General features: G+C 68.4%; 56 protein-coding genes and 1 tRNA gene (1 of these 57 running past the window's edge). 19 read left to right on the forward strand and 38 right to left on the reverse strand.

The genetic code is table 11. The features are described 5' to 3' along the window. Positions 1-85 precede the first annotated feature (85 nt). The 20 genes from nqrF to ndhC all read right to left on the reverse strand — a co-directional run bounded on the left by nqrF (position 86) and on the right by ndhC (position 21,204). Positions 86-1,309 (reverse strand): NADH:ubiquinone reductase (Na(+)-transporting) subunit F, encoded by a 1,224-nt coding sequence (nqrF, locus tag AAG565_RS01780; protein WP_348817826.1) that lies wholly within the window; start codon positions 1,307-1,309, stop codon positions 86-88. 15 nt (positions 1,310-1,324) lie between these two features. Continuing rightward, on the reverse strand, positions 1,325-1,933 hold the full coding sequence (gene nqrE, locus AAG565_RS01785) for an NADH:ubiquinone reductase (Na(+)-transporting) subunit E (RefSeq protein ID WP_348817827.1): 609 nt from the start codon (positions 1,931-1,933) through the stop codon (positions 1,325-1,327). Between the two features lie 13 nt (positions 1,934-1,946). Then, positions 1,947-2,621 (reverse strand): NADH:ubiquinone reductase (Na(+)-transporting) subunit D, encoded by a 675-nt coding sequence (locus AAG565_RS01790; RefSeq protein ID WP_348817828.1) that lies wholly within the window; start codon positions 2,619-2,621, stop codon positions 1,947-1,949. Between the two features lie 8 nt (positions 2,622-2,629). Continuing rightward, complete coding sequence (locus tag AAG565_RS01795; protein WP_348817829.1) at positions 2,630-3,433, reverse strand: Na(+)-translocating NADH-quinone reductase subunit C; 804 nt, start codon at positions 3,431-3,433, stop codon at positions 2,630-2,632. Positions 3,434-3,446: 13 nt separating this feature from the next. After that, positions 3,447-4,664, reverse strand: a complete 1,218-nt coding sequence (locus AAG565_RS01800) for an NADH:ubiquinone reductase (Na(+)-transporting) subunit B (protein WP_348817830.1) — start codon at positions 4,662-4,664, stop codon at positions 3,447-3,449. A 159-nt stretch (positions 4,665-4,823) separates the two neighbouring features. Next, complete coding sequence (locus tag AAG565_RS01805; RefSeq protein ID WP_348817831.1) at positions 4,824-6,176, reverse strand: Na(+)-translocating NADH-quinone reductase subunit A; 1,353 nt, start codon at positions 6,174-6,176, stop codon at positions 4,824-4,826. 93 nt (positions 6,177-6,269) lie between these two features. Next, complete coding sequence (locus AAG565_RS01810) at positions 6,270-7,724, reverse strand: NADH-quinone oxidoreductase subunit N (RefSeq protein ID WP_348817832.1); 1,455 nt, start codon at positions 7,722-7,724, stop codon at positions 6,270-6,272. Then, on the reverse strand, positions 7,721-9,259 hold the full coding sequence (gene nuoM, locus AAG565_RS01815; protein ID WP_348817833.1) for an NADH-quinone oxidoreductase subunit M: 1,539 nt from the start codon (positions 9,257-9,259) through the stop codon (positions 7,721-7,723). Before nuoM ends, AAG565_RS01810 begins: the two co-directional genes overlap by 4 nt. Beyond that, on the reverse strand, positions 9,256-11,079 hold the full coding sequence (nuoL, locus tag AAG565_RS01820) for an NADH-quinone oxidoreductase subunit L (protein ID WP_348817834.1): 1,824 nt from the start codon (positions 11,077-11,079) through the stop codon (positions 9,256-9,258). The genes nuoM and nuoL overlap by 4 nt, the downstream gene beginning before the upstream one ends. Continuing rightward, entirely contained in the window at positions 11,076-11,384 is a 309-nt protein-coding gene (gene nuoK / locus AAG565_RS01825) for an NADH-quinone oxidoreductase subunit NuoK (RefSeq protein WP_348817835.1), read from the reverse strand. Before nuoK ends, nuoL begins: the two co-directional genes overlap by 4 nt. Then, positions 11,381-11,887, reverse strand: coding sequence for an NADH-quinone oxidoreductase subunit J (gene nuoJ / locus AAG565_RS01830; protein WP_348817836.1), 507 nt, complete (start codon positions 11,885-11,887; stop codon positions 11,381-11,383). The genes nuoK and nuoJ overlap by 4 nt, the downstream gene beginning before the upstream one ends. A gap of 42 nt (positions 11,888-11,929) precedes the next feature. Next, positions 11,930-12,331 (reverse strand): four helix bundle protein, encoded by a 402-nt coding sequence (locus AAG565_RS01835; protein WP_348817837.1) that lies wholly within the window; start codon positions 12,329-12,331, stop codon positions 11,930-11,932. Further along, on the reverse strand, positions 12,328-12,954 hold the full coding sequence (nuoI, locus tag AAG565_RS01840; RefSeq protein ID WP_348817838.1) for an NADH-quinone oxidoreductase subunit NuoI: 627 nt from the start codon (positions 12,952-12,954) through the stop codon (positions 12,328-12,330). The genes AAG565_RS01835 and nuoI overlap by 4 nt, the downstream gene beginning before the upstream one ends. Continuing rightward, the gene (gene nuoH, locus AAG565_RS01845) at positions 12,951-13,931 is read right to left on the reverse strand and encodes an NADH-quinone oxidoreductase subunit NuoH (protein WP_348817839.1); all 981 of its coding nucleotides are present in this window, start codon (positions 13,929-13,931) and stop codon (positions 12,951-12,953) included. The genes nuoI and nuoH overlap by 4 nt, the downstream gene beginning before the upstream one ends. Further along, the gene (nuoG, locus tag AAG565_RS01850; protein ID WP_348817840.1) at positions 13,928-16,639 is read right to left on the reverse strand and encodes an NADH-quinone oxidoreductase subunit NuoG; all 2,712 of its coding nucleotides are present in this window, start codon (positions 16,637-16,639) and stop codon (positions 13,928-13,930) included. The genes nuoH and nuoG overlap by 4 nt, the downstream gene beginning before the upstream one ends. After that, on the reverse strand, positions 16,636-17,928 hold the full coding sequence (gene nuoF / locus AAG565_RS01855; protein WP_348817841.1) for an NADH-quinone oxidoreductase subunit NuoF: 1,293 nt from the start codon (positions 17,926-17,928) through the stop codon (positions 16,636-16,638). The genes nuoG and nuoF overlap by 4 nt, the downstream gene beginning before the upstream one ends. Further along, complete coding sequence (gene nuoE / locus AAG565_RS01860; protein ID WP_348817842.1) at positions 17,925-18,398, reverse strand: NADH-quinone oxidoreductase subunit NuoE; 474 nt, start codon at positions 18,396-18,398, stop codon at positions 17,925-17,927. Before nuoE ends, nuoF begins: the two co-directional genes overlap by 4 nt. A gap of 2 nt (positions 18,399-18,400) precedes the next feature. Further along, the gene (gene nuoC, locus AAG565_RS01865; protein WP_348817843.1) at positions 18,401-20,167 is read right to left on the reverse strand and encodes an NADH-quinone oxidoreductase subunit C/D; all 1,767 of its coding nucleotides are present in this window, start codon (positions 20,165-20,167) and stop codon (positions 18,401-18,403) included. A gap of 4 nt (positions 20,168-20,171) precedes the next feature. Continuing rightward, on the reverse strand, positions 20,172-20,810 hold the full coding sequence (locus AAG565_RS01870) for an NADH-quinone oxidoreductase subunit B family protein (RefSeq protein ID WP_348817844.1): 639 nt from the start codon (positions 20,808-20,810) through the stop codon (positions 20,172-20,174). 7 nt (positions 20,811-20,817) lie between these two features. Next, entirely contained in the window at positions 20,818-21,204 is a 387-nt protein-coding gene (gene ndhC, locus AAG565_RS01875; protein WP_348817845.1) for an NADH-quinone oxidoreductase subunit A, read from the reverse strand. 200 nt (positions 21,205-21,404) lie between these two features. Between ndhC and nhaD the strand changes: the two genes are divergently transcribed. The 10 genes from nhaD to AAG565_RS01925 all read left to right on the forward strand — a co-directional run bounded on the left by nhaD (position 21,405) and on the right by AAG565_RS01925 (position 30,281). Next, complete coding sequence (nhaD, locus tag AAG565_RS01880) at positions 21,405-22,823, forward strand: sodium:proton antiporter NhaD (protein ID WP_348817846.1); 1,419 nt, start codon at positions 21,405-21,407, stop codon at positions 22,821-22,823. Between the two features lie 105 nt (positions 22,824-22,928). Continuing rightward, entirely contained in the window at positions 22,929-23,402 is a 474-nt protein-coding gene (locus tag AAG565_RS01885; protein WP_348817847.1) for a Na+/H+ antiporter subunit E, read from the forward strand. Then, a complete protein-coding gene (locus tag AAG565_RS01890) occupies positions 23,402-23,692 on the forward strand; it encodes a monovalent cation/H+ antiporter complex subunit F (protein WP_348817848.1) in 291 nt (96 codons plus the stop codon). Before AAG565_RS01885 ends, AAG565_RS01890 begins: the two co-directional genes overlap by 1 nt. Then, the gene (mnhG, locus tag AAG565_RS01895) at positions 23,689-24,006 is read left to right on the forward strand and encodes a monovalent cation/H(+) antiporter subunit G (protein ID WP_348817849.1); all 318 of its coding nucleotides are present in this window, start codon (positions 23,689-23,691) and stop codon (positions 24,004-24,006) included. The genes AAG565_RS01890 and mnhG overlap by 4 nt, the downstream gene beginning before the upstream one ends. Further along, positions 24,003-24,992: a DUF4040 domain-containing protein gene (locus AAG565_RS01900; RefSeq protein ID WP_348817850.1), complete on the forward strand. Its 990-nt coding sequence runs from the start codon at positions 24,003-24,005 to the stop codon at positions 24,990-24,992. The genes mnhG and AAG565_RS01900 overlap by 4 nt, the downstream gene beginning before the upstream one ends. Then, entirely contained in the window at positions 24,989-25,351 is a 363-nt protein-coding gene (locus tag AAG565_RS01905; RefSeq protein ID WP_348817851.1) for a cation:proton antiporter subunit C, read from the forward strand. Before AAG565_RS01900 ends, AAG565_RS01905 begins: the two co-directional genes overlap by 4 nt. Continuing rightward, on the forward strand, positions 25,348-26,820 hold the full coding sequence (locus AAG565_RS01910; protein WP_348817852.1) for a proton-conducting transporter membrane subunit: 1,473 nt from the start codon (positions 25,348-25,350) through the stop codon (positions 26,818-26,820). The genes AAG565_RS01905 and AAG565_RS01910 overlap by 4 nt, the downstream gene beginning before the upstream one ends. Then, entirely contained in the window at positions 26,817-28,325 is a 1,509-nt protein-coding gene (locus AAG565_RS01915; RefSeq protein ID WP_348817853.1) for a proton-conducting transporter membrane subunit, read from the forward strand. The genes AAG565_RS01910 and AAG565_RS01915 overlap by 4 nt, the downstream gene beginning before the upstream one ends. Next, positions 28,322-28,591 carry a hypothetical protein gene (locus AAG565_RS01920; protein ID WP_348817854.1) on the forward strand — a complete coding sequence of 90 codons (270 nt, stop codon included), beginning with the start codon at positions 28,322-28,324 and terminating at the stop codon, positions 28,589-28,591. Before AAG565_RS01915 ends, AAG565_RS01920 begins: the two co-directional genes overlap by 4 nt. Continuing rightward, positions 28,584-30,281 carry a Na(+)/H(+) antiporter subunit D gene (locus AAG565_RS01925; protein ID WP_348817855.1) on the forward strand — a complete coding sequence of 566 codons (1,698 nt, stop codon included), beginning with the start codon at positions 28,584-28,586 and terminating at the stop codon, positions 30,279-30,281. Before AAG565_RS01920 ends, AAG565_RS01925 begins: the two co-directional genes overlap by 8 nt. Here AAG565_RS01925 and rimK read toward each other — a convergent pair whose 3' ends face one another. Further along, positions 30,282-31,187 carry a 30S ribosomal protein S6--L-glutamate ligase gene (gene rimK, locus AAG565_RS01930; protein ID WP_348817856.1) on the reverse strand — a complete coding sequence of 302 codons (906 nt, stop codon included), beginning with the start codon at positions 31,185-31,187 and terminating at the stop codon, positions 30,282-30,284. 89 nt (positions 31,188-31,276) lie between these two features. Between rimK and AAG565_RS01935 the strand changes: the two genes are divergently transcribed. From AAG565_RS01935 to AAG565_RS01945, 3 genes are all read left to right on the forward strand, one after another. Further along, the gene (locus AAG565_RS01935; protein ID WP_348817857.1) at positions 31,277-31,588 is read left to right on the forward strand and encodes a DUF962 domain-containing protein; all 312 of its coding nucleotides are present in this window, start codon (positions 31,277-31,279) and stop codon (positions 31,586-31,588) included. A 276-nt stretch (positions 31,589-31,864) separates the two neighbouring features. Then, positions 31,865-33,757, forward strand: a complete 1,893-nt coding sequence (gene mnmG, locus AAG565_RS01940; RefSeq protein WP_348817858.1) for a tRNA uridine-5-carboxymethylaminomethyl(34) synthesis enzyme MnmG — start codon at positions 31,865-31,867, stop codon at positions 33,755-33,757. 87 nt (positions 33,758-33,844) lie between these two features. Next, complete coding sequence (locus AAG565_RS01945) at positions 33,845-34,306, forward strand: hypothetical protein (protein ID WP_348817859.1); 462 nt, start codon at positions 33,845-33,847, stop codon at positions 34,304-34,306. Between the two features lie 269 nt (positions 34,307-34,575). On the opposite strand, the gene AAG565_RS01950 is transcribed toward AAG565_RS01945, so the two are convergent. Beyond that, positions 34,576-35,373, reverse strand: a complete 798-nt coding sequence (locus AAG565_RS01950; protein WP_348817860.1) for a SprT family zinc-dependent metalloprotease — start codon at positions 35,371-35,373, stop codon at positions 34,576-34,578. Positions 35,374-35,560: 187 nt separating this feature from the next. Beyond that, positions 35,561-36,355 carry a ParB/RepB/Spo0J family partition protein gene (locus tag AAG565_RS01955; RefSeq protein WP_348817861.1) on the reverse strand — a complete coding sequence of 265 codons (795 nt, stop codon included), beginning with the start codon at positions 36,353-36,355 and terminating at the stop codon, positions 35,561-35,563. Positions 36,356-36,481: 126 nt separating this feature from the next. Between AAG565_RS01955 and folE the strand changes: the two genes are divergently transcribed. Together folE and AAG565_RS01965 are read left to right on the forward strand one after the other, a co-directional pair. Continuing rightward, positions 36,482-37,033, forward strand: coding sequence for a GTP cyclohydrolase I FolE (folE, locus tag AAG565_RS01960; protein ID WP_348817862.1), 552 nt, complete (start codon positions 36,482-36,484; stop codon positions 37,031-37,033). A 112-nt stretch (positions 37,034-37,145) separates the two neighbouring features. Further along, entirely contained in the window at positions 37,146-38,117 is a 972-nt protein-coding gene (locus tag AAG565_RS01965; protein WP_348817863.1) for an acyl-ACP desaturase, read from the forward strand. 7 nt (positions 38,118-38,124) lie between these two features. Here AAG565_RS01965 and AAG565_RS01970 read toward each other — a convergent pair whose 3' ends face one another. After that, positions 38,125-38,397, reverse strand: coding sequence for an acylphosphatase (locus AAG565_RS01970; protein WP_348817864.1), 273 nt, complete (start codon positions 38,395-38,397; stop codon positions 38,125-38,127). A gap of 30 nt (positions 38,398-38,427) precedes the next feature. On the opposite strand from AAG565_RS01970, the gene AAG565_RS01975 reads away from it, so the two are divergent. Further along, positions 38,428-39,108, forward strand: a complete 681-nt coding sequence (locus tag AAG565_RS01975) for a hypothetical protein (protein ID WP_348817865.1) — start codon at positions 38,428-38,430, stop codon at positions 39,106-39,108. A 66-nt stretch (positions 39,109-39,174) separates the two neighbouring features. Continuing rightward, entirely contained in the window at positions 39,175-40,470 is a 1,296-nt protein-coding gene (locus AAG565_RS01980) for an MATE family efflux transporter (RefSeq protein ID WP_348817866.1), read from the forward strand. On the opposite strand, the gene AAG565_RS01985 is transcribed toward AAG565_RS01980, so the two are convergent. The 8 genes from AAG565_RS01985 to AAG565_RS02020 all read right to left on the reverse strand — a co-directional run bounded on the left by AAG565_RS01985 (position 40,467) and on the right by AAG565_RS02020 (position 49,600). Next, positions 40,467-41,729 (reverse strand): MFS transporter, encoded by a 1,263-nt coding sequence (locus tag AAG565_RS01985; protein WP_348817867.1) that lies wholly within the window; start codon positions 41,727-41,729, stop codon positions 40,467-40,469. The two genes, AAG565_RS01980 and AAG565_RS01985, sit on opposite strands and share 4 nt — an antisense overlap. A gap of 79 nt (positions 41,730-41,808) precedes the next feature. Then, positions 41,809-42,975 (reverse strand): acyl-CoA desaturase, encoded by a 1,167-nt coding sequence (locus AAG565_RS01990; RefSeq protein ID WP_348817868.1) that lies wholly within the window; start codon positions 42,973-42,975, stop codon positions 41,809-41,811. Positions 42,976-43,056: 81 nt separating this feature from the next. After that, the gene (locus tag AAG565_RS01995) at positions 43,057-44,652 is read right to left on the reverse strand and encodes a peptide chain release factor 3 (protein WP_348817869.1); all 1,596 of its coding nucleotides are present in this window, start codon (positions 44,650-44,652) and stop codon (positions 43,057-43,059) included. Positions 44,653-44,717: 65 nt separating this feature from the next. Beyond that, positions 44,718-45,485, reverse strand: a complete 768-nt coding sequence (locus tag AAG565_RS02000) for a putative DNA-binding domain-containing protein (protein ID WP_348817870.1) — start codon at positions 45,483-45,485, stop codon at positions 44,718-44,720. Further along, positions 45,478-46,332: a DUF692 domain-containing protein gene (locus tag AAG565_RS02005; protein ID WP_348817871.1), complete on the reverse strand. Its 855-nt coding sequence runs from the start codon at positions 46,330-46,332 to the stop codon at positions 45,478-45,480. The genes AAG565_RS02000 and AAG565_RS02005 overlap by 8 nt, the downstream gene beginning before the upstream one ends. A 21-nt stretch (positions 46,333-46,353) precedes the next feature. Next, positions 46,354-46,719 carry a hypothetical protein gene (locus AAG565_RS02010; protein ID WP_348817872.1) on the reverse strand — a complete coding sequence of 122 codons (366 nt, stop codon included), beginning with the start codon at positions 46,717-46,719 and terminating at the stop codon, positions 46,354-46,356. A 114-nt stretch (positions 46,720-46,833) separates the two neighbouring features. Next, positions 46,834-47,430: a DoxX family protein gene (locus AAG565_RS02015; RefSeq protein ID WP_348817873.1), complete on the reverse strand. Its 597-nt coding sequence runs from the start codon at positions 47,428-47,430 to the stop codon at positions 46,834-46,836. Positions 47,431-47,536: 106 nt separating this feature from the next. Beyond that, positions 47,537-49,600 (reverse strand): bifunctional diguanylate cyclase/phosphodiesterase, encoded by a 2,064-nt coding sequence (locus AAG565_RS02020; protein WP_348817874.1) that lies wholly within the window; start codon positions 49,598-49,600, stop codon positions 47,537-47,539. Between the two features lie 180 nt (positions 49,601-49,780). Here AAG565_RS02020 and AAG565_RS02025 point away from each other — a divergent pair. Beyond that, a tRNA-Ile gene (locus AAG565_RS02025) sits at positions 49,781-49,854 on the forward strand. 32 nt (positions 49,855-49,886) lie between these two features. Here the strand turns inward: AAG565_RS02025 and AAG565_RS02030 are convergent. Both AAG565_RS02030 and AAG565_RS02035 read right to left on the reverse strand, forming a co-directional pair. Beyond that, positions 49,887-50,315: an MAPEG family protein gene (locus AAG565_RS02030; RefSeq protein ID WP_348817875.1), complete on the reverse strand. Its 429-nt coding sequence runs from the start codon at positions 50,313-50,315 to the stop codon at positions 49,887-49,889. A gap of 11 nt (positions 50,316-50,326) precedes the next feature. Beyond that, a complete protein-coding gene (locus AAG565_RS02035; protein WP_348817876.1) occupies positions 50,327-51,295 on the reverse strand; it encodes a LysR substrate-binding domain-containing protein in 969 nt (322 codons plus the stop codon). A gap of 233 nt (positions 51,296-51,528) precedes the next feature. On the opposite strand from AAG565_RS02035, the gene AAG565_RS02040 reads away from it, so the two are divergent. Continuing rightward, entirely contained in the window at positions 51,529-51,795 is a 267-nt protein-coding gene (locus AAG565_RS02040) for a hypothetical protein (RefSeq protein WP_348817877.1), read from the forward strand. 22 nt (positions 51,796-51,817) lie between these two features. Here AAG565_RS02040 and AAG565_RS02045 read toward each other — a convergent pair whose 3' ends face one another. The 4 genes from AAG565_RS02045 to AAG565_RS02060 form a co-directional block, all read right to left on the reverse strand. Continuing rightward, positions 51,818-52,732 carry a crotonase/enoyl-CoA hydratase family protein gene (locus AAG565_RS02045; protein ID WP_348817878.1) on the reverse strand — a complete coding sequence of 305 codons (915 nt, stop codon included), beginning with the start codon at positions 52,730-52,732 and terminating at the stop codon, positions 51,818-51,820. A 10-nt stretch (positions 52,733-52,742) separates the two neighbouring features. After that, complete coding sequence (locus AAG565_RS02050; protein ID WP_348817879.1) at positions 52,743-53,528, reverse strand: crotonase/enoyl-CoA hydratase family protein; 786 nt, start codon at positions 53,526-53,528, stop codon at positions 52,743-52,745. Positions 53,529-53,570: 42 nt separating this feature from the next. After that, positions 53,571-54,977: a dihydrolipoyl dehydrogenase gene (gene lpdA, locus AAG565_RS02055; RefSeq protein ID WP_348817892.1), complete on the reverse strand. Its 1,407-nt coding sequence runs from the start codon at positions 54,975-54,977 to the stop codon at positions 53,571-53,573. 119 nt (positions 54,978-55,096) lie between these two features. Next, a protein-coding gene (locus tag AAG565_RS02060; RefSeq protein ID WP_348817880.1) for a dihydrolipoamide acetyltransferase family protein crosses the window boundary here: on the reverse strand, positions 55,097-55,910 show its 3' portion. 500 nt of this gene lie beyond the right edge of the window; only the last 814 of its 1,314 coding nucleotides appear in the window; its start codon lies off the right edge, out of view; the stop codon is at positions 55,097-55,099.

Below are 55,910 nucleotides of genomic sequence, written 5' to 3' on the forward strand. Positions count from 1 at the left end.
GGATCCGGCCCCGGCCCGGCCATCCATGGCCGGGCGTTCGCCGGCGCAGAAAAGTGCCACCGGCACTTTTCTCGCTCGCGCCGGCTCACCCCCCGAAGTCGTCCAGCATGATGTCCTTGCGCTCGACGCCCAGGTCCAGCAGCATCTTGATCACCGCGGCGTTCATGACCGGCGGACCGCACATGTAGTACTCGCAGTCCTCGGGCGCCTTGTGGTGCTTGAGGTAGTTCTCGTAGAGCACGTTGTGGATGAAACCGGTGTAGCCGGTCCAGTTGTCCTCGGGCAACGGCTCGGACAGCGCCACGTGCCAGGTGAAGTTCGGGTTCTCGGCGGCGAGCCGGTCGAAGTCCTCGACGTAGAACATCTCGCGCTTGGAACGCGCGCCGTACCAGAAGGTGATCTTGCGCTTGGTCCTGATGCGCATCAGCTGGTCGAAGATGTGGCTGCGCATCGGCGCCATGCCGGCACCGCCGCCGATGAACACCATTTCCTTGTCGGTGTCGCGCGCGAAGAACTCGCCGAACGGACCGGAAATCGTCACCTTGTCGCCCGGCTTGAGGTTGAAGATGTAGCTCGACATCTTGCCGGGCGGGACGTGCGGCAGCTTCGGCGGCGGGCTGGCGATGCGCACGTTGAGCATGATGATGCCCAGCTCCTCGGGGTAGTTCGCCATCGAGTACGCGCGCTCGACCTTCTCGGTACACACCGACTTGTACTGCCAGAGATTGAACTTGTCCCAGTCGTCGCGGAACCGCGGCTCGACGTCGAAGTTCTTGTATTCGACCTCGTGCGGCGGGCATTCGATCTGGATGTAGCCGCCGGCGCGGAAGTTGACACGCTCGCCCGGCGGCAGTTCCAGCACCAGTTCCTTGATGAAGGTGGCGACGTTGTGATTGGAGCGCACGGTGCACTCCCACTTCTTGACCCCGAACACGTGCTCCGGGATCTCGATCTTCATGTTCTGCTTGACCGCGACCTGGCAGGACAGCCGGTCGCCTTCCTTGGCTTCGCGCTTGGTGATGTGGTTGAGCTCGGTCGGCAGGATGTTACCGCCGCCTTCGAACACCTTGACGCGGCACTGCGCGCAGGAACCGCCGCCACCGCAGGCCGAGGGCACGTACAGCCCGCAGCCGGCCAGCGTCTGCAGCAGCTTGCCGCCGACCGGAACCTCGATCTCGCGTTCGTGGTTGATCAGGATCTTGACGTTGCCGGCCGGCACCAGCCGGTCCTTGGCGAACTGGATGACGATGACCAGCGTCAGGATGACGCCGACGAACACCGCCACGCCCAGACCGATTTCGAGAAACATGTCTGCGCGACTCCCTTAAAGCTGGATGCCCGAGAAGGCCATGAAGCCGAACGCCAGCAGGCCCGCGGAAATGAAGGTGATACCCAGCCCCTGCAGGCCGGCCGGGACATCGGAGTACTTGAGCTTCTCGCGCACGCCGGCGAGCAGCACGATCGCCAGCGCCCACGAGGCGCCCGACGACACGCCGTACACGCTCGCCTCGGCGAGCGTGTAGTCACGCTCCACCATGAACAGCGTGCCGCCGAGGATCGCGCAGTTGACGGTGATCAGCGGCAGGAAGATGCCGAGCGCGTTGTAGAGCGCCGGCACGTACTTGTCGAGCGTCATTTCCAGGATCTGCACGCTCGCCGCGATCACGCCGATGTACAGGATCAGGCCGAGGAAGGTCAGGTCGGTGCCCGGCAACCCCGCCCAGGCCAGCGCGCCCGGCTTGAGCACGTACTGGAACAGCAGGTTGTTCAGCGGCATCGTCAGCGACTGCACGGCGATGACGGCGATGCCCAGACCCAGCGCGGTCTCGATCTTCTTCGAGATCGCCAGGAAGGTGCACATGCCCAGGAAGAACGACAGCGCGAGGTTCTCGACGAACAGCGAGCGGATCGCGAGATTGACGTAGTGTTCCATCTGGCGTCCCCCGTCAGTGCGCTTCGGTGCCGGCGTGCGTCTGGCCGGACTGGATGTGGAAAGTCGGTTTCTCGACCTGCTGCGGCTTCCATGTGCGCACCGCCCAGATGATCAGGCCGATCAGGAAGAACGCCGACGGCGGCAGCAGCAGCAGGCCGTTGGGCACGTACCAGCCGCCCGCCTTGGCCAGCGGCAGGATCTCGACGCCGAGCAGCTTGCCGGAGCCGAACAGCTCGCGGACCACCGCCAGCGTCACCAGGATCGCCGAGTAGCCCAGACCATTGCCCAGACCATCGAGGAAGGACGGCCACGGCTTGTTCGACTGCGCATAGGCCTCCAGCCGCCCCATGACGATGCAGTTGGTCAGGATCAGGCCGACGAACACCGACAGCGGCTTGGACGCCTCGTAGGCCACGGCCTTGAGGGTCTGATCGACGAGGATCACCAGCGTCGCCGCGATGGTCATCTGCGCGATGATGCGGATGCTGCCGGGCACGAAGTTGCGCACCAGGCTGTAGAACAGGTTGGCGAAGGCGGTCACCGTGGTCAGGCCGACGCACATGATCAGCGCGGTTTCGAGCTTGCTGGTGACCGCGAGCGCCGAGCAGATGCCGAGCACCTGCAGGATGATCGGATTGTTGTCGGCGATCGGCTCGATGACGATCTTCTTGGCGTTGACTTCAGACATGGCTCACCTCAACCCTCGGCCGGCGGCGCCGCTGCGGCGTGCTGGCGCGCGATGTTGCGCAGGAACGGCTTGAACCCGGCATCCGACAGCCAGTACTTGACCAGGTTGCCGACGCCGTTGGACGTCAGCGTCGCGCCGGCCAGCGCATCGACCTGGAAGCGGGCGTCCGGGCTGTCCGCATTGACGCCGCCCTTGACCAGATGCAGCGCGACCTGGCCGTTGGCGTCGTAGATCGACTTGCCGGCCCACATCCGCTTCCAGTTCGGATTGTCCACCTCGCCGCCCAGGCCCGGGGTCTCGGCATGCTGGTAGAAGTTGATGCCGACCACGGTGTTGCCGTCGGCCTGCACGGCGAGGAAGCCGTAGAGCGTGGACCACAGGCCGTAGCCGTTGATCGGCAGGATCACGGTGCGGACCGAACCGTCCTCGTTGTACAGGAAGTACACGGTGGCGTAGCGCGGCCGGAACTTGATCTTGGCGATGTCGTCGTCGCCCGCGATCGGCTTGCCGCCCTGCGCCGGATCCTTGGCTGCGGCGTACTGGTCATAGCCGGCGGGGTCGATGGCCTCGTTGATCTCGCCGCTGTCGAGATCGACGACCTTGGGCGTGATCTTGCGGAACGCCTCGTCGATGTTCATGCCGGGTTCGTACATATCGACGACGCGCAGGATGTTCTTGCGCTTGTCGTCGAGCTTGGCGGTCTGCTGCACCGGGCGCAGCGCGATCGCCGCGGCGCTGACCAGCACCGAACAGACCAGACAGAGCGTGAATGCGACCCACAGGGCGTAGGCCTTGGTGTCCTTGGCGGCCATGTCTTCGTCCTCCTCAGGCGGCGGCCAGACGACGCTGGCGCCGTGCCACGTTGGCCTTGATGACGGCGAAGTCGATCAGCGGCGCGACGATGTTGCCGAGCAGGATGGCGAGCATCACCGACTCCGGGAACGCCGGGTTGACCACCCGCACGAGCACGACCATCACGCCGCAGAACGCGCCGAAGATCCAGCGCCCGGTGTCGGTATGCGCCGCCGACACCGGATCGGTGGCCATGAACATCATGCCGAACGCGAAGCCGCCGACGGTCAGGTGCCAGTACCACGGAAACGCGAACATCGGGTTCTTGGCCGAGCCGATCAGGTTGAACATCAGCGCGGTGACGATCATGCCGGCGAGCATGCCGAACACGATGCGGTAATTGGCCACACCGGTGATCAGCAGGAACGCGCCGCCGATGAAGATCGCCAGTGCCGAAACTTCGCCGACCGAGCCCTGCTCGACGCCGACGAAGGTCTGCATCCAGGTCAGGCCGGTCTGTTTCACCGCATCGAGGCCGCCGAGCTTGGCGATGCCCAGCGTCGTCGCGGACGTGAAGCCGTCCACCGCGGTCCAGATCGTGTCACCGGTCTGCTGCGCCGGGTAGGCGAAGTACAGGAAGGCGCGGCCGACCAGCGCCGGGTTGAGGAAGTTCTTGCCGGTGCCGCCGAAGATCTCCTTGCCGATCACCGTGCCGAAGGAGATGCCCAGCGCGACCTGCCACAGCGGCACGGTCGGCGGCAGGATCAGCGAGAACAGGATCGAGGTGACGAAGAAGCCCTCGTTGATCTCGTGCCGGCGCATCGTCGCGAACAGCACTTCCCAGAAGCCGCCGACGACGAAGGTCACCGCATAGACCGGCAGCCAGTACCAGAAGCCGTGCCAGAAGCAGTCCCAGACACTGTTCGGGTCGATGCCGATGCCGAACAGATGCAGCAGCGCGCCGCGCCAGCCGTCGATCTGCGTGTGGCCGAGCGCGGCGAGCGCCTGGTTGGCCTGGAAGCCGACGTTCCAGCAACCCACCGCGATCGCCGGGAACGTCGCCAGCCAGACGTAGATCATCACCCGCTTGAGGTCGATGCCGTCGCGCACGTGCGGCGCGGCGCGCGTGACCTCGCCGGGTGAGTACGCGATCGTATCGACCGCCTCGTACAGGGGATACAGCTTCTCGAAACGCCCGCCCTTCTTGAACAGGGGTTCGACGCGATCGAGAAATTCTCGAAGTGCAGACATATCAACCTACCTCGGTTGGCGCGCCCGGCGCCCTTGCCGGAACGCGCGTGCCATTTCTTCAACTTCCGGACCCGCCCGCGGCACCGTCCATACGCGGCTTCATCGCGCTCTGGCCGGTCTCCGCCCGCCATTGCCGGCCGGACGTTCGACCCTAGGGTCTCACCCTTCAGCCTCGATTTGCTGAAGATTCGCGCGCAGCACCGGACCGTAGTCGTGCTTGCCGACGCAGACGTACGAGCACAGCGCCAGGTCCTCCTCGTCCAGTTCCAGCGCGCCGAGCGCCTGTGCGGTGTCGGTGTCGCGCACCAGCAGCGCGCGCAGCAGCGGCGTCGCCAGGATATCGAGCGGCATCACGTTCTCGTAATTGCCGATCGGCACCATCGCACGCGGCGAGCCGTTGGTCGAGGTGTTCATCGCCATGCGCCGGCCCCGCGTGAAGGCCGAGAAGAACACCCGGATCGCGGAATGACGGTCGCCGGCCGGATTGATCCAGCCGAGGAAGCGGCGCTCGCGGCCCTCGGCGATCACCGCGATCTGCGTGTTGTAGCGGCCGACGTAGTTGGCCCAACCGCGCGATTCGCGGCCGCCGAGAATCGACCCGGAAATCGGCCGCGACTCACCGGCCTTGATCTCCTGCGTGATCAGCTCGCTCATGCACGCGCCCAGCCGGGTGCGCAGCAGCCGCGGCTTGACCACCTGCGGTCCGCCGAGCGCGATGATGCGCGTCGGATCGATGCGTCCGGTCGTGAACAGCCTGCCGATGGCGATCACGTCCTGCGGGCCGATATGCCAGTTGGTGCGCGTCGCACCGACCGGCTTGAGGAAATGCATGTGCGTGCCGACCAGACCGGCCGGGTGCGGCCCTTCGAACTCGGCGACGCGGATCTGCGGCAGCTCGGGCACCGGAATCGCCGCACCCGGCGCCTTGCACACGTACAGCTCGCCGGACAGCCGCGACAGCACCGCGAGGCCGTTCTGGAAATCGCGCTCCTGGCCCTTGATCAGCACCGCCGGGTCCGCCGCCAGCGGCCGCGTGTCGATGCAGGGCACGAAGATCGCCGCCGGTGCGCTGTCGAGCCGCGGCACGCGCGAGTACGGGCGCGTGCGCAGCGCGGTCCACAGTCCAGAAACGCGCAGCTGCTCGCGGACATCCTCGACCGGCAGCGCCGGCAGCTCGGCCTCGGTCCAGGACTTGAAGCGGACCTCGTCCTGTCCGTCGAGCCGGATCACGACCGACTGCAGCACGCGCCGGGCGCCGCGGTTGATCGCGATCACCTCGCCGGCGGCCGGCGCGGTATGCAGCACGCCCGGCCGGCGCTTGTCCTCGAACAAGGGCTGCCCCAGCTTCACGCGGTCGCCGACCTCCACGTACATGGTCGGCTTGAGGTCGATGTAATCGGCACCGACCACGCCGACAGTCGTCACCGCAGGCGCATCATGGACGCTCTGGTCGGGGACACCCTGGATCGGCAGGTCGAGGCCCTTTTTCAGCTTGAAGCGCGCGACTTCCACGAGCGGGCCACCTGTCAGTAGGTCTTAAAAGCGCGCGGATTTTAGTCAATCGGTCCCGCTGCCGCCACCCGAACGGACGAGGCGACGCGCGTTTCAGTGCAGCGCGGCGGCCGCGCGGCCGATCCCGGCGGCCAGGGGCTGCGGCCAGACGCCGAAGCCGATCAGCAGCGCGAGCAGCAGCGCCAGTGCGACGCCGCTGGCGATGCTCATCTCCGACCACTGCCCTTCCGGGCGCATGCCCGGCTTGGGCAGGAACTGCACGACGACGACGCGCAGGTAGTAGTACAGGCCGATCGCACTGCCGACCACCACGGCCAGCGCCAGCCACCATGCGTGCCGCTCGACCGCCGCGGTCAGCACGTAGAACTTGGCCAGGAAACCCAGCGTCAGCGGCACGCCGGCCTGGGCCAGCAGCATCGGCACGAACACCGAGGTGACCAGCGGCCGCCGCCAGAACAGGCCGCGATAGTCATACAGGTGATCGGCATCGTCGTGCGCCTCGGACCCGGACATCACGGCGATTGCGGCGAAGCAGCCGAGCGTCATCACCGTGTAGGCGGCGACATAGAACAGCACCGCCTCGTGCGCCGTCGCACCCAGGACCAGGAAAGGCACCAGCAGGTAGCCGAAATGCGCGATCGACGAATAGGCCAGCAGGCGCTTGAGATTGTTGTGCTGCAGCGCGGCGAGATTGCCGACCAGGATGCTCAGCGCGGCGACCACCGCCAGCGCGGCCGCCAGCCCCGGCGCCAGCGCCAGCCCGGTGGCGTCCAGCCAGCGCAGCAGCAGCAGCGCGACCGCGCCCTTGGACACCGTGGCGAGAAAACCGGCCACCGGCGCCGGCGCGCCCTCGAGGACGTCGGCCGTCCACAGATGGAAGGGCACCAGCGACAGCTTGAAGGCGAAGCCGGCCCAGATCAGGGCCAGGCCCGCCAGCACCAGTCCGCGGGCGTCGCCGGCCGAGGCCGCCTGCAGGATGCTGCCGAGCGTTGCGAAGTGCAGGCTGCCGGTGGCCGCATACAGCAGCGCGAAGCCGAACAGCAGCGTCGCCGTCGCCGCCGCCGACAGCACCAGGTACTTGATGCCCGCCTCCAGCGGCCGCTTGCGCCGCACCGGGTACGCGATCATGCCGAACAGCGCCACGCCCATCGTCTCCAGGCCGAGCAGTAGGCTCGCCGCGTGGCGCGCACAGACCAGCACCATCGCCCCGAAGGCCGCGAGCAGCAGCAGCAGGTACATCTCCTCGCGGTAGCCGTCGTAATGCCCCAGGTAGGCATAGAGCAGCGGCACGGTCACGCCGCCCGCCGCGGCGATCAGCGCGATCGCGAAACGCGCGTAGGTGTCGATCACCAGCAGTGGCGTGAGGTCCGTGGCCGGATGGGCCAGGAAACAGGCCCCGAAGGTCAGCACGAAGCCCAGGGTAGTGAGCTGCGCGACGGCGCGATGGTCACGCCGCGCCGCGATCAGCAGCATGATCAGCACGATGCCGCCGGCCATCAGGATCAGCGGCGCGGCGGCGGACAGCTGTGCGCCAAGGCTCGGCGTCATGGCGTGGGCACCCCCTGCTGGTACCAGTACGCGATCTGCACCAGCGGCCCGCGCGCGAGATCGATCACCGGCTGCGGGAACAGACCCAGCAGCAGCAAGGCACCCATCATCAGCGCCATCATCAGCTTTTCGCGCGACGTCAGATCCTCGACCGGCGCATCGGTGGCGGCCGGTCCGTGCAAGGCGCGCTGCACGACATACAACGAATAGACCGCCGCGAGGATCAGTCCGGTGGCGGCGAGCGCGGTCGCCCACGGCGACACCGGGAAACTGCCGGTCAGCACCAGGAACTCGCCGACGAAATTGCCCAGCCCCGGCAAGCCCAGCGAGGCCAGCGCGAAGAACATCAGTGCGGTCGCGTAGTGCGGCGCGCGCCGCGCCAATCCGCCCATCTTGCCCAGTTCGCGCGTATGCAGGCGCTCGTAGAGCTCGCCGCACAGCACGAACAGGCCGCCGGTGGCCAGCCCATGCGCGAGCATCAGCACGACCGCGCCTTGCAGCGCCAGCGCACTGCCTGCGTAGATGCCCAGCAGCACGAAGCCCATGTGCGAGACGCTGGTGTAGGCGACCAGCCTCTTGATGTCGGTCTGCACCAGTGCCAGCTTGGCGCCGTAGAGGATGCCGACGACGCCCAGCGCCATCGCCACCGGTGCGAAGTCCTGCGAGGCGTTCGGAAACAGCGGCAGCACGAAGCGCAGCAGGCCGTAGGCGCCGGTCTTGAGCAGCACGCCGGCCAGATCGACCGAGCCGGCGGTCGGCGCCTGCGAATGCGCATCCGGCAGCCACGGATGCAGCGGCACGATCGGTAGTTTCACCGCGAAGCCGACGAAGAAGCCGAGCATCAGCAGGACCTCCTGCCAGTGCGCAAGTGGCGTGTACAGCAGGTCGGTGTACTCGAAGCTCCACTGGCCGGTGTTCTCCTTGTGCAGCCAGACCAGCGCCAGGATCGCGACCAGCATCAGCAGGCCGGAGGCCTGCGTGAAGATGAAGAACTTGGTCGCCGCATAGACGCGCGAGCGGCCGCCGTGGCTGGAGTGCCCCCACAGCGCGATCAGGAAGTACATCGGCACCAGCATCACTTCCCAGAACACGAAGAACAGGAACAGATCCAGCGCCATGAACACGCCCATGACGCCGGCGAGGTTCCACAGCAAGTTCAGATGGAAGAAGCCGACGTACTGCTGGATCTCGCGCCACGAGCAGGCCACCGACAACGCGCCCAGCGCGCCGGTCAGCAGGATCATCAGCAGCCCCAGACCGTCGAGCCCCAGATGCAGGCTGATGCCCCAGCGCGGAATCCAGTCGGCGCGGAACTCGATCAGCCAGGCCGGCGTGCCATGCGCGGGGATCACGCCGGGCACGTCGGCCTGCGACCAGATCCACAGCGCCAGCAGCATCGTCGCCGACATCGACAGCAGGCCGATCCAGCGCGGCCAGGTCAGCGACAGGCGTTCCGCGTACCACGCGACCAGGCCGCCGACGAAGGGGATCGCGATCAGCGCCGGCAGCAGCCAGGGACTCAAGGTCGTGCTCATGACCAGTGCGCCGCTCCGAGCAGGCCGACCACGCCGATCGCCATCGCCGCCGCGTACCAGCGCAGCCGCCCGGTCTGCAGCTTCAGCGACGCGCGGTGCAGGGCCATCAGGCTACGCGCGACCTGGTCATAGCCTTGATCGACGGCATCGGCACGATTGATGCGCGCCAGGGCATACAGCGGGCGCACGAACAGGCGGTCGTACAGCGCATCGAAGCCCCAGCCGCTGCGCGCCAGCGCGCGCCAAGGCGTCTCCACCGGCGCCGCCGCTGCGCCGTGTCCGTACCAACGCCACGCCAGGAGGATGCCACCGATTCCCGCCACGATCGCGAGAATCTCCGGCCAGTGGCTCGCCGGTTCCTGCGGATTCGCCGGCAGCACCGCGGACAGCGGCTGCACGATCAGTCCGCCGGCCACCGACAGCAGCATCAGCACGACCAGCGGCACGCGCATGCGCCAGCCGTCCTCGTCGTGCGCATGGCCGCGGGCGGCGCCGAAGAACACGATGAACACCAGGCGGAAGGTGTACAGCCCGGTCAGGAAGGCGCAGGCTGTACCCATCCCCCACCAGACCCGATGGCCGCTCGACCAGGCGCCGGCGAGGATCGCCTCCTTGCTCCAGAACCCGGCGGTGACGATCGGCAGCGCCGCCAGCGCCGCGCCGCCGACGACGAAACTCCAGAACGCCAGCGGCAGGGTCCTGCGCAGGCCACCCATGCGGAAGATGTCCTGCTCGTGGTGGCAGGCGAGGATCACGCTGCCGGAGGCGAGGAACAGCAGCGCCTTGAAGAAGGCGTGGGTCATCAGGTGGAAGATCGCCGCCTGCCAGGCGCCGGCGCCCAGCGCCATGAACATGTAGCCGATCTGCGACATCGTCGAATACGCCAGTACGCGCTTGATGTCGGACTGCGCCAGGGCCGCGCCGCCGGCGAGCAGCAGCGTCAGCGCGCCGATCCAGCCGACCACGGCCAGCGCATCCGGCGCCAGCAGGTACAGGCCGTTGAGGCGGGCGACGAGGTACACGCCGGCGGTGACCATCGTCGCTGCGTGGATCAGCGCGGAGACCGGCGTCGGGCCGGCCATCGCGTCCGGCAGCCAGGTCTGCAGTGGCAGCTGCGCCGACTTGCCGACGGCGCCGCCGAGAATCAGCAGCGCGATCAGCGTCGGCGTCGTCGAGCCGGTGGCCCAGGCCTGCGGCGCGCTGGCGAGGATCACGGCGATGTCGAGCGTGTGCAGCTCGCGGTACAGCAGGAACAGCCCGATCGCCAGCGCCGTGTCGCCGACACGCGTCGTGATGAAGGCCTTGCGCGCCGCCGCGCCGTTGGCCGGATCCTCGTTCCAGAAACCGATCAGCAGGTAGGAACACAGGCCGACACCCTCCCAGCCGAGATACAACAGCAGCAGGTTGTCGCCCAGCACCAGCAGCAGCATCATCGCGACGAACAGGTTCATGTACGCGAAGAACTGCCGGTAGCGCGGATCGTCGCGCATGTAGCCCGAGGCGTAGGCGTGGATCAGCGCACCGACGCCGGTGATCACGCCGAGCATCGTCAGCGACAGGCCGTCCAGGTACAGCGCGATGCGCGGCGTGAAGCTTTCCAGCTGCACCCAGTTCCACAGCAGCTGCGTGTACGGCTGCGGGTCCTGCGCCCAGTGCCAGGCGAGCAGCGCCGTCACGCCCGCGGCGCCGGCCACCGAACCGATGCCCAGCAGCGTCACCAGCGCGCGGGGGACATTCGTCCACAGCAGCAGGATCGCTGCACTCACCAGCGGCAGCAGGACCACCCAGTGAAGGATCGGCTGCTCGAGCGCAGTGGTCATGCCTTCATCCCGCTGAGCGCGTCCGGATCGAGCGACCGGAAGCGGATGTGGATCTGCAGCAGCAGCGCCAGCCCGACCGCGACCTCGGCCGCCGCCAGCGTCAGTACCAGCACGAACATCACCTGTCCGTCCGGCTGCGCCCAGCGGCTGCCACCGACGACGAAGGCCAGGCCCGCGGCATTGAGCATGATCTCCAGGCACATCAGCGAGAACAGCAGGCCGCGCCGCACCAGCAGACCGGCCAGGCCCAGCGCGAACAGCGCCGCGCAGACACCCAGGGCATGGGCCAACGGCACGGCGTTCATGAGCCGCTGCTCCGTGGCGGCTCGCGGCGGCCGAGGTGGTAGGCGGACACCAGGCCCGCGAGCAGCAGCATCGAGCCCAGTTCGACCGCCAGCAGATACGGACCGAACAACAGGATGCCGACCGCCTTGGCCCCCACTTCCGCCGTGGACATCGGCGCCGTCTGGCCGAGCACGCCGGCGAGCAGCTGCACCAGCAGCAGACCGGCGAGCAGGCCCGGCCCGATCCAGTAGCGCGGGCGCAGCCACTGCCGTTCCTGCTCGGCGACCCCCGGCCCCAGATTGAGCAGCATCACGACGAACACGAACAGCACGACGATCGCACCGGCATAGACGATGATTTCCAGCATCGCCGCGAACGGCGCACCCAGCGCCAGCATCACGCCGGCGGCCCCGAGCAGCGAGACGATCAGGTACAGCAGCGCATGCACCGGATGCGCGCGCGTGATGGCCAGCAGCGTGGCCGCCAGCGCCACGGCCGAAGCGCCGTAGAAGAGCGCACTCACGCGCGCTCCGGAGTTTCCAGTTTCCAGTTTCCAGTCACGGCATTACCTCAGTGAGGTGATCAGGCCATTCAGGAGTCGTGCGACTTCCGCCGACAGCTCAAAGAACTGGTCGCGATGCGCCTGAGTCACGAAGCCCATCGACGATGCCAGATACATCTGTGTCTCGATTTCAAACAGCGAGCCTCTCGCGTTTCCAAGAAACTGTTTGAACTCGCCCTTGGTCACCCGCCCTTGACCCTCGGCAATGTTGCTCGGGATCGACGTCGCGGCTCGTCTTAACTGCGCGGTCAACCCGAACCTCTCGTCAGAAGGAAAAGCCTCGCTCAATGAGTAGCAAAGCCGCGCCAGTTCCATGGCCTTTTGCCACGCCACCAGCTTTTCGTAGCGAGCGCCTGCGGCGCTCGTACTGGACACTGGAAACTGGAAACTGGAAACCGCCTTCATGGCATCAAACTCCGCGGATCCACCGGCGGCTCCTCGTTCTGCGCGGCGCCCTTGGGCTTGCCGGCGATCGCCAGGCCCGCGACCTTGTAGAAGCTGTAGCCCGGCACCTTGCCCTGGCCGGAAATCAGCAGGTGCTCCTTCTCATAGACCATGTTGCGGCGGTCGTACTCGGCCATCTCGAAATCCGGCGTGAGCTGGATCGCGTAGGTCGGGCAGGCTTCCTCGCACATGCCGCAGTAGATGCAGCGCGAGAAGTTGATGCGGAACCATTCCGGATACCAGCGTCCGTCCTCCTTCTCGCCCTTCTGCAGCGCGATGCAGGCGACCGGACAGGCGACCGCGCACAGGTTGCAGGCGACGCAGCGCTCCTCGCCGTCCGGGTCGCGCGTCAGCACGATGCGGCCGCGGTAGCGCGGCGGCAGGTAGGGCTTCTGCTCCGGATACTCGATCGTCGCCTTGCGCGCGAACAGGTGCCGGAACACGCGCCACAGCGACAGGCATTGCGTGGCGAAACCCTCGACGAGCAGGCGCAGACCGCCGTGATCGCGCGTTGCGCTGCTGACGTCCTTGCCGACGAAGTCGATCTTCGGTGGCTGCGGCTTGCCGCCCGGGGATGCGCTCATGCGCCGGCCCTCCACAGCACGACGGCGCCGGTCACCGCCACGTTGAGCAGCGCGAGCGGCAGCAGCACCAGCCAGCCGAAGCGCATCAGCTGGTCGTAGCGCGGCCGCGGGATCGCCGCGCGCAGCAGCACGAAGAACAGGATGAACACGCCAGTCTTGACGACGAACCAGACCAGCGGCATGAACGCCCAGCCCATGATCGTCAGGCCCCAGTCCGGTCCGAGCCAGCCGCCGAAGTAGAACGTGGTCAGCAGGGCCGAGACGAGGATCACCGCGACGTACTCGCCGACGAAGAACATGCCGAACTTCATACCCGAGTACTCGGTGTGGAAGCCGGCGGTCAGCTCGTGCTCGGCCTCGGGCAGATCCAGCGGCAGGCGGTGGGTCTCGGCCAGACCCGCGATCATGAACAGCACGAAACCCAGCGCCTGCGGGACGATGAACCAGCCATGCTGCTGCGCCAGCACGATGTCCTGCAGGCTGAACGAACCGGCCTGGATCACGACACCGAGCAGCGCCAGGCCCATGAACACCTCGTAGCTGATCGACTGCGCGCTGGCGCGGATCGCGCCGAGCAGGGCGTACTTGTTGTTCGACGCCCAGCCGCCGAGCATCACCGAATACACCGCCAGCGAGGTCATGCCGAGCACGAACAGCACGCCGACGTTCCAGTCGCCAGCGATGGAGATGCCCGGCGCGATCGGCACGACGGCAAACGCCAGCAGGATCGTCACCATGACGATCGCCGGCGCGATCACGAACACGGGGCGGTCGGCGAAGTCCGGCACCCAGTCGTGCTTGGTGAAGATCTTGATCATGTCGGCGACGACCTGGCCCAGGCCGAGGAACCACACGCGGTTCGGCCCCCAGCGGTCCTGCCACAGGCCGAGCATGCGGCGCTCGACCCAGATCAGCAGCGCCGCGGTGACGACCACGACGAGCAGGATCGCGACGGTGATCAGCGATTGCGGGATCACGGATCCGCTCCCCGCAGCTGCAGCACCGTGCCCGCGGCGAAGACCGGCACGCCGGGCAGGCCACGCGGCACACCGGCGACGTCCGCGGCCATCGCCGCGCTGACGCGCAGCCGCGCCTGCCAGGTCTGGCCGTCGGCCTGCACCTGCACGAACGCGCCCGCCGCAAGGCCGACGCGATCCGCTGTCTGCGGGTGCAGCAGGACATAGGGTTCGGGCACCCGGCTGGCGATGGCCGGACCGCGCGCGGACAGTTCCTCCGACCCGAACAGCTCGTGCAGCCACACCGTCTCCAGCAGGACTGGCGCGCGGAACGCCGGCCGGTCGTAGCTCTCGACCGCAGACCCCGGCTCGATCAGGCGCACGCCCGGATCGCCGCCGCGCAGGGGGCCACCGATCTCCTGCTGGAACTTGTTGACCGACTGGTTCGAGTTCCAGCGCGGGTACCAGAAGATCGGAATCTCGGCGGACGGCACGCCGCTGCGTGCGCCCTCCATCGAGAACGCCAGCGGCGTGTCGGCGTCCTGCGGCGGTCGCGGCTCGTGGATGTCGCGCCCCGCGTTCATCGCCGTGCGTCCGCTGTAGCGATGCGGCTGGCGCGGGATGCGATTGCCATGGATGCGGAATGCGGCCGAAGGCGCGGCATCGACGATGCGCGCCAGGCGCGGGTCGGACGCGGCGCAGGCCGCCGTCAGCGCGTCGAAGTTCGCGCCCAGATCCTTGCCGAGCCGCGGCGCGAGCTGCTGCAGCCAGCGCCAGGACGCGCGGATGTCCGCATCCTGCGCGACGAAGACCTGGAAATAGCGTTGCGCGCGACCCTCGTAATTCACCAGCGTACCGTCGGCTTCGGCGAAGCTGCCGGCCGGCAGCACGAGATCCGCCGCGGCCGTGGTCGGCGACGCCAGAACGTCGAGCACGGCCAGATGCCGCACCCGGTCCAGCGCCGCCTTCAGGCGCGGTGCCGGCACCTGGCGGAACAGGTTGTTCTCCAGCACGAGCAGCGTATCGACCTCGCCCGCCTCGATGCGGGCCAGCGCCGCATCGAGTCCCGCGCCACCGAGCAGCGCGGTGCCGAGGCTGTTGCACTCGGCCGGGAGCAGCGCGATCGACGGCGCGCGCCCGGCCCTGGCCAGCGCAGCACACAGATTCGCCGCCTCCTGCAGCAGCGCCGCAGAACCGGCCGACGTCCCGCCGACGATCAGCGGGCGCTGCGCCTTCTTCAGCGACTCGGCGATGTCATGGGCGAGATGGATCGCGTCGTCGTCGAGGTCCGGCGCGCGCGGCTGCGTGTAGTCGAGCAGATGCACGACCTCCTGCGCGAGCCGTGCGAGATCCTGCGGCGCGCCGCGGAAGACGCGGCGCGCGATGCCGTCGAGGCCGGTGGCGTGTGCGCTGAGGATGAACAGCGGGCTGCGCAGATCCTGCGCGAGCAGCCGCACGGAATGGTCCTGCCAGCGCGGCACGTTGGCTGCGTCGGCGGCGGCAAACGCCGCCTGCCGCGTCGCCTGACGCAGCGCCAGCGCCAGGCGCGCGCCGGTCGCGAGCAGGTCCTCGCCGAGCACCAGCACGGCATCGGCCTGCTCGGCATCGTGCAGCGAGGCGATGCGCGCCGGACCGCGCTGCAGGATCTCGATCGCCAGATCGTCGAGCGCGGCGTCCATGCTGCCGCGATGGAAACGGTCGGCGCCCACGATCGCACGCAGCGCGTGATTGGCTTCCAGCGACGCGCGCGGCGAGCCGATGCCGAGCGTGCGGCCGCCCCGGATCCACTGCGCGAGCTGCTCCAGCGCCGCATCGGCGGTGACAACGGACGCCGGTGCATCGCGGTCGGCGCGCAGCAGCGGTTGCCGCGGCCGGTCGTCGGCGTTGACGTACTGATAGCCGTAGCGTCCGCGGTCGCAGAGGAAATAGCCGTTGAGTGCACCGTGGTAGCGGTTCTCGACGCGCTTGAGCCGGCCGTAGCGCTCGCCCGGCATGATGTTGCAGCCGACCGCGCAGTGATGGCAGACGCTGGGCGCCTGCTGCAGGTCCCACTTGCGCGTGTACGACTCGCCGTAGGTCTTGTCGGTGAACACGCCGGTGGGACAGACCTCGACGAGGTTGCCGGCGAACGGGCTGTCCAGCGTGCCGTCCGCGGCGCGGCCGAAATAGACGTGGTGGTGCGCACCGAAGACATTGAGGTCCTCGCCGCCGGCATATTCGCGGTAGAAGCGCACGCAGCGGTAGCAGGCGATGCAGCGATTCATCTCGTGGCCGACGAAGGCGCCGAGGTCCTGGTTCAGATGCGTGCGCTTGGTGTAGCGGTAGCGGCGATACGCATGGCCGGCCATCAGCGTCATGTCCTGCAGATGGCACTGGCCGCCCTCCTCGCAGACCGGACAGTCGTGCGGGTGGTTGGTCATCAGGAACTCGATGACACCTTCGCGCATCTCGACCGCGTCGGCGTGCGCCAGCGACACGCGCGTCTTGTCGGTGCAGGGCGTCATGCAGGCCATGACGACGCGGCCCTGCGCGTCGTTCTCGTCGCGGAACTGCGTGACCGCGCACTGCCGGCACGCACCGACGCTGCCCAGCGCCGGGTGCCAGCAGAAGTACGGCAGGTCGTAGCCCAGTTCCAGCGCCACTTCCAGCAGGTTGCGCGACGGATCGACGACATGCGCCTTGCCGTCGATGTGGATCGTCGCCGACGGCGGCTTGCGCGACGCGGTCACGACGCCTGCTCCGGCCGCGCCCGGATGCCGCGCTCGAAGTCGGCGCGGAAGTGCTTGAGCGCGGACTGCAGCGGCTCCATCGCTCCCGGTGCGTGCGCGCAGAAGGTGCGGCCGGGACCGAGCAGGCGCGTCATCTGCCGCAGGATGTCCAGATCGCCGGCCTGTCCCTGCCCGCGTTCGAGTCCGGCGAGTATCTTCTCGGCCCACGGCAGGCCGTCGCGGCAGGGCGTGCACCAGCCGCAGGACTCGCGCGCGAAGAACATCTGCAGGTTGCGCAGCATGCCGACGACGTCGGTCTGGTCATCGAGTACGATCATCTGGCCGGTGCCCATGCGCGAGCCGGCCCTGGCGACCGAGTCGAAATCCATCGGCAGGTCGAGATGCTCGGCAGTGAGAAAGTCGGTGCTGGCACCGCCCGGCAGGAACCCCCTGAGCTTGAGCCCTTCGCGCATGCCCCCGGCATGCTCGTCGAGAATCTCGCGCACCGTCGTGCCCATCGGCAGTTCCCAGGTGCCGGGGCGCCGCACCTTGCCGGAGGCGCCATAGAGCTTGGTGCCGCCGTCCTTGCACTTCGACAGGCCGCGAAACCAGTCCGCACCGTAGTGCACGATGTGCGCGACGTTGCACAGCGTCTCGATGTTGTTGACCACCGTGGGCTTGCCGAACAGGCCGGCCGTCGCCGGAAACGGCGGCTTGGCGCGCGGCACCGCGCGCTTGCCTTCGAGCGAGCTGATCAGCGCGGTCTCCTCGCCGCAGATGTAGCGGCCGGCGCTGGTGTGCAGATAGAGGTCGAAGGAGAACTCGGAGCCGAGGATGTTGCGCCCGAGCAGATGGCGCGCGTAACACTCCTTGATCGCCGCCTGCAGGCGCTCGGCCGCCAGCACGTACTCGGCGCGCAGGAACACGTAGCCGATGCTCGCGCCGATCGCGTAGCCGCCGATGGTGATGCCCTCGATGAACTGCAGCGGATCGTTTTCCAGCAGCAGCCGGTCCTTGAAGGTGCCCGGCTCCATCTCGTCGCCGTTGGCGACGATGTACTTCTGCTTGGGCGCGTCCGGCCCCATCGGCACCAGTCCCCACTTGACGCCGGTCGGGAAGCCGGCGCCGCCGCGGCCACGCAGTCCGGCGGTCTTGACCTGGCCGGTGACGTCCTGCGGCGCCATCTTCAGCGCCGCGCGCAGGCCCTGGTAGCCGCCGTGGCGCTCGTAATCCGCCAGGCCGTAGGGCGGATGCCCCGGCCGGATGCGGTCGGTCAGCGGCTTGTCGGGGGGCGCGGTGCGGGCGGTCATCGATAGCGCTCCAGGATCGAGTCGAGCCGTGCGGCGTCCACCGATTCGAGATCGCGGTGCGTGTCGGGCCCGATCATCATCGCCGGCGCGCGATCGCAGGTGCCCAGGCAGCAGATCGGCAGCAGCGTGAAACGGCCGTCGGCGGTGGTCTGGCCATAGCCGATGCCCAGGCGCGCCTTCAGCAGATCGGTCAGGCGCGGCTGGCCGAGCATCCAGCACGACACCGAGTCGCAGACGTGGATCACGTGGCGGCCCACCGGCCTGCGGTAGATCAGGTTGTAGAAGCTCGCCACCGCATCCACGGTCGCCGGCGTCGATCCGAGCTTGTCGGCGATGTCGGCAACGGCCTCGTCGCTGACCCAGCCGCGGTGTTTCTGCACGATCTTCAATGCCTCGATCGTGGCCGCGGCGGGCTGCTCGTAGTGAGACAGCTCGTGCTCGATCTCGGCGATTTCTTCCTTGCTGAGCATGGCTAGCGGTCCACGTCCGCCATCACGAAGTCGATCGACGCGATGATCGCGATCAGGTCCGGCACCATCAGGCCGCGCGAGATGTACGGGATCATCTGCAGGTGCGCGAAGCTCGGCGTGCGGATGCGCGTGCGATAACTCATCGTGCCGCCGTCGCTGGTCAGGTAATAGCTGTTGAGTCCCTTGGTCGCCTCGACCGTCATCGTGCACTCGCCGGCCGGGATCACCGGGCCCCAGGACACGTTGAGAAAATGGTGGATCAAGGTCTCGATGTCCTGCATCGTGCGGTCCTTGATCGGTGGCGTCGTCAGCGGGTGGCGCGCCTTGTAGTCGCCGGCCGGCATGTGGTTCAGGCACTGCTCGATGATGCGCAGCGACTGGCGGATCTCCTCGACGCGCACCAGGCAGCGGTCATAGACGTCGCCGTTCCTGCCGATGGGAATGTCGAACTCGAAGTTCTCGTAACCCGAATACGGCCGCGCCTTGCGGTAGTCCCAGGCGCAGCCGGTCGCGCGCAGGCCGGGGCCGGTCACGCCCCATTCGATCGCCTCCGCGGTGTCGTAGGCGCCGATGCCGATGCTGCGGCGCTTGAGGATGGTGTTCCTCAGCGCCATCTGCTCGTAGTCCTTCAGCCGTTTCGGCATCCAGTCGAGGAACTCGCGCACCAGCTTGTCCCAGCCCTGCGGAAGGTCGGCGGCGACGCCGCCGATGCGGAACCAGGCCGGGTGCATGCGGAAGCCGGTGATCGCCTCGATGACGTCATAGGCCTTCTGCCGATCGACGAACATGTAGAACACCGGCGACATGCTGCCGACGTCCTGCGCATAGGTGCCGTAGTAGAGCAGGTGCGAGGTGATGCGGAAGAACTCGCACAGCATCACGCGAATCGTCTGCGCGCGCTCCGGCACCTGGATGCCGGCCATGCGCTCGACCGCCATCAGGTACGGCAGGTTGTTCATCACGCCGCCGAGATAGTCGATGCGGTCGGTGTACGGGATGTAGCTGTGCCAGGACTGGCGCTCGCCCATCTTCTCGGCGCCGCGGTGGTGGTAGCCGATGTCCGGCACCGCCTGCACGATCTCCTCGCCGTCGAGCTGCAGCATGACGCGGAACACGCCGTGCACGCTCGGATGATTGGGACCGAGATTGAGGACCATGTAGTCGTGGTCCTCGTCGGCGACCTTCATCCCCCACTCCTCGGGCTTGATCCGCAGCGCCTCCTGCTCGCGATCGACGCGCGCCTGGTCCATCACCAGCGCCTCGGCCTCGGTCGCACGCGCGTAATGGTCCTTGCGCAGCGGGTGCCCGACCCAGGTGCGCGGCATCATGATGCGCTGCAGGTTCGGATGGCCGTCGAAGCGGATGCCGAACAGGTCCCAGACCTCGCGCTCGTACCAGTTGGCGTTGAGCCACAGCGAACTGATCGACGGCAGACTCGGCGACTCGCCATTCAGCGCGACCTTGATGCGCACGTCGCTGTTGCGCTCGAACGAGGTCAGGTGATAGACGACCGTGAAATCGGACTGCGGCAGTCCGGTGCGCTGCTGGCGCAGCCGCTCATCGACCGCGGTCAGGTCGTAGAGCATCTTGTAGGCGGGCCGCAGCTCGTGCTTGAGCAGCTTCATCACCGCGTGCAGCCGCCGCGCCGGAATCCACATCGTCGGGATGCCATCGGCCGTGGCCTGCTCGACGAAACCCTCGCCCGGAAAGCGCGCGAACAGCTCGCCGATGACGCCGCTGGGCCGCAGTTCCTGAGCGAGTGCGGTCATGAAATCAGATCGTGTCCGGCGTGCGCAGATCGGTGGCCGCCCTGCGCTCGGCGCTGCGCGCGTCGCGCATCGACAGCCGCGGCATCTGCGTGACGCCCTGCGGGCCGATCATCCACGACAGCGGCCGGCGCTCGGCCTGGATGCCGTTCTGCAGCAGGATCAGCGCCTGCAGGAAGGCTTCCGGGCGCGGCGGGCAGCCGGAGATATAGACATCCACCGGCAGGATCTTGTCCACGCCCTGCACCACCGAATAGATGTCGTACATGCCGCCGGAGTTCGCGCAGGAACCCATCGAGATGACCCACTTGGGTTCGAGCATCTGCTCGTAGAGCCGCTTGATCACCGGCGCCATCTTCAGGAACGGCGTGCCGGAGATCACGATGACGTCCGACTGGCGCGGCGTCGCGCGGATCACCTCGGAGCCGAAGCGCGCCAGATCGTGCGGGCTGGTGAACGCGGTGGCCATCTCGACGTAGCAGCAGGACAGGCCGAAGTTGAACGGCCACAGCGAATTCTTGCGGCCCCAGTTCACCGCCGCCTGCGCCATGTCCTGCAGGCGCCCCAGAAAGACGCTCTTGTGCACCTGCTCGTCGATCGATGGCACGGCGCCGCGGCCGTCCATGCGCTGGAGGCGGTATTCCATGGGCTCGTCAGTACCGCCGCTCCGAGGGCTTCTGCCTGGCCGGCGCCCAGTCGAGCGCGCCGGTCCGCCACAGATAGACCAGCGCGGCGAGCAGGATCACGAGGAACACCAGGACCTCGACGTAGCCGGCCCAGCCCGACTCACGCACCGCGACACCCCAGGCGAGTACGTACACCGCCTCGAGATCGAAGATCACGAAGAACATCGCCACCAGGTAGAACTTTGCGGACATGCGGTAGCGCGCGCCGCCGGTGGAGACGATGCCCGACTCATAGGGCTCGGCGCCGGCGCGTGTCAGCTGCGTGCGCTGGCCCAGCAGGGCCGACAGGCCGAGCATGACCGCACAGAGTCCGAGGACCAGAACCGCGTACAGCGCCAGCCCGCCGAATGCCATGAATCGCCCCTCGCTGATGAGACATCAGTCAATAGAACGGATCGGATCGCACGCTCTCGCCCGCTTATCAAAACCTTGCCCGGCCCCGCGCGTCAAATGGCGCCGGTGCGGCGCGCATCGTGATTTTCGCCGGCGGCGCCTTTGCTGCACTGCGACACCGGGGCTATGATCGCGCGCTCCCGCACTTCGGATCCCGCACGATGCGCATCCCGATCGCCGTCCTCGCCCTGCTCGCCCCGTCCGCTTCGATGGCCTCGTCGGGCGGCGGCGCACTCGACCTCACGACGAGCTGGATCGGTGTGGTGTCGCTGGCGCTGTTCGTCGCCGCGTATGCGATGGTGGTGCTCGAGGAGTGGAGCGGGATGCGCAAGTCCATCCCGGTGCTGCTCGCCGCCGGCTTCATCTGGACTCTGATCGGGATCGCCTACATCGAGCATGGCGACCACGAATCGGCCGGCAATTTCGTGCGCAGCAGCCTGCTCGAGTACGGTGAACTGCTACTGTTCCTGCTGGTCGCGATGACTTACGTGAATACCTTGCAGGAGCGCAATGTCTTCGAGGCGCTGCGCGGCTGGCTCGTGTCGCGCGGATTCTCGCTGCGGGTCGTGTTCTGGCTCACCGGCGCCATCGCATTCCTGATGTCGCCGCTGGCCGACAACATGACGACCGCGCTGGTGCTGGCTTCGGTGGCCATCGCGGTGGGCAAGCACGAGCCGCGCTTCGTCGTCGTCGCCTGCATCAATGTCGTCGTCGCCGCCAATGCCGGCGGTGCGTTCAGCCCCTTCGGCGACATCACGACCTTGATGGTCTGGCAGAAGGGCGTGCTCGACGCCGGCGAGTTCCTCGCGCTGCTGGTGCCCTCGCTGGTCAACTGGCTGGTGCCCGCCTTCATCATGAGCCTCGCCGTGCCCAAGGAGATCCCGCCGCCGATGCAGGCGGAGTTTCACGTCAAGCGCGGCGGCTTCCTGATCATCTTCATGTTCATCCTCACCGTCGCGGTGACGGTGACGATGCACACCGCGTTCCACCTGCCGCCGGCGCTCGGCATGATGGGCGGCCTGGGCGTGCTCAAGCTCTATGGCTGGCTGTTGAGCCGCCAGGCGGCGCGGCAGATGGAGTTCGTCTCGCATGACGCGATGATGAGCGACCACACCGAGCAGCACGGCCTCAACACCTTCCGCGAGGTGGCCCGCGCGGAGTGGGATACGCTGCTGTTCTTCTACGGCATCATCCTGTGCGTCGGCGGCCTCGGCACGCTCGGCTACCTCGCGGTCGGTTCGCAGCTGATGTACGAAGGCCTCGGCCCGATGACCGCCAACATCCTCGTCGGCATCGTCTCGGCGGTGATCGACAACATCCCGGTGATGTATGCCGTGCTGACGATGAATCCGGCGATGAGCGACGGCCACTGGCTGCTGGTCACCCTCACCGCCGGCGTCGGCGGTTCGCTGCTGTCGATCGGCTCGGCGGCGGGCGTCGCCGTGATGGGCCAGGCGCATGGCATCTACACCTTCTTCTCGCACCTGCGCTGGAGCTGGGCGATCGCGCTCGGCTACGCCGCGAGCATCGCCGTGCACTACTGGATGAACCACAGCTACTTCGCGCCCGGCTGCTGTTGAAGTGCCGCGCGCGTCGGCACGCGCGGCCGGGTGGCGCGCGCGTTGACGCTGGTCGCGGAATTGGGCAAGTATCCGGCTCCACCCGCACCGATACGAACCGCCACGATGAAAGCGGTCCTGGGGATGGCCGTGATGCTGTCGGCGTTCTGGCTGCTGCTGTCCGGCCACTACGCCCCGCTGTTCCTGTTCTTCGGCGCGGTCTCGGTGGCGCTCGCGATCTGGCTGGCGCGGCGCATGGACATCATCGACCACGAAGGCCGGCCGCTGGAGATGAGCCTGCGCGCACCGCGCTACTGGGCTTGGCTCGGCGGACAGATCCTGCTCTCCGCCCTGCGCCTGGCGCGCATGATCTGGACCCCGGACCTGCGCATCGCCCCGACACTGCGCACGACGCCGATCGGCGCGATGACCGAGCTGGAGCGGGTGACCTATGCGAATTCGATCACGCTGACGCCGGGCACGCTGGCCCTGCAGGTCGAGGACGAATGGATCGAGGTGCACTCGGTCGATGAAACGCTGATCGGCGAACTCGAGCGCGGCGACATGGCCGCGCGCATCCGCCGCATGGAGCTGGGCTGATGCTGCTCGCGGCAACGCTCGCGCTGCTGGCCGCCATGCTGCTGGCGCTCGGTCGCGCGCTGCTGGGACCGACGCTGTTCGATCGCATCCTCGCGGTCAACAGCTTCGGCACCAAGACGGTGCTGTTCATCGCCGTCTCCGGCTTTCTCGCGGGCCGTCCGCATTTCCTCGACATCGCGCTGGTCTATGCGCTGATCAACTTTACCGGCACGGTCGCGGTGCTCAAGCTGACGCACCACGGCGAGTTCGGCGCCGCCGGCGCACCCGAACAGCAGGAGGGCGACCTGTGAACGTGATTCTGATCGCCAGCGACCTGCTGCTCGGTGCCGGGATGCTGTTCGTGCTCACCGGCGCGGCCGGCCTGTACCGTCTGCCCGAGTTCTTCACCCGCACGCACGCCGCGAGCATCACCGACAGCGCCGGCGCCGGGCTGGTTCTGCTCGGCCTGCTGCTGCGCGTCGAGGATCTGGCCACGGGCCTGCGCCTGCTGCTGATCCTGCTGTTCCTGATGTTCACCAGCCCGACGGCGTCGCAGGCACTGGCGCGTTCGGCGCTCGACGATGGACTGCGGCCCCTGGTCCGGCTCGGGAAACGTCCGCGATGACGGCCTTCCACCCGATCAACATCGCCCTGTTCGCGATCCTGGTGATCACCGCGCTGGCGATCGCGCGCATCCGCCAGCTGTTCGCCGCGGCGATGCTGTCCGGCCTGTTCAGTCTGGCCTGTGCCTGCATCTTCGTGCTGCACGACGCCGTGGACGTCGCCTTCACCGAAGCCGCCGTCGGCGCCGGCATGACCACCGTGCTGTTCCTGTGCACGCTCGCGCTGACCGATTCGCGCGAGAAATCGACGCCGCCGCGGCGCAGCGTGCCGGCCGCGCTCGCGGCGCTGTTGACCGGCGCCGCGCTGATCTACGCCAGTGCCGACCTGCCGAAGTTCGCCGCGGCGGATACGCCGGTGCAGCAGCACCCGCTGACCGAGCGCTACCTGCGCGACTCGGCGACCGAGATCGGGATCCCCAACGTGGTGACCTCGGTGCTCGCCAGCTATCGCGGCTACGACACCCTGGGCGAGACCGTGGTCATCTTCACGGCGGCGATTGCCGTGCTGATGCTGCTCGGCAGGACGGCGCATGCGAAAACCAGCGATGCCGTCATGTCCTTGCATACGCGACACCGGGTGCTGCGCGTGGTCACCAAGCTGCTGGTGCCGTTCATCCTGGTGTTCGCGCTGTACGTGCAGTTCCACGGCGACTATGGACCGGGCGGCGGCTTCCAGGCCGGCGTGATCTTCGCGTCCGGCCTGATCCTCTACGGCCTGGTGTTCGGGCTGGAGGCGGCGCGCGGCGTGGCACCGGTGCGTGTGCTGCGGCGGCTGGTCGCGGCCGGCGTGCTCATCTACGGCGGCGTCGGCGTGGCGACGCTCGTCGCCGGCGGCGCCTTCCTCGACTACGACGCGCTCGATCCGGGACATCCGGCGACCGGACAGCACCTCGGCATCCTGCTGGTCGAACTGGGCGTCGGCATCACCGTCGCCGCCGCGATGCTGATGCTGTTCCTGTCCTTTGCCGGCCGCCGGGACGCGCGATGATCGCCAGCCACTACAGCTACTGGGTGTCGATGGCGTTGATGATGATCGGCCTGTACGTGGTCATGAGCCACGCCAACCTGGTGAAGAAGCTGATCGGCCTCAACGTCTTCCAGGTCGCGGTGTTCATGCTCTACATCAGCCTCGGCAAGCGCGCCGACGGCACCGCGCCGATCCTCGATTCCGCGTTCGCCGCCTACTCGCATCCGCTGCCGCACGTGCTGATCCTGACGGCGATCGTCGTCGGTGTCGCCACCACCGCGCTGGGGCTGGCGCTGACCGTGCGCATCCACGAAGCCTACGGCACCACCGACGAGGACGATGCGCTGAAACGCGACAGCGCCCAGGGCGAGCCGCGATGATCGACCATCTGCCGGCACTGCAGGTCGTCGTCCCCCTGCTCGCCGCGCCGCTGTGCGTCGTGTTGCGCCGGCCGCGCGCCGCATGGGCGGTGTATGCGGCGGCAGCGACGGCGACGCTGGTGATCGCCGCGCTGCTGGTCGCTCAGACGGCCGACGGCACGGTGCTGCGTTACGCGCTGGGCGGCTGGCCCGCGCCCTTCGGCATCGAGTACGTGGTCGACGCCGCCAACGCGCTGCCGCTGCTGCTCGTCGGCCTGCTCGCGTTCGCCGTCGCGATCTACGCACCGCAGGTGGTCGCCGCGGAGACCGAAGCGCCGCGCATCTATCTCTACTACACCTGCCTGTGCCTGTACCTGGCCGGCCTGCTCGGCATCGGCATCACCGGCGATGCGTTCAATGTGTTCGTGTTCCTCGAAATCTCCTCGCTGTCGGCCTATGCGCTGATCGCGATGGGCCGGCGACGGCGCGCGCTGCTGGCGGCGTTCCGCTACCTGGTGATGGGCACGGCCGGCGGCACCTTCGTCCTGATCGGCATCGGCCTGCTGTACGCGCTGACCGGCACGCTGAACATGGCCGACCTCGCCGAACGCGTGCCGGCGCTGTACGGCAACCGCGCGCTCACGGCAGCGCTCGGCTTCATCGGCGTCGGCCTGGCGATCAAGGCCGCGGTGTTCCCGCTGCATGCCTGGCAGCCGGACGCCTATGCCGAGGCGTCGAGCGCGGCCAGCCTGCTGCTGGCCGGCGCCGGCGCCAAGATCGCCATCTACGCCTTCCTGCGCTACGCCTTCGGCATCTTCGGCAGCGGCTTCGTCAACGGTGCACTGCCGCTTTCCGAACTGCTGCTGCTGCTCGGCGTGATCGGCATGCTGATCGGCTCGGCCGTCGCCTGTTTCCAGCAGGACTTCAAGCGCCTGCTGGCCTGGTCGAGCATCGGCCAGGTCGGCTACATCGTCGCCGGCATCGGCCTCGCCGATGCACGCGGCCTCAGCGCGGCCTATCTGCATCTGTTCAATCACGGCCTGATCAAGGGCGGGCTGTTCGCGGTGGCCGGGATCGTCCTGCTGCGCGCCGGCGGCACCCACCTCGACGATTTCGCCGGACTCGCGCGGCGCATGCCCGTGACTTTCGCCGTGCTGCTGATCGGCGGTCTGGGACTCATCGGTATGCCGCTGACCGCGGGCTTCGTCGGCAAGTGGGCGCTGGCGCAGGCCCTGATCGGCGGCGGGCAATGGGGGGTGCTCGCGGCGATGCTGTTCAGTTCGCTGCTCGCCGTCGTCTATGTCGGCCGCGTCATCGAGATCGCCTGGTTCCGCGATCCTCCACCCGGCGCGGTCGCAGCGGCCGCGCCCGGCATGTACGTCGCCGCAGCGCTGCTGGTGCTGCTGTCGCTGTGGGTCGCGCTCGACAGTCGAGCGCTCGGCGATTACGCCGCGACGGCTGCACGCGCGCTGCTGGGTGCATCGCCATGAACGCGGCGCTGATGCTGGCGGCGATCTGCTTGCCGCTCGCCGGAGCCGGCGCTCTCGTGCTGTTGCGGCGCTGGCCGAACCTGCGCGAGGCGGCGACGCTGCTCGCCGGCCTCGCGCTGGCCGCATTGGTCCTGAGCCTGTGGCCGCATGTCGAAAGCCGCCCGCGCCTGGAGTTGTGGACGTGGATGCCGGGCCTGTCCTTCGCGCTGGAAATGGAACCGCTGGGCCTGCTGTTCGCATCGGTGGCCGGCTGCCTGTGGCCGGTGACCTCGCTGTATGCGATCGGCTACATGCGCGCGGCCGGCGAAGGCCACCAGACGCGCTTCTACTTCTGCTTCGCGATCGCGATCGCCGCGGCGATGCTGATCGCCTTCGCCGGCAACGGCCTGACCCTGTTCGTCGGCTACGAGGTGCTGACGCTGGCGACCTGGCCGCTGGTCGCGCACAAGGGCACGCCCGAAGCACGGCGCGGCGCACGGCTCTATCTGATCATCCTGCTGACGACGTCGATCGGCCTGCTGCTGCCGGCGCTGGTCTGGACCTACGCGCTGAGCGGCACGCTGGAATTCCGCGACGGCGGCATCCTCGCCGGGCAGGCGTCGCCGCAGGTGCTGGGCATCCTCTACGCGCTGTTCCTGTTCGGCATCGGCAAGGCGGCGCTGATGCCGTTCCACCGCTGGCTGCCGGCGGCGATGGTCGCGCCGACGCCGGTATCGGCACTGCTGCACGCGGTCGCCGTGGTCAAGGCCGGCGTGTTCACGGTGATGAAGATCACCATCTATTTCTTCGGCATGGACGCGATGCGTTTATCGGAAGTCGGCCAACCGATGGCCTGGGTCGCCGCCTTCACGATCGTTGCGGCTGCGGCGATCGCTGCCCGCCAGGACAATCTCAAGGCGCGCCTCGCCTACTCGACCGTGAGCCAGCTCAGCTACATCGTGCTCGGCGCCGCGCTGGCCTCGCAGGACGCGCTGATCGAGGGCGCGCTGCACATCGTCACGCACGCCGCCGGCAAGATCACGCTGTTCTTCTGCGCCGGCGCGATCTACGTCGCGGCGCACAAGACCAAGGTCAGCGAGCTCGATGGTCTGGGTCCGCAGATGCCGTTCACCTTCGCCGCATTCACGCTCGCCGGCATGTCGATCATCGGCCTGCCACCGTTGGCCGGCAGCTGGGACAAGCTGCTGTTGATGGAAGGCGCGGTCGAGGCCGGCACGCCGGTGATGATGGGCGTGCTGCTGGTCAGCTCGCTGCTCGGCATTGCCTACCTGATGCCGATCCCGGTCCGTGCATTCTTCCTGCCGCAGCGCGGCGCGCCGGCGGCGGTCGACGACCCTTCAGGGGAATCACGCACCTCGCGCCGGCGCAGCATCCATGAAGCACCGTGGGCCTGCGTGCTGCCGTTGTGCCTGACCGCGCTCGCCTGCTTCTTCCTGTTCTTCTTCGAGGATCGGCTGGTGGCGCCGCTGGCGGAGCGCCTCGGCCATGGATGGGACAACGAATGAACGAACGCGAACGCTGGCTCGACTCGCCGCGCAACGTCACGCGGCTCGTCTCTGCACTCTACGCGCTGTGCGCGGCGCTGCTCGTGGCCGACCTGTTCTATGACAAGCAGACGCACTTCGCCTTCGAGGCCTGGTTCGGCTTCTTCGCCGTGTTCGGCTTCGTCGCGTACGTATTCATCGTCCTGAGTGCCAAGGCGCTGCGCCGGCTGATCCGGCGGCCGGAGGACTACTACGAGCACCGCGGACCGGGGAAGCGCGATGCTTGAGGCACTGCTCAACCCGGCCCTGCTGCTGATCGCCGGCGGCCTGTTGCTGCCCCTGCTGCACGAGATCCCGCGCAAGCTGTTCATGCTGGCGCTGCCCGCGGCGAGCCTCGCCCTGCTGTGCTGGCTGCCGGCCGGGGACGCCGGCGAGATCGAGTTCTTCGGCATCGCGATGGAGACGCTGCGCATCGACCGGCTGTCGTTCGTCTTCGGCGTGATCTTCCACATCGCCGCCTGGCTCGCGGTGATCTATGCGCTGCACCTCAAGGACACGCTGCAGCACGTGGCGGCGATGGTCTATGCCGGCGCTGCGATCGGCGCGGTGCTGGCCGGCGACCTGGTCACGCTGATGCTGTACTGGGAGCTGACCGCGCTGTCGTCGGTGTTCCTGATCTGGGCACGCCGCACCGAACGCGCCTACCGCGTCGGCATGCGCTACCTGATCATCCAGGTCGGCTCCGGCGTGCTGCTGATCGCCGGCATCGCGGTGCGCTACGTCGCCACCGGCAGCGTGGACTTCGAGCGCATGGATCTGGCCGAACCCGGCGCGCCGCTGATCTTCCTCGCGTTCGGCATCAAGTGCGCGTTCCCGCTGCTGCACAACTGGCTGCAGGATGCCTACCCCGAAGCGACCGTGACCGGCACCGTCGTGCTGTCGGCGTTCACGACCAAGCTCGCGGTCTATGCGCTGGCGCGCGGCTTCGCCGGCACCGAGATGCTGATCTGGATCGGCGCGGCGATGACCCTGTTCCCGATCTTCTTCGCCGTCATCGAGAACGACCTGCGCCGCGTGCTCGCCTACAGCCTCAACAACCAGCTCGGCTTCATGGTCTGCGGCATCGGCGTCGGCACGGAACTGGCGATCAACGGCGCCGCCGCGCACGCCTTCGCCCACATCCTCTACAAGGCCTTGCTGTTCATGGCGATGGGCGCGGTGCTGTTCCGCGTCGGCACGATCAAGGCCTCGGAACTCGGCGGGCTGTACAAGTCGATGCCGTGGACCGCGGCCTTCTGCATCATCGGTTCGCTGTCGATCTCCTCGTTCCCGCTGCTGTCCGGCTTCGTCACCAAGTCGATGATCCTGACCGCGGTCGCCGAGGAGCACCGCTGGATCGTCTGGCTGATGCTGCTGTTCGCCTCGGCCGGCGTGCTCGATCACTCCGGCATCAAGATTCCGTTCTTCAGCTTCTTCGCGCATGACTCCGGCAAGCGCTGCGCCGAGGCGCCGGCGAACATGCTGGTGGCGATGGCGCTGGCCGCCGCGCTGTGCATCGGCATCGGGCTGTATCCGGCGCCGCTGTATGCGCTGCTGCCCTTCGACCTCGACTACGACGCCTACTCGGTGACGCATGTGATCACGCAGTTGCAGCTGCTGCTGTTCGCCGCCGCAGGTTTCGCCGTGCTGTACCGGCGCGGCTGGTATCCGCCGGAGATCCCGTCGCTGAATCTCGATTCCGACTGGATCTACCGCCGCTTCGCGCCGGCCGTCTGGGATGGTTTCCTGCGCGCGCTCGCCGGCGGCCGCGACCGCGCGCTGCAGCCGGTTCTGCGCCTGGCCTGGCGCGGCGCGGCGCGGCTCAGCCTGGCCTTGCGGCCCAACGGTCGCGTCGCCGACGCCTGGCCGACCGGGACGATGGTGCTGTGGACGACGCTGCTGCTGGGCCTGTTCCTGCTCGCCGGACTGCGGCCGTAGTCATCCGGTTCCTTTGGTGCGCGTGCGGTGCGGACGAGCGTGGCGTTCGATGAAGGTGATGACGCGGTCGGCGACATCGACGCCGGATGCCGCCTCGATGCCTTCGAGGCCCGGCGAGGCGTTCACCTCCAGCACCATCGAGCCTTGCGGCGTGCGCAGCAGATCGACGCCGGCGACGTTCAGTCCGATGATGCGCGCCGCGCGCAGCGCGATGTCACGCTCCTCGGCGGTGATCTTCACGGCTTCCGCCGTGCCGCCGCGGTGCAGGTTGGCGCGGAAGTCGCCCGGCCGCGCGACACGGCGCATCGCCGCGACGACCTTGTTGCCGACCACCAGACAGCGGATGTCCGCGGCCCCGGCCTCGGCGACGAAATCCTGCACCAGGAAATAGGCATCGAGGCCACGGAAGGCGTCGATCACCGAGTCGGCGGCCTGGCGCGTCTCGGCGAGCACCACACCCTGCCCCTGCGTGCCTTCGACCAGCTTGATCACCAGCGGCGCGCCGCCGACCAGGCCGACGACGCCCTCGGTATCGTCCGGCGAGTGCGCAAAACCGGTGGCCGGCATCGGGATGCCCTTGCGCGCCAGCAGCTGCAGTGCGCGCAGCTTGTCGCGCGCGCGCGTGATCGCGACCGACTCGTTGACGCAGTACACGCCCATCATCTCGAACTGGCGCACGACGGCGGCGCCGTAGAAGGTCACCGATGCGCCGATGCGCGGGATCACCGCGTCGAAGCCGGACAGCCGCCGGCCGCGGTACCAGATCTCCGGGCTGCCCGGGCGGATGTTCATGTAGCAGCGCAGCACGTCGATCACGCGCACGCGATGCCCCCGCGCCTCGGCGGCTTCCTTCAGGCGGCGGGTCGAGTACAGGCGCGCGTTGCGCGACAGGATGGCGATCTTCAAGAACGTGGCCCCGGCGAGGTGGACAGAATTTACCGTTGCCGCGCGGACCGCGCCGCCTATACTCGGACGATCCCGATGAGGAGCCTGCCATGACCACGACCGCGGAATACCGGACACTCGACGAGTTCTACCCCTTCTACCTGGGCGAGCACTCCAACCGCACCTGCCGGCGCCTGCATTTCATCGGCAGCAGCCTGGGCCTGGCGATCATGGCCTATGCGCTGGCGACGCAGACCTGGGCGCTGATCGCCGTCGCCCTCGTCCAGGGCTATGCCTGGGCCTGGGTCGGCCATTTCTTCTTCGAGCACAACAAGCCGGCGACCTTCAAGTATCCCTGGCTGTCCTTCCAGGGCGACTGGAAGATGTGGTGGCAGATGCTGACCGGGAAGATCCCGTTCTGAGCCACGCTGGCGCATGAGCACAGATTGACCATGCCGGCGTAGAATGCGCGCCCTCGCCGGCGCGGTTTCGGGTATGTCGCAGCAGAATCAGTTTGACGTCATCGTCGGCGGCGGCGGTCACGCCGTGCGATCCGGGGCTGTCGTGGACGGCCTCGGATGGCAGTCACCGCCGGAGCGCGGACGCGCCATGGATGGCGCGGACCGGGTTTCGCGGCGAGGCCAGGAAGGTCGAGCCGACGAAACTGAGGTGCCGGTCTCGGCAAAGGCAAACAGCACATGACGCCCGCACACAACGAATTTGACGTCATCGTCGTCGGCGGCGGTCACGCCGGCACCGAAGCGGCGCTCGCCGCCGCGCGCATGGGCTGCGCGACGCTGCTGGTCACGCAGAGCATCGAGACGCTGGGGCAGATGTCCTGCAACCCGGCGATCGGCGGCATCGGCAAGGGTCACCTGGTCAAGGAGATCGACGCGCTCGGCGGTCTGATGGCGCGCGCCGCGGACCGCGCCGGCATCCAGTTCCGCATCCTCAATGCTTCGAAGGGGCCTGCGGTTCGCGCGACCCGCGCGCAGGCCGACCGCATGCTCTACAAGTGGGCCGTGCGCGAGACACTGGAGAACCAGCCGAACCTCACGCTGTTCCAGCAGGAAGTCGAGGATCTGATCGTCGCGGGCACGCAGGTGCGCGGCGTCGTCACGCGCCTGGGCCTGCAGTTCTTCGCGCGCTGCGTGGTGCTGACCACCGGCACCTTCCTCGGCGGGCGCATCCATGTCGGTCTGTCGAACCACGCGGGCGGTCGCGCCGGCGATGCGCCGTCGCTGGCCCTGGCGGCGCGCCTGCGCGAACTGCATCCGCGCGTCGGCCGGCTCAAGACCGGCACGCCGCCGCGCCTGGACGGCCGCACGATCGACTGGTCGCGGCTGGCCGAGCAGCCGGGCGACACGCCGACGCCGGTGTTCTCGTTCATCGGCACGCGCGACGAGCATCCGCCACAGGTCTGCTGCCACATCACCCACACCAACGCGCGGACCCACGACATCATCCGCGAAGGTTTTTCGCGCTCGCCCATGTTCACCGGCGTCATCGAGGGCACCGGCCCGCGCTACTGCCCGAGCGTCGAGGACAAGGTCAACCGCTTCGCCGACCGCGACCGCCACCAGATCTTCCTCGAACCCGAAGGCCTGAACACGCGCGAGATCTACCCGAACGGCATCTCGACCTCGCTGCCCTACGACATCCAGGAGCGCTTCGTGCGCAGCATCGAGGGCCTGGAGCAGGCGCGCATCACACGGCCCGGCTACGCGATCGAGTACGACTACTTCGACCCGCGCGACCTGCAGCGCTCGCTCGAGACCAAGGTGCTCGAAGGTCTGTTCTTCGCCGGCCAGATCAACGGCACCACCGGCTACGAGGAGGCGGCGGCGCAGGGCCTGCTCGCCGGCATCAACGCGGCGCGCAAGGCGCGCGAACTGCCGGCGTGGACGCCGCAGCGGCACGAGGCCTACATCGGCGTGCTGGTCGATGACCTGATCACGCTGGGCACGACCGAGCCCTACCGCATGTTCACCTCGCGCGCCGAGCACCGCCTGCTGCTGCGCGAGGACAACGCCGACCTGCGGCTGACGCCGGTCGGCCGCGAGATGGGGCTGGTGGACGATACGCGCTGGACGCGTTTTTCCGACAAGTGCGAGGCGATCGCGCGCGGCCGCGCCGAACTCGATGCGCTGTGGCTGAAGCCGGCGCAACTGCGCGAGCCGGCGCTCGTCGAGATCTTCGGCGATGCGCCGACCGATGGCGGGCTGTCCGGCCTCGACCTGCTGCGCCGCCCGCAGGGCAGCTACGCGCTGCTGCAACGGCTCGGCCTCACGTCGCCGGACATCGACAGCTGTGCCGCCGAGCAGATCGAGATCGAGGTCAAGTACGCCGGTTACATCGAACGCCAGCGGACCGAGATCGAGCGCAACCGCCGTTACGAGGATGCGGCACTGCCGCTGGAATTCGATTACGCGGCGATCAGTGGCCTGTCGAACGAGGTGCGCCAGAAGCTGATGACGCATCGCCCGCAGACCGTGGGCCAGGCCGCGCGCATTTCCGGCGTGACCCCCGCGGCGGTGTCGCTGCTGCTGATCCACCTGAAGAAGTCGGGCATCCTGCGCCGCGCCGGCTGATGCCGGGCATTCAGAATGGGTTCAGCGCCCAAGCCTAAGCTGCACCCACCCGCCAGCCACCCGGCTGTCACCACCAAAGGAAGGATCATGAAACTCGTTCACCTCGCTGCCGTTGCCAGCCTCGCGTTCGCCCCGCTGTCGCTGATGGCCGCCGACGGCCAGGCCAAGGCCGACGCCCACGTCCACGTCGAAACCAATGCCAGCACCGATGCGCTGAAGGACGCCGCGGCCCAGGGCGCCGCCCAGGGTCAGGCCGCCAAGGACACTGGCATGACGCACGCGATGGAAGCGCATGACGCGGCCAAGAGCGCCGCAGGCGAAGCCAAGGCCGAAACCAAGGCCAAGGCGAAGGCCGCAAAGGAAACGTCCAAGAAGGCCGCCACCGGCACGGCCAGCGCCGCGACCGGCGCGGTCGGCAAGACCACCCATGCGGCGACTGGCGCGGTCAACGCCACCACCGGTGCCGTCGGCGGACTGATCGGCGGCACGCACGTCGAGGCCGGCGCCTCGGTCGAAACCCAGGCCGAAGGCGAAGCCAAGACGGAGTAACTGGACCAGGGCGTCGTCGCGGCCATCCACGGCGCGACGACACCCCGGCGGATCGAGCCCACCCCGCCGTCCACGGCCGGGCGCTCGGAGCCGCCGAAGACGCCGCCGGGTCATCTTCGACACGCGACGCCTTCGTCCCCCGCCCCGCATCCCCCCTGCGGGGCACCCCCGAACCCTCCCGTGACGCCCGTTGCGGGAGGGTTCTTCTTGTCCGTGCCGGCCAAGCCCGGGGCACACATCTGCAAGGCGAGCGTGCGCGGCGCCGCCGCCTATCGAAAGTCGGCGCCATGGATGGCGCCGTCGTGTCCGGTATCGGCGTGCCTGCGCCTGGGGAGGTAGACGTGCAGGCGCTGGCCGTGCTCCCGGAGCCAGGCCTTGTGCTGCAGATAGTCGGGCAGCTGCTGTGCGACCAGGCTCCAGAAGTGTGCCGAGTGGTCCATGTGCACGCGATGGCAGAGCTCGTGCACGACGACGTAGCGCAGCACCGGCGGCGGCGCCATGATCAGCCGCCAGGACAGGCTGACCGTGCCGTCCGGGGCGCAGCTGCCCCATTGGGACCGCGGATCCGCGATGGACAGGCGGGTCCAGCGCACGCCCAGCCGCGCTGCTTCGGCGTCGAGCAGCCGGCGCGATTCGACACCGGCGTGATGCATCAGCTCGCGCTTGAGCGCCAGTTCCAGCTTGTGCGCCTGGGCACAGGCCGCCCGCGGCGCGAACAGCGTCACCCGCTGCGGCTCGATGCGCACCTGGATCTGCCGCAGCGTCGCAGCCTCGATCAGCACCGGCACCCGCTCGCCGCGCCAGAGGATCTCATCGCCGCCGTCCCAGCGCGCCGGCGGGGGATCGCCCGCCCCGCGCGCGTCGAGTTCGGCGAGCTTGGCCCGCACCCAGGCCTCACGCGAGCGCAGGAAGGCCAGCGCCTCGGCGCGCGCGACCCAGCGCGGATAGACCAGCAGGACGTCACGCGGCTCCCGCACCTCGATGCGGATGCTGCGCGCGCGCGTGCTGACTTTCTCGCGCAGCCGGTAGTCGTCGCGGAACAGATTCAGTTGCGCATCCAGCGGCACGTCGCCCCTCGCTCAAGCACTTTCATGACAGTCGCGCCGGTGCCGTTCAGCTTCCGGTAATTTTTTGTTCATGCCCGGAGCCGGACCGCGAAACTACGACGTTTGCTGCGATGCACATGGCGCTTATCCACAAGCTTATCCCCTTCGCCTGTCGATAAATGGTAGGACGAAACGGACAACCGGAACCTCAACGGGCCGCGTAGCCGATGCGCGCCAGCAGGCCATCGAGCTCGTCCAGCGAATGAAACTTGACGCGTAACTCACCTTTCCCACCCTTGTCGGACTGCACCGTGACCGGGCAGGCCAGGTGATCCGACAGCTCGCGCTCCAGCACACGCCAGTCGCCGGGCTTGCCAGGCTTGAACACGATCCTGCGCTCGCGCGCCGAAGCCAGCCGCCGTTCGAGCTGGCGCACCGACAGCTTGTGGCGGATCACTTCGTCGGCCCAGCGCAACTGTTCCTCGACACTGGCGCCGGCCAGCGCCTTGGCGTGGCCCAGATGCAGATGCCCTTCGTTGACCAGGACCGCCACCTGCGGCGCGAGATTGAGCAGGCGCAGATAGTTGCTGACGTACTCGCGCGACTTGCCGATGCGCGCGCCGATCTCCTCGTGGGTCAGCTCGAACAGCTCGCCCAGGCGCTTGAGGCCGGCGGCGGTTTCCATCGGCGTCAGCGACTCGCGTTGCAGGTTCTCGATCAGGCCGACGACGAAGGCTTCGGCATCGGACAGGTCGTCGCGGATCACCGCCGGGATCTCGTGCAGGCCGGCCTGCTGCGCCGCACGCCAGCGCCGCTCGCCGGCGAGCAGCTCGTAGCCCCAGACGCGCGTGCGCAGCACCACCGGCTGGACGACGCCGGATTCGCGGATGCTCTCGGCGAGCTCGGCCAGCGCATCGGGATCGAAGCTGCGCCGCGCCTGCTGGCTGCCCGGCCGGATCAGGTCGATCGGGATTTCCTGGATCTGCTTCACGGGTCTGGGCACGGTTTGCTGGCGATGACGTCCGACGCCCGGGCGGGCGCCGGCTCGAACGGGATCTACCCCGTCCATTCTACGTGGCCGGGCCGCGGCGCATGGGATAATGCGGGTTCATTCAACCGGCAGACCGTCATGGAAGACTCCTTCCGCGCGATCATCGAAGCCCTCGGCGAAAACCCCGACCGCGAAGGTCTGTTGCGCACGCCATACCGCGCCGCCCGCGCGATGGAGTTCCTGACCCAGGGCTACGAGCAGGACCTCGACGAGATCGTCAACGGTGCGGTCTTCGAGTCCAGCAACGACGAGATGGTGATCGTGCGCGACATCGAACTGTACTCGCTGTGCGAGCACCACCTGCTGCCGTTCTTCGGCAAGGCCCATGTCGCCTACCTGCCGAGCGGCAAGGTCATCGGCCTGTCGAAGATCCCGCGCATCGTGGACATGTACGCGCGCCGCCTGCAGATCCAGGAGAACCTGACGCAGCAGATCGGCCAGTCGATCGAGCGCGTGACCCACGCGATGGGCGTCGCCGTCGTCATCGAAGCGCAGCATCTATGCGCGATGATGCGCGGTGTACAGAAACAGAATTCCAGCATGATCACCTCGGTGATGCTCGGCCGCTTCCGCGAGGATCCGCGCACCCGCCAGGAGTTCCTGGAACTGATCCGCAGCGGCAGCCGCTGAGGCACCGCGGCGGCTGGACACACGGCTCCTGCCTGCGGCTGAATCTGGCTAGACTTTCAGGTCCGTAAAGGCAGGTGTCTTGCCTGACCAAGGCTGTTGTGGGGACTCGACCATGTTTGCAAGCAAGAATCCTGATCTGCCCGCCCAGCGCGAGGTGCTCGATACCATCGCACCGCGCATCGCCGAGCTGATGCAGCGCCACCGCGACGCGCGCAAGCTGTGGATGCCCAGCGAGCTGCTGCCCACCGGCGACGACGGCGACGCCGAACTGGCGGCGCTACGCGAACGCGCGCGCGGCCTGCCGGACAGCGTGCGTGTCGCACTCGCGCTCAACCTGCTGACCGAGGAAGGTCTGCCGCACTTCCACCGCCTCGTGGCCCAGTACCTGGGTCACGACGGCGTCTGGGCGGAATGGAACAATCTGTGGACCGCCGAGGAGGATCGCCACGGCTGCGTGCTGCGCGACTACGTGCGCGATGCCCGCCTGTTCGACATGAAGGCACTCGAACAGATGCAGTACCAGTACATCGAATCCGGCTTCAATCCGGAGTGGAAGGACGACCCTTACCGGCTGCTGGCCTACACCAGCCTGCAGGAGAAGGCGACGCAGACCGCGCATGCCAACGCCGGTCGTCTCGCCGGCCAGTACGAACCGCAGCTGCAGAAGATCCTCGCGCACATCTGCGCCGACGAAGCCCGGCATTACGCGTTCTACCGCGACAGCTTCAGCGAAGTGCTCAGGGCCGACACCAATCGTGCACTGGCGGCGCTGGCCGCGATCGCACCGGCGCTGGCAATGCCCGGACACAACATCCAGGGCTATGCGCAGATGTCGGAAGTCGAGCGCCGTGCCGGCATCTACGGGCCGCGCGAGTACCTCAAGCTGGTCGAGGATCTGGTCAGGCACTGGGCGATCGACGCGCTCGACGGCCTGTCCGCCGCCGGTCGCAGCGCGCAGGACAAGATCATGCAGCTGCCGGCGCGTCTGCGGCGCATGGCCGAGTACGTCGAATCCAAGGCGCACACGCGCAGCTTCTCCTTCGACGTGATCTACCGCCGCGCCTTCGAGATGGCCGCGGGCTGAGCCAGCCTCAGCGGCGAACGACGAATCCGCCGGTCGGCACCTCGGACGCCGCCACCCAGTCGAGCCGATCGACGCGCGCGGCCGGAGGGCCGCGCTGCAGCCAGCGCCGCAGCTGTTCCAGCGCCTCGTCGGCGCCGGCGGCGCAGCCCTCCACTGAACCGTCCGCGCAGTTCATCACCCAGCCGTGCAGGCCGAGACTGTGCGCGGTGTCGGCGGTGGACTGCCGGAAGAACACGCCCTGCACGCGGCCATGAACCTTGAAGCGATATGATGCCGGCATGGATCGGACCGTCATTTCCTCAGGGCACGCATGTTAAAGCGCATCCGCCGCCGCATCAGCGGCACTGCGACACGCCGCGCGCAGGCCACGGACGCGCCGGTCGAGGAGCGCATGGCGTTCAGCGCCGAGCTGCCCGTGGGCCAGGACCAGCCGCTGTGGCGCGTGCAGGTCCAGCTGGTCAACGAACCGCAAGCCGATGGTGAGCGCCTGCGCCTGCGCGCGCACATCCAGACCAATTTCGCCAGCGCGCTGCGCCCGGCGCTGCAGGCTGCGCGACCCGGAGGTGAACGTCCGGCGTTGAGCACCTCCGGCAACACCGCGCTGAGCCTGGTGCAGCGCGCCGGCGGCCTGGTGCAGCGCGCCGCCGCACGTGCGCTCGAAGTGCCGGCGCTGCGTGCGCTGGCCGAACCGCTGCTGCAGCTCGACCTCAACACCTGGGTCGAGATCCAGGCCTCGACCGCCTCGCTGGCCGACGGCAGCCACCAGCTGCTGCCGCAGGCCGACCGGCTCGCCGCGCTGGGCATCGTGCCGCGCCGCGCGGCCGAGCAGCCGGTCGCGGAGTCCTGGGCCGGCGAGTCGCCGCAGGGCTTCGCGCAGGTTTCGGTACTGCAGCTGGACAAACGCCATCTGCCGGAAGGGCTGGTGCGGCTGCTCGGCGAGCGACCGTTCTCGCTCGCCGCGGCCATCGTCAACACCGCGCAGCAGAAGTAGGAGCGCGGCCTGAGCGCGACCGCAGACGGGCGGCTTCTCGCGCCACGCGAGCGCCGGCGCGAGATCTTGGCGCTGTCGCTGCCGATTCTCGGCGGCATGCTTTCGCAGAACCTGCTGAACCTGGTTGATGCCTGGATGGTCGGCGGCCTCGGGCCTGCGGCACTGGCCGCGACCGGGCTTGCCGGCTTCCTCAACTTCATGGCGGTGGCCTTCATCACCGGATTCTCGCCGGCCGTGCAGGCGATCGCCGCGCGCCGCATCGGCGAAGGTCACGGCGAGGAGGCGGCGATCCCGCTCAACGGCGGCCTGCTGCTGTCGCTGGCGATCGGCCTGCCGCTGTCGGTGCTGCTGATCGCGGCGACGCCGGCGGTCTTCGCGGCGCTGGTCGAGGATCCCGCGGTCGTACACGAAGGTGTGCCCTACCTGCAGTGGCGCCTGCTGGCGATCGCGCTGGTCGGCATGAATTTCTCGTTCCGCGGCTACTGGAGCGCGGCCAAGCTCACCGGCTTCTACATGCAGACCCTGGTGACGATGCACGTGCTCAACGTGATCTTCAGCTACACGCTGATCCACGGCCTGTTCGGCCTGCCGCGCATGGGCACGGCCGGCGCCGGGCTGGGCACGACGCTGGCGCTGTTCGTCGGCACCGCGCTGTACTTCCGCCTGGGACTCGCCCATGCGCGCGCGCAGGGCTTCCTCGTCCGCCGCCCCTCGCGCGAACAGTTCCGCGGCCTGCTGCGCATCGGCCTGCCGTCTTCGGTGCAGCAGCTGCTGTTCGCCAGCGGCTTCGCCGTGCTGTTCTGGATCGTCGGCCAGGTCGGCACGCAGGAGCTGGCGGTCGCCAACGTGCTGACGACGATCTCGCTGACCGCGGTGCTGCCCGGCATCGCGCTCGGCATCGCCGCGGCAACGCTCTGCGGCCAGGCGCTCGGCCGCCGGCAACCCGACATCGCGCACCACTGGGCTTGGGACGTGTACCGCGTTGGCCTGTGGATCTTCGGTCCGCTCGCACTGGCGATGCTGCTCGCCACCGATCCGATCCTGACGCTGTTCCTGCGCGAACCGGCCCTCGTCGATCTCGGCCGCGTGCCGCTGCGCCTGGTCGGCGCGACCATCCTGCTCGACGGCCTGGGCCTGATCATGATGCAGGCGCTGCTCGGTGCCGGCGCCGCGCGCCTGGTGATGTGGATCGCCACCGGTTTCCAGTGGGGCCTGTTCCTGCCGGCGGCCTGGCTGCTCGGCCCGGTGCTGGGCATGGGCCTGACCACGCTGTGGATCGCGATGGGCAGCTACCGCCTGCTGCAGGCGATCGTCTTCATCTTTGCCTGGGAACGGCGCGACTGGGCGCGGCTGCGCGTCTAGCGCGCGTGCTGCAGCAAGCGCTCGGCCAGCAGGTCGCGCGAGCGCTGCCAGATCAGGCCCACCGTCGCCAGCGTCATCGCGCCGCCGAAGACCACCGAGGGCACGGTGCCGAGCAGGCGCGCGGCGAGGCCGGATTCGAAGGCGCCGAGTTCGTTCGACGCGCTGATGAAGATGCTGTTGACCGACTGCACGCGCCCGCGCAGGTGATCCGGTGGCACGACGTGCAGGATGGTCTGGCGGATGACCACGCTGACACTGTCGAACACGCCGGTGCAGAACAGCGCCAGACAGGACAGCCCGTACACCGGCGACAGCGCGAACACCAGCGTGGCGAGCCCGAAGCCGGCGACGGCGAGCAGCAGGTTGCGCCAGGCCTGCGCGGTCGGCGGATGCCAGGCGCAGACCAGCATGGTCAGGATCGCGCCGGCCGCCGGTGCGCTGCGCATCAGGCCCAGTCCCTCGGGGCCAACCTTGAGGATGTCCTCGGCGAACACCGGCAGGATCGCAATCACGCCGCCGAACAGCACCGAGAACATGTCCAGCGAGATCGCATAAAGGATGATCTTCGTGCGCCGCACGTAGGCCAGCCCCTCGCGCAGCGCCTGCCACATGCGCGCCTGCGCGCCGGGATCGACCGGCACCGGTCGCGGCGCGATCGTCGCAACGAGTCGCTCCGCGACCAGGATCAGGCCCATCGCGATCAGCAGTGAACCGGTGAGGCCGAAGGAGGCGTATGCAAAACCGCCGGCGACCGGCCCGAGGATCGCGCCGGCCTGCCAGATCGTGCTCGACCAGGTCGCCGCGCTGCCCAGCGCCTCGCGCGGCACGAGAAAGGCGCGCAACGAGGAGGCGGATGGCGACAGCACGCCGCGCGCGAGGCCGAGCACGGCGATGGTCAGATACACCGCCCACAGCCAGCCGGACTGCTTCAGTGCTTCGCGCGCATCGGGACGCGACAGGATCGCAAGCAAGCCGGCCGCGAGCAGGATCACCCACAGCGACAAGCGGATCAGCGTGCGCTTGTCGCGGCGATCGGCCAGATAGCCGCCGAACAGCGCCAGGCCGATGAAGGGCACGGCCTCGGCCAGTCCGATCAGGCCCAGCGACAGCGGGTCGCCGGTGAGGCGGTACAGCTCGTAGGCCAGCGCGATCTGCTGGATCAGCAGCGCACAGGTCAGCAGGAAGTTGGCGCCGACGAGATGGCGGAACTCGCGGAAACGCAGTGCGGCGTAGGGGTCATGCACCGGGGACATGGTCATGCCCGCGCAGGCGGGCATCCAGCGCTTGCCCGCCGACGGGATGCCCGCTTCCGCGGGAATGACGGCGTCTGCGTGTTCGTCAACGCACCGGCACGGCTTCGAGTCGCATCATCACCGACTGCGCCAGCATCTCGCGGGCGCGGGCGACGATCTCCTCCAGCGCCGGCGTGCGCGCAAACTGCTTGCGCGCGCGGCGGTACAGCTGGTCGAGGCTCGGCAGTTCCGGATGGATCAGATGCGCGATCTGCTCGCGGCCGTGGGCGAGCTGCTCCTGCCAGCGCGCGCGCCAGTCGTCGAAGCTCTGGCCCGGGTTCAGTTCGGCCCAGCGCTTCTGCATGCGCTTGACGATGCGGTCCGCCGAGAACGAGTGCGCCAGCAGCGCGGCGATGCGGTCCTTCATCTCCTGCGACACCTGCCGCTCGCCGGCCAGCACGTGCGCCGGCGGATCGCGCAGGTCCCAGACCAGGCCGGCCGACTTCAGGCCCAGCAGCAGGTAGTAGGTGATGTCCACCTCCCACCAGCGGAAGCCCTGACGCGCCGAGGCCATGTAGTAGTGGTGGTTGTTGTGCCAGCCCTCGCCCAGCGACAGCAGCGCGAACAGCCAGTTGTTGCGCGAATCGTCACCGGTCAGGTAGCGCTGCCTGCCGAACACGTGCACCAGGGAGTTGATGCAGAAGGTGCCGTGCCAGAGCAGCACGGTGGACCAGAAGAAGCCGACGACCAGCGCCGACCAGCCACCGAGCGCAAACACGGACAGACCGAGCACCGTACCGGGAATCCAGTGGTACCGGTCGATGAAGCGCAGCTCCGGGTACTGCGTGAACTCCGGGATGCGCGCGTAGTCGGCCTGCTGCGCCTGCCGGTTGAAGATCCAGCCCATGTGCGAGAACCAGAAGCCGTACTGGCGTGGCGAATGCGCGTCCAGCGGCGTGTCCGAGTACTTGTGGTGGTCCCGGTGCTTGGCCGCCCACCACAGCGCGCCCGACTGCAGCGACGACTGCGCCAGGCAGGCCAGCAGGAACTGCATCACGCGCCCGGTCTTGTAGGCGCGGTGCGCGAAGTAGCGGTGGTAGCCGGCGGTGACGCCGAACATGCGGACCGCGTACAGCGCGACGCACAGCGCGAAGTCGCCCCAGCTGACGCCGGTGACGATCGCACCGAAGCAGGCCAGGTGGATCGCCACGAACAGAACCATCATCGGCCAGCTGGCAGGATCGAGGCGGCGGGAAGTCAGCGGTGCGTGCATGGCTTGAATCGGCAGTCGGGAGTCTGGAATCGGGAATCGGGAATCGGGAATCGGGAATCGGGACCCGGCGATGGGTCGGGCTCATCGCCCGTGTTCGCGCGTCTCCAGGAAACGGATGTCCGGGAAGCGCTCGCGCGCCATCGCCAGGTTGACCGCGCTCGACGCGAGGTAAACGAGGTCGCCGTAGTGATCCAGCGCCAGGCGCGTGTCGTTCTTGTCGCGGAACTCGCGCAGCTTCTTGTCGTCGGCGCACTCGACCCAGCGCGCGGTGTTGACCTGCACCGGTTCGAACACGCAGTCCACGCCGTACTCGTCCTTGAGCCGGTACTGCACGACATCGAACTGCAGCACGCCGACCGCGCCGAGCACGATGTCGTTGTTGGTGATCGGCCGGTAAACCTGCGTTGCGCCCTCCTCCGAGAGCTGGTCGAGGCCCTTGTTGAGCTGCTTGGCCTTGAGCGGGTCCTTGAGGATCACGCGGCGGAACAGTTCCGGCGCGAAGTTGGGGATGCCGGTGAAGCGCAGCTCCTCGCCCTCGGAGAACGAGTCGCCGATGGCGATGGTGCCGTAGTTGTGCAGCCCGATGATGTCGCCGGGGAAGGCTTCCTCGACGACGTCGCGGTCGGCGGCCATGAAGGTCAGCGCGTGCGACACGCGCACCGGCCCGCCCAGGCGCACCGAGTGCAGCGTCATGCCGCGCTTGTAGGCACCGGAGCAGACGCGGATGAAGGCGACGCGGTCGCGGTGCTTCGGATCCATGTTCGCCTGGATCTTGAAGACGAAGCCGCTGAACCGGTCCTCGCCCGGCGCGACGTCACGCTCACCGCCGGCAACCTTGGCCTTGCGCGGCTGCGGCGGCGGCGCCCACTCGGTGAAGCCGTTGAGCAGCTCGCGGATGCCGAAGTTGTTGATCGCCGAGCCGAAGAACACCGGCGTGAGCTTGGCCGCGCGGTACTGGCCGAGGTCGAACTCGGTGCCGGCCATCTGCAGCAGCTCGATCTCGTCGCGCATGGTCCGGTACACGTCGCCGAAACGCTCGGCCATCTGCGGGTTCATCAGGCCATCGACGGTCTCGATCTCGGACACGCGGTGCTTGTCGCCCGAATAGAGATAGAAGCGGTCTTCGAGCAGGTGATAGACGCCCTTGAAGTCGCGGCCCATGCCCAGCGGCCAGGTGATCGGCGTGCAGTGCAGGCCGAGCACCTTCTCGACCTCGTCCAGCAGCTCCAGCGGCGGCCGGCCCTCACGGTCGAGCTTGTTGATGAAGGTGACGATCGGCGTGTCGCGCAGCCGGCACACTTCCATCAGCTTGATCGTGCGCGCCTCGACGCCCTTGGCGCAGTCGATGACCATCAGCGCCGAATCGACCGCGGTCAGCGTGCGGTAGGTGTCCTCGGAGAAGTCCTCGTGGCCCGGCGTGTCGAGCAGGTTGACGACCTTGCCGTTGTACGGGAACTGCATCACCGAGGTCGTGATCGAGATGCCGCGCTGCTGTTCCAGCGCCATCCAGTCGGACGTCGCATGGCGACTGGCCTTGCGGCCCTTGACCGTGCCGGCGAGCTGGATCGCGCCACCGAACAGCAGCAGCTTTTCCGTCAGCGTGGTCTTGCCCGCGTCGGGATGGGAAATGATGGCGAACGTGCGGCGACGCGCCGCCTGTTCGGCGACTGCACTCATGATCGGGGTCGGGCTCCAGGAGAGCCGCTATTGTACCGGCTGGCGGCCGCTGTCGGCGCGGTCCGCTACGCGCGCGTGCCCGGCCGTCGCGTGCCGAGCAGGATGTCGCGATCGCGCAGCTGCGCGAAGATGCGCGCACCTTCGGCAACCACGACCTCGGGATCGGGATGCTGCAGCTCGCCGGCGATGCGCAGCAGCAGTTCGCGGCCGCTGGCTGCCGGTTCGGCTTCGATCAGCGTCGTCAGCCGCGCGGTCACCGCGTTGACTTCGAGGAAGCGCACCTGGTCGTGACGGTCGCGGTTGACGATCAGGTACGTCGGCTGCGCACCGGGCGCGGCCGGCTGGAAATCGGGACCGATGCGCTGCACCGGGTAGTCGTAGGCGAGCGTCCACGCCAGCGGCGACAGCAGTGGGGGGGCGGCCAAGGGGTCCCCATTCGGATCGGCCAGGTCCGGGCTCAGCTCCAGCGGCGCGATCGACAACTCCAGCTCGACCCATTCGTAGTGCGCCAGCTCACGCAGGAACGGCGGATCGTCGGGGTGCACGCCACGCTCGTCTTCGAGATAGCGCAGAAACTCCTCCGGCACGCGATGGAACTGCGGCGCGCGGCTGCGGTGGCGCGCATAGAAATCGCGCACACGCGCATGCCAGACGGCATCGGACGAGATGCGCCGCAGCACCGGAAAGGCGCTGCGCAGGCAGTCCTCGACGTTGTTGTAGAACAGGTCGCGATAGATCTGCAGGCGCCGGTCCTCGATGCCGTCCGGCGCAGCCTTGCGCGGATCGCGCAGATGCGCCGCGAACTGATACTGGATCTGCTGGAACTCAGGCATGGGTCGCGTGCACCGTCGGCGCGTGGCGCGCCTGGATCGAGCGGATCTGCTCCAGCTCGCGCAGCAGGTCTGCGAGCGGCGGAACGTTGAAGTCGCGCTCGAGTAGCGTCGGCACGACACCGCAGCGCGCATAGGCACGATCGAGCAGCGCCCAGACCGGATCGATCACGTCGGCGCCGTGCGTATCGACGCGCAGATCCTCGGCCTCCACGTAATGCCCGGCGACGTGGACGTAACGCACCCGGTCGAGCGGCAAGGCGTCGAGGAAGGCAGCCGCGTCGTAGCGGTGATTGATGCCGTTGACGTAGATGTTGTTGACGTCGAGCAACAGATCGCAGTCCGCCTCGGCAATCACCGCGTTGATGAATTCCAGTTCGCTCAGCTCGCTGGCGAGCGGCGCGTAGTAGCTGACGTTCTCCAGCGCGATGCGGCGTTCGAGGATGTCCTGCACGCGGCGCACGCGCGCGGCGACGTGCTCGACGGCCGCCGCGGTGAACGGAATCGGCATCAGGTCGTAGAGATGGCCGTCGTCCGAGCAGTAGCTCAGGTGCTCGCTGTAATCGGCGATGCCGTGGCGGTCGAGGAAGACTTTCAGCTCGCGCACGAAGTCCTCGTCCAGCGGCGCCGGCGAGCCGATCGACAGCGACAGCCCGTGGGTGACGAAGGGATAGCGCTCGGTCAGCGCGCGGAACTGGCGGCCGAGGCGGCCGCCGACGCGCATCCAGTTCTCCGGCGCCACTTCGAGAAAGCCGACCGCGGCCGGGGACTGATCGATCAGCGCATCGAGCAGCGCACGGCGCAGGCCCAGGCCCGCGCCGTGCGCTCCGGATGAAGGCAGAAAACTCATCCGATGCTCAACTGCAGTGGCTTACTTCTTCTTCTCGCCGCACTTGCCTTCGCCGCACTTGCCCTCGGTACGCTTGTGCGCGGCCATGAACTCGTCCTTGGACAGCATGCCGTCGCCGTTTTTGTCCATCATCTTGAACGCCGTCTCGCCGCACTTGCCCTCGCCACACTTGCCCTCGCCGCAGGTGCCTTCGGCCTTGCCCTTCATGCCCATCTTCTCGCCGCACTTGGCTTCGCCACACTTGGCCTCGCCGGTCTTGGCGTCGCCGGCCGAGGCCACCATGTAGCCCGCTCCCAGATCGGCGGCCTGGAACACGGAAGCCTGTGCGGCCGCACCGGTCAGTGCGAAAGCCGCGCCCAGCGCGATCGCCAGCGGTTTACGGTTCATGTTCATCTGTCTCTCCTTGTGCAATGAGCCCGGACGGGCGGTGAAGTGAAGGGCCGCCACGATGCGGCGACCCGGACAGCGGCCGGACGTCGACTCGGCGCCGGCCGCGGAAGCTTATACGCTCATGTAGCGCCGGCGGATCCAGAAGTCGAGCGAAACGTGGCGCCCTGCTCCAGTGAAGAACAGTGACAGCAGCATGACGAAGTAAGTTGCCGCGAACTCGATGCCGTTGTTGAGGACCACGAGCCGTCCGTGCTCGGTCAGGTGCTCGTAATCACCATGTTCGCGCAGGATCTCCCTGGCCTCGTTGAGACGTTCGATCGCCAGCATCGTGCGCTCGGTGGCGAACGGGCCCATGTCCTCCGCGATCGCCAGCCAGCCGTGCTCCCAGTGCACCGTGACGATGGCGACCAGCATCGTCACCATCAGCGGCAGGCTGATCCAGCGCACCGCCAGGCCCAGCGCGAGGAGAATCGCACCGCCCAGCTCGGCGGCAGTCGCCAGCCCCGCCATCAGATACGGAAACGGCAGGCCCAGACCCCAGTCGGCGTTGCCGAACCACTCGGCGGTGCTATCGAAGTTGTGGAATTTCTGCAGACCGGCCATCCAGAACACCGGCACCAGGTACAGGCGCAGCAGCAGCGGGGCGAGGCCGTCGGCCACGCGCGTGCGATCGAGCAGAGTCTGCAGACGAACCGGCAGCGAAGTCATCGAATCACCCTCATGACAGCTGCGCGCATCCTAGGCGTGGCGCGGCGCGCCCGCTGCGCTCCGGCGTCCCGGATTTATGCCCGAAACACCGGCCCCGCGAAACGGATCAGGCCGCGGCGGCGCGCGCCTCGAACTGCCGCGACCATTCGACGAACTGCTCCTCCGGCATCGCGCGGCTGTACAGGAAGCCCTGCTGCACCGAGCAGCCCAGATCGCGCAGGCGCTGCGCCTCCTCGTCGGTTTCGATGCCCTCGACGACGATCGACAGGCCCAGGCGCGCCGCCAGCATCGCCATCGACCGGACGATCTCGGCGGCGCGCGTGGTCTGCGACACGGCACGCGTGATCACCGGATCGATCTTGATGCGGTCGATCGGGAACCGGTACAGATGCATCAGCGACGAGTAACCGGTGCCGAAGTCGTCGAGGCACAGGCGGACGCCGTTGTCGCGCAATGCGCGCAGCACCTCCTCGGCACCGTCGAGATTGCCGACCAGCGCGGTTTCGGTGACTTCGGCCACCAGCTGTGACGCGGGCAAGCCGCTGGCCGCGAGCGCCTCGCGGCAGATGCCCAGGATGTGTGGCGACAGCAGCTTGGCCGAGAGGTTGAACGACACGCTCAGCACCAGGCCCTGGTCCGACCACGACCGGATCGACTGGCAGGCCTGCACCAGCACCTCGCGCGTCATGTCGCGGATCGTCTCCGACGACTCGGCGATGAGGATGAACTCACCCGGCAGGATCACGCGGCCGTCCGGCTGGCGCCAGCGCACCAGGATCTCGGCGCCGACCACCTTGCCCTTGGCGGCATCGACCACCGGCTGGAAATACGGCACGAACTGACCGCTGCGCAGACCCGTGCGGATCTGCTCGGCCAGCGCCAGGTGCTTGCGCAGGCGGTGGGTGTGGCCACGTTCGCCGAAACGCAGATGGCCGCTGCCGACCGCGCGCGCCTGGCGCTGCGCCTCCAGACAGACGTTGACGTATTCCTCGGCGTCGCGCGCGTCGTCCGGATAGATCGCCGCGCCGGCCGACACACCCAGCAGGTAGCGCTGTTCGTCCACTTCGACCGGCGCAGCCAGGCGCGTGAACGCCTCGGCGGCGATGCGCTTGAGATCGGCGCGCGTCACCGCCTCGGCGATACCGCGATCGACCAGCACGCCGAGGATCTGCGGTTCGAGCCGGAACACCGACACCGGCATCGGATCCAGGCCGTGCAGACGCTGCGCGGCGACGCGCATCACCGATTCGGCGACGCGGATGCCGAACCCGCTGCGCAGGTGATCGTAGGTGTCGAAACCGATGGCGATCAGGCCGTGCGTGCCATCGATCGGCCGCAGCCGGCGCACCTCGCGCAGCTCCGCATCGAGGCTGTTGCGGTTGGGCAGGCCCGTGCCGGGATCCTCATAGGCGATGCGGCGGATGTGCTCGGCCTGCGCCTGCAGTTTGCGGATCGCGCGGACGATGTCGCCGAACTCATCCTGCGTCTCCTGCAGGCGCTGGTTCGGCTGGTGCCCGGTGAGCACGGCGTTGAGGCTGCCGGTCACCGCGCCCAGCGGCTGGATCAGGCGCCGGTAGGCGAACACGCTCAGGCCCAGCGACAGCAGCAGCGCGCCGCCGGCGCTGGCCAGCGCAAGGTCCATGTGGCGCCGCAGGTCGGCGAGGCCGGCGAGCGCCTGTTGCAGGCCACCGCTGTTGTCGGCCTCCTGCAGCGTGGTCAACAGGCGCCCGGCGCGGTACTGCAGGTCCAGCGTCGTTGCGGCCAGCTCGGCCGCGGTTTCAGGCGTGAACGGCCGCTGCTGCGCGAGCACGTCGATCGTCTCGGCGCCCGTCGCCAGCAGGGCACGGACCTCGGCGACGTTCGTGGGATCGCCGCTGCCGAGGAACGCGAGCTGGCCGAGCGCGCCGCCCAGCTCCTGGCGCACGCGATCGAGCGCGGATGCCGGATCGCCGCCTGCAGCCACGGCCCGGCGTGCCAGCTCGGCCTGGTAGTGCATCTCGCGCAGGGCCGCGTCGATCACCACGGCCATCGAGATCCGGTTGGCGTGCCCGCGCAGTCCCGGCTCCAGGCCGTCCTGCGCGCGGAACGAGGGCATGACCACGATGCCCGCCACCGCGATGGCGAGGTTGACCAGCACAATGACGGCAACCAGTTTGGCCCGGATGGTCATCTTCCGACGCTCGATGAACGGCCAGCGCCAGCCGACGGCCGGCCCCGGTCCTGGCCATTCTAGCCCGTATGCCCCGCCCGATTGGCCAGATCGGGCTATGACCGCGGCCGGCACCGGCCGCCATGCACCCTTCCGCTACAATTCCGCGTCGCAGCAATGGCGGCGCCAGCCGTTCCGCGCGGGCCTATAGCTCAATCGGTTAGAGCAGAAGACTCATAATCTTTCGGTTGCAGGTTCAAGTCCTGCTGGGCCCACTATTCACATCGGGGCCGGACCGCGGCCGTCGTCAGCCCATCACCGCCCAGGCCGCCTTGAGGGCCAGTGCCAGCAGCACCAACGACGAGATCGAGAACAGTACGAAGCGCACCTCGATCTTGTTGACCGTCGCCTGGAACACGCTGTGGACCACGCGCAGACCGACATAGGTCCAGGCCAGCGCCAGGCTCGACGCCGAGGTGTCGCCGATGAAGGCGAGCACCAGCACCGTCGGATAGAAGATCGTCGGCATCTCGAACAGGTGGTTGTAGTTGTCGGCCTTCCAGCGCACCGACGGCGGCAGCGTCGCCATCTGCTCGCCGCGCGGCGCGTCGGGGTCGAGCCGCATCTTCGCCGCGCGGATCGCCGGGATGCGCGTGGCGTACATCCAGAACCACATCACGAAGGTCCACAACACCAGGCCCATGGCCGGTGCGAGCATCGGGCTGACGTGCGACATGGGGATCTCCTTCAGGGACGCGGCATCATAGCCGGCCCGCGACGCCGTGCCTGCACCGGCGGTTTCGCGGCTTCGGCGACGACCCAATCGACGAAGGCCTGCACTTCGGGGCGCGACGCGGCAGATGGTTCGGGGATCGCGAAGAACGCGCGCGTCGATTGCGGCATCGACGCGTTCTTGCCGATGGCGAACGGTGCGACCAGGCGGCGGCTCTCGATCAGCTGTGCCAGCAGTGGCAGGCGGCCGAGCGCGACGCCCTGGCCGTCGAGCGCGGCCTGGATCATCTGGTCGTAGAGCGAGAAATGCAGATCACCAGCCGGCCTGAGATCGCGCAGGCCATGCGCTTCGAGCCAGGTCGGCCACTCCAGCCACGGCGTCGCGTCGATCATGTCGTCGTGCAGTAGGGTGTGGTGGCGCAGGTCCTCGGGCCGGCGCAGCGGCCGCGCGCGGTCCCTGAGCAGGCGCGGACTGCACATCGGCATGACCTCTTCGCCGAACAGCTTGCGGGCCTGCGGCGGCGCCCGCTCCGGCGCGCAGTAGCGGATGGCGACGTCCATGCGCTCGCGGGCGAGATCGACGACGCGGTTGTCCGCGGCGATGCGCACGTCGGCGAGCGGGTATTGCGCACGGAACTGCGGCAGGCGCGGCACCAGCCACAGCGATGCGAACGACACCACGGTCGTCACCGTCAGCGTGCGCGGCGACTTGAGGCCGCGGATGCGCTGCGTGGTCTTCTCGATCGCCTGCAGCGCGTCGGCGGTGCTCCGTTGCAGCAGCTGTCCGGCCTCGGTGAGCAGCAGTGCGCGATGGCGGCGCTCGAACAGTGGCACGCCGAGCTGCTGCTCCAGTGCCTGCACCTGGCGGCTGATCGCCGACTGCGTCAGGTGCAGCTCCGCCGCCGCCCGGGTGAACGACAGGTGTCGCGCGGCCGATTCGAAGCCGATCAGCAGGTCAAGCTGCGGGAGCGCCGGACGGGCCATGTCCCATCCCCCATTTCGCATTCCGTAAACGCATGCATGCGATGCAAAGATATCGTTTGAGCGCGCACGCATACAAGCCGATGATCCTGTCCACGCCGCGGTGCATGCCACGGGATTTCAGCATGACTCCAACGCATGCAGATGCGGGCACGCGACGACGGATTGTTTGTCGCCTTTTCGCTGGCATCCGGCGCCACGCCGGCCCAGCATCGGTCATCGGAACGGAGTCGGACATGAACGCACGCATACAGCTCCTCATTGCCACCGCACTGCTCGCGCTGGGCATCGGCGCCGCAGCCGCAGCAGAGCGCGATCCGGATGCGCCGCTCGGGCAGGCCATCGCGCAGCAGGGCAACCAGGCGCTGGCGCAGATCCGTGCCGAACTGGCAACGGCGCTGCACCGCGAGGCGACGCTGCCGGCGTTGCGCGTCATCGGCGCCGCCGGCCAGACGATGGTGCTCGCCGCGTCGCGCGAGCCGTCGATGGCGCCGCAGCAGTGACCGCGAGGCGCCGCGGCCTGGCTCAGCCCTTGAACGTGGACAGGCCGAAGTCGCCGAACGGCTCGTCACGCTCGCGCACGGCCTGCTTGAAGCCCGCTGCCGCGGCGCGCTGCTGGAAGGCGTAGCCCTCCGGCGTGTGCCGCGTGATGCCGTCGAAGAAGGTGCCGAGGATCTGCGTGGTGTGCAGTCCCTGCTGCAGGATCGACTGATTCACCAGCAGCTTCATCATCACCAGCTGATTGATCGGCAGGCGCGCGATGCGACCGAGCAGGATCTCGAAGCGCTCGTCGAGCTGGTCCTTCGGCGCCGATTCGATCGCCAGACCCCATGCCTGCGCCTCCTTGCCCGACAGGCAGTCGCCGGTGAACAGCAGGCGCTTGGCCTTTTCCGGGCCGATGCGGTGGAACCAGATCGAGGTCGTCGGCGAACCCCAGACGCGCGCCGGCGGGTAGCCGATCTTGGCGTCGTCGGCGATCACCAGCAGGTCCGAGCACAGCGCCATGTCGGTGCCGCCGGCGACGCAGAAGCCGTGCACCTTGCACACCACCGGCTTCTCGCTGTGGAACAGGCTCATGAAGCCTCGCACGTTGCGGCTCATCATCGCGTAGTCGAGCACCGGGTCCCAGACGCCGCGCGGATCGTGATTGCGCATCTGCACGCGCGGATCGAGTGGCGAGCCGGGCGGCACGGCCGGGTTGTCGCTGGCCAGTTCCATCCTCTCGGCGCTGTCCACGAGGTCGTAGCCGCCGCAGAAGCCCGAGCCGTTGCCGCTGAGTGCGATCACGTGCACCGCCGGATCGAGATTGGCGCGCTCGACGCAGGCGGCCAGCTCGCGCGGCAGGTCCATGGTGATGCCGTTGCCGCGTTCCGGACGATCGAGCGTGATACGGGCGATGCGTCCGGTGACCGCATAGGTCATGGTCTTGAGCGTGTCCATCGTCAGGTCCTCAGGTCTCGAACCGGCCGTGCCGTCCGGCGCCCTGGGTGAAGCGCGTCGCGCCGGCGACGGTCTCGCCGGACCGCAGCGTCGTCAGGCCGTGACGGAACTCGTTGGCGAGCGCCTCCGCTTCCGACAGGTGCCACTGCTCGTAGGCGCTGCGGCGGTCGTTGCGCAGGCAGGCCTGCGGATGCGCGGCGATCTGCAGCGCGAGCTTCTCGGCCTCGGCCAGCGCCTGCCCGGCGGGCACGACACGGTTGGCGAGGCCGATACGCTCGGCCTCGTGCGCATCGACCGGCCGGCCGGTCAGAATCAGGTCGAGCGCGCGCGACATGCCGATCAGGCGCGGCAGCCGCACCGTGCCGCCGTCGATCAGCGGCACGCCGAAGCGCCGGCAGAACACGCCGAACACAGCGCTCTCGTCGGCGACGCGCAGGTCGCACCAGCACGCCAGTTCCAGACCGCCGGCGACGCAGTAACCGGACACCGCGGCGATCACCGGCTTGGACAGCTGCAGGCGCGACGGCCCCATCGGCCCGTCGCCTTCGGCGTCGATGCGGTTGGCCCGCGCCGGCTCGCCAGAGGCCACCGCCTTGAGATCCGCTCCGGCGCAGAAGTGGGCGCCGGCGCCGGTGAGAATCGCGACCTTGAACGCCTCGTCCGCATCGAACGCGCGGAACGCAGCGGCGAGCGCCGCGGCGGTCGGACCATCGACCGCGTTGCGCGCCTGCGGCCGGTCGATGGCGACGATCAACAGCGGCGCACGCCGCTCGATCCGGATCGTGGGCTCCGACATCTGTGCTCTCCCGCCGAATGGGGCCGCAGTGTCGCACAGGCTTCAGACGTGGATCGCGTGTCCCAGCGCGCCCAGGGCCGCTTCCGGCAGCGTCTCGCTGATCGTCGGGTGGACGTGGATCGTGTGCGCGAGGTCTTCGAGCACCGCGCCCATCTCCAGCGCGTGCGCGAACTCGCCGGACAGTTCCGAGGCATGTGCGCCGACAGCGTGGATGCCGAGCACGAGGTGATTGTCGGCGCGCGCGGTGACACGCACGAAGCCGCCGTCCGAGCCGGCCTCCATCGTCAGCGCGCGGCCGTTGGCGGCGAACGGGAACTGCCCGGTGACGATGTCGATGCCCTGCGCCTTGGCCTGCTCCGGCGTCAGGCCGGCGGCGACGATCTCCGGCTCGGTGAAGCACACGGCGGCGATGGCCACCGGATCGAAGGCACGCCGTTTTCCGGCGATGATCTCGGCGACCCTCTCGCCCTGCGCCGAGGCCTTGTGCGCGAGCATCGGCTCGCCGACGAGATCGCCGATCGCCCAGACATTGCGCATCGAGGTGCGGCACTGCGCGTCGATTTTCACGAACGGGCCGTTCATGTCGACCGCCATGTTCTCCAGACCCCAGCCACGCGTATTCGGGCGACGGCCGACGGCGACGAGCACCTGGTCGCAGACCAGCGTCGCCGGCGCCGCGTCGCCGGTCTGAACGGACAGGTGCAGGCCGTCGGCGCGGCGCGCGACGCCCAGCGCCCGGGTGTTCAGATGCACGGCGCTGCCGCGTTTCCTGAGCCACTGCTCGACCGGCCGCACCAGCGCGCTGTCGTAGATCGGCAGGATACGGTCCAGCGCCTCGACGAAGGTGACCGCGACCCCGAGCTTGGCGAAGGCAATGCCCAGCTCGAGACCGATGTAGCCGGCGCCGACCACGACCAGGCGCTTCGGCAGTTCGGAGAGCGCCAGCGCCTCGGTCGAAGAGATCACGCCGTCGCCGAACGGCAGGCTCGGCAGCGCGGCCGCCACCGAGCCATTGGCGAGGACCACGTGCTCGGCGTGGATCTCGACCGGCGTGTCGCCGGCCACCGTGCAGGTCTTGGCATCGCTGAAGCTCGCGTGGCCCTGGATCACGCGCACCCGGGCCTTCTTCAGCAGGCCGGCGATGCCGCTGCTGAGGCGATCGACGATGCCGTCCTTCCATCGCACCGTCGCCGCCAGATCCAGGCGCGGCGCGGCGTCGAGCGCGATGCCCAGGTGGCCGGCGCCGACGTGATGACGCAGGTCGTCGAACTTGCTCGCCGCGTGGATCATCGCCTTGGACGGGATGCAGCCGCGGATCAGGCAGGTGCCGCCCAGGCGCCCGCTCTCCACCAGCGTCGTGTCCAGCCCGAGCTGGCCGGCGCGGATCGCGCACACGTAGCCGCCGGGTCCGCCACCGACCACCAGGACCTTGGTATTGACCTTCTCCATGGACATCATCGACTCCCTCCTGCCTCGCCTTGTCATTCCCACGCAAGCGGGAATCCAGTGACACCGTCACGGCACTGCGCGCCGCGTGGATGCCCGCCGGCGCGGGCATGACGGTTGGGCTATTCCATGAACAATGTCGCCGGGTGTTCCAGCACGTTCTTCACCGCCTGGATGAACGAAGCCGCGTCGTAGCCATCGACGATACGGTGGTCGAAGGACGACGACAGGTTCATCGTCAGCCGCGGCACGACCGTGCCGTTGCGGAACACCGCGCGCTCGACGAGCTTGTTGACGCCGATGATCGCGACTTCCGGCGCATTGATCACCGGTGTCGAGACGATGCCGCCGAGCGCGCCGAGGCTGGTGATCGTGATCGTCGAGCCGGACAGTTCCTCGCGCGTGGCCTTGCCCGCGCGCGCGGTCTCGGCCAGACGCCGGATCGCGGCCGCCATCTGCCAGACGTCGAGCGTCTCGGCGTGACGCACGACCGGCACGACCAGTCCGTTGGGCGTCTGCGTCGCGATGCCGCAGTGCACGGCGGCATAGCGGCGCACGATGCCGGCCTCGTCGTCGTAGGTCGAGTTGACCTGCGGGAAGCGCGGCAGCGTGCGCACCAGTGCGCGGAGCAGGAACGGCAGCAGCGTCAGCTTGGGCTGCTCGGGCTTGCGCATGTCGTTGAGATGCAGGCGCAGCGCCTCCAGCTCGGTGACGTCGAGTTCCTCGACATAGGCGAAATGCGGGATGCGCTGCTTGGCGCGCTGCATCGCCTCGGCGATCTTGCGCCGCACACCGATGACCTTGATCTCCTCGACCGCGGTGCGCGGCGCGGACGCGGCGACCACCGCCGGACGCGCGCCGCCGGCGATGTAGGCATCGAGGTCGGCATGGGTGATGCGGCCGGCCGGACCGCTGCCGGGAACAAACTGCAGCTCG

It is taken from the genome of Fontimonas sp. SYSU GA230001 (assembly GCF_040066175.1).
GTDB lineage: Bacteria > Pseudomonadota > Gammaproteobacteria > Nevskiales > Nevskiaceae > Solimonas.

Coding starts and splice junctions, on each gene's coding strand:
- nuoL (WP_348817834.1), bottom strand. CDS start 11,079: ATGACCACTGCGCTCGAGCAGCCGATCCTTCACTGGGTGGTCCTGCTG.
- nqrE (WP_348817827.1), bottom strand. CDS start 1,933: ATGGAACACTACGTCAATCTCGCGATCCGCTCGCTGTTCGTCGAGAAC.
- folE (WP_348817862.1), top strand. CDS start 36,482: ATGGAAGACTCCTTCCGCGCGATCATCGAAGCCCTCGGCGAAAACCCC.
- AAG565_RS01925 (WP_348817855.1), top strand. CDS start 28,584: ATGCTTGAGGCACTGCTCAACCCGGCCCTGCTGCTGATCGCCGGCGGC.
- AAG565_RS01970 (WP_348817864.1), bottom strand. CDS start 38,397: ATGCCGGCATCATATCGCTTCAAGGTTCATGGCCGCGTGCAGGGCGTG.
- AAG565_RS01935 (WP_348817857.1), top strand. CDS start 31,277: ATGACCACGACCGCGGAATACCGGACACTCGACGAGTTCTACCCCTTC.
- AAG565_RS01965 (WP_348817863.1), top strand. CDS start 37,146: ATGTTTGCAAGCAAGAATCCTGATCTGCCCGCCCAGCGCGAGGTGCTC.
- ndhC (WP_348817845.1), bottom strand. CDS start 21,204: ATGGCATTCGGCGGGCTGGCGCTGTACGCGGTTCTGGTCCTCGGACTC.
- AAG565_RS01915 (WP_348817853.1), top strand. CDS start 26,817: ATGAACGCGGCGCTGATGCTGGCGGCGATCTGCTTGCCGCTCGCCGGA.
- AAG565_RS02030 (WP_348817875.1), bottom strand. CDS start 50,315: ATGTCGCACGTCAGCCCGATGCTCGCACCGGCCATGGGCCTGGTGTTG.
- AAG565_RS01800 (WP_348817830.1), bottom strand. CDS start 4,664: ATGTCTGCACTTCGAGAATTTCTCGATCGCGTCGAACCCCTGTTCAAG.
- AAG565_RS02000 (WP_348817870.1), bottom strand. CDS start 45,485: ATGCCTGAGTTCCAGCAGATCCAGTATCAGTTCGCGGCGCATCTGCGC.
- AAG565_RS01795 (WP_348817829.1), bottom strand. CDS start 3,433: ATGGCCGCCAAGGACACCAAGGCCTACGCCCTGTGGGTCGCATTCACG.
- AAG565_RS02040 (WP_348817877.1), top strand. CDS start 51,529: ATGAACGCACGCATACAGCTCCTCATTGCCACCGCACTGCTCGCGCTG.
- nuoC (WP_348817843.1), bottom strand. CDS start 20,167: ATGACCGCACTCGCTCAGGAACTGCGGCCCAGCGGCGTCATCGGCGAG.
- AAG565_RS01900 (WP_348817850.1), top strand. CDS start 24,003: ATGACGGCCTTCCACCCGATCAACATCGCCCTGTTCGCGATCCTGGTG.
- nuoI (WP_348817838.1), bottom strand. CDS start 12,954: ATGAGCGCATCCCCGGGCGGCAAGCCGCAGCCACCGAAGATCGACTTC.
- AAG565_RS01835 (WP_348817837.1), bottom strand. CDS start 12,331: ATGAAGGCGGTTTCCAGTTTCCAGTTTCCAGTGTCCAGTACGAGCGCC.
- nuoM (WP_348817833.1), bottom strand. CDS start 9,259: ATGAGCACGACCTTGAGTCCCTGGCTGCTGCCGGCGCTGATCGCGATC.
- nqrF (WP_348817826.1), bottom strand. CDS start 1,309: ATGTTTCTCGAAATCGGTCTGGGCGTGGCGGTGTTCGTCGGCGTCATC.
- nuoK (WP_348817835.1), bottom strand. CDS start 11,384: ATGAACGCCGTGCCGTTGGCCCATGCCCTGGGTGTCTGCGCGGCGCTG.
- AAG565_RS02015 (WP_348817873.1), bottom strand. CDS start 47,430: ATGACTTCGCTGCCGGTTCGTCTGCAGACTCTGCTCGATCGCACGCGC.
- AAG565_RS01975 (WP_348817865.1), top strand. CDS start 38,428: ATGTTAAAGCGCATCCGCCGCCGCATCAGCGGCACTGCGACACGCCGC.
- AAG565_RS02050 (WP_348817879.1), bottom strand. CDS start 53,528: ATGTCGGAGCCCACGATCCGGATCGAGCGGCGTGCGCCGCTGTTGATC.
- AAG565_RS01985 (WP_348817867.1), bottom strand. CDS start 41,729: ATGACCATGTCCCCGGTGCATGACCCCTACGCCGCACTGCGTTTCCGC.
- AAG565_RS02005 (WP_348817871.1), bottom strand. CDS start 46,332: ATGAGTTTTCTGCCTTCATCCGGAGCGCACGGCGCGGGCCTGGGCCTG.
- AAG565_RS01790 (WP_348817828.1), bottom strand. CDS start 2,621: ATGTCTGAAGTCAACGCCAAGAAGATCGTCATCGAGCCGATCGCCGAC.
- AAG565_RS01810 (WP_348817832.1), bottom strand. CDS start 7,724: ATGACGCCGAGCCTTGGCGCACAGCTGTCCGCCGCCGCGCCGCTGATC.
- mnmG (WP_348817858.1), top strand. CDS start 31,865: ATGACGCCCGCACACAACGAATTTGACGTCATCGTCGTCGGCGGCGGT.
- AAG565_RS01995 (WP_348817869.1), bottom strand. CDS start 44,652: ATGAGTGCAGTCGCCGAACAGGCGGCGCGTCGCCGCACGTTCGCCATC.
- AAG565_RS01870 (WP_348817844.1), bottom strand. CDS start 20,810: ATGGAATACCGCCTCCAGCGCATGGACGGCCGCGGCGCCGTGCCATCG.
- AAG565_RS02010 (WP_348817872.1), bottom strand. CDS start 46,719: ATGAACCGTAAACCGCTGGCGATCGCGCTGGGCGCGGCTTTCGCACTG.
- AAG565_RS01990 (WP_348817868.1), bottom strand. CDS start 42,975: ATGCACGCACCGCTGACTTCCCGCCGCCTCGATCCTGCCAGCTGGCCG.
- AAG565_RS02035 (WP_348817876.1), bottom strand. CDS start 51,295: ATGGCCCGTCCGGCGCTCCCGCAGCTTGACCTGCTGATCGGCTTCGAA.
- nhaD (WP_348817846.1), top strand. CDS start 21,405: ATGCGCATCCCGATCGCCGTCCTCGCCCTGCTCGCCCCGTCCGCTTCG.
- AAG565_RS01920 (WP_348817854.1), top strand. CDS start 28,322: ATGAACGAACGCGAACGCTGGCTCGACTCGCCGCGCAACGTCACGCGG.
- AAG565_RS01945 (WP_348817859.1), top strand. CDS start 33,845: ATGAAACTCGTTCACCTCGCTGCCGTTGCCAGCCTCGCGTTCGCCCCG.
- lpdA (WP_348817892.1), bottom strand. CDS start 54,977: ATGGAGAAGGTCAATACCAAGGTCCTGGTGGTCGGTGGCGGACCCGGC.
- AAG565_RS01905 (WP_348817851.1), top strand. CDS start 24,989: ATGATCGCCAGCCACTACAGCTACTGGGTGTCGATGGCGTTGATGATG.
- AAG565_RS01885 (WP_348817847.1), top strand. CDS start 22,929: ATGAAAGCGGTCCTGGGGATGGCCGTGATGCTGTCGGCGTTCTGGCTG.
- AAG565_RS02020 (WP_348817874.1), bottom strand. CDS start 49,600: ATGACCATCCGGGCCAAACTGGTTGCCGTCATTGTGCTGGTCAACCTC.
- AAG565_RS01910 (WP_348817852.1), top strand. CDS start 25,348: ATGATCGACCATCTGCCGGCACTGCAGGTCGTCGTCCCCCTGCTCGCC.
- AAG565_RS01890 (WP_348817848.1), top strand. CDS start 23,402: ATGCTGCTCGCGGCAACGCTCGCGCTGCTGGCCGCCATGCTGCTGGCG.
- nuoE (WP_348817842.1), bottom strand. CDS start 18,398: ATGCTCAGCAAGGAAGAAATCGCCGAGATCGAGCACGAGCTGTCTCAC.
- nuoF (WP_348817841.1), bottom strand. CDS start 17,928: ATGACCGCCCGCACCGCGCCCCCCGACAAGCCGCTGACCGACCGCATC.
- AAG565_RS02045 (WP_348817878.1), bottom strand. CDS start 52,732: ATGGACACGCTCAAGACCATGACCTATGCGGTCACCGGACGCATCGCC.